Here is a 56,197-nt window from a genome sequence, read left to right as displayed (position 1 = left end):
CGTTCCACAGCCTCGCCTCGAGATGGCTCTCCAGCTTGGGCAGGTAGTAGTACGGTCCGCTTCCGTTTTCGAGCAGGTGCTTCGCGTTGTGGAAGAAATGCAGGCCGAAATCCACCAGCGCACCGATGGCCGGCTCACCGTCGATGATGATGTTCTTCTCGGGCAGGTGCCAGCCGCGTGGGCGGGCGACGACGACGGCGAGCGGCGCGTCCGTCCGCAGCGCATATTCCTTGCCCTCGGGCGACGTAAAGCTGAGGGTCCCCCGCGCCGCCCCGTAGAGGTTGACCTGGGAGTCGACAACGTTGTGCCAGGTGGGGGCGCTCGCGTCCTCGAGGTCTGCGAGCCAGACTTTGGCGCCGGAGTTGAGTGCGTTGATGGCCATCTTCGCGGGCGATGCCGGTCCGGTCATCTCTACGCGGCGGTCCTGCAACTGCGGCGGTGCCGCGGCGACGGTCCAATTGCCGCTGCGGACCTCTGCTGTCTCAGGAAGGAAATCAAGCCGACCGGTCTGCGCCACTTCCTCGCGACGGGCCTTTCGTGCGGCCAGCCGCTCATCACGGGTTCCCCGGAACTTCTGGTGCAGGAGTTCAAGAAACTGGAGTGCTTCGGGGGTCAGGATAGTTTCCGCGCCGGTAACCGGCGTCGTCGTAAGTTCTATCGACATGTTCTGCTCCTACTCTGCGGATGCTGCTGCGGGCTGCTGGACTGCCGAGGACGCGTGGGCTGCAGCGGCAACGGCGGCGGCGACATCCCCCGCAACGTGCGGATCGAAGACGCTCGGAATAACGAAGCTGGCATTGAGTTCATCATCGTCCACCCGTGCTGCAATTGCGACAGCAGCGGCAACCAGCATCTCAGGCGTGATGTCGGAGGCGCCGGCGTCGAGCAATCCCCGGAAGAAGCCCGGGAACGCAAGCACGTTGTTGATCTGGTTGGGGAAATCGCTGCGACCGGTGGCCACGACGGCGGCGTGCCGGGCAGCGATGATCGGGTCGATCTCCGGGTCCGGGTTGGCCATGGCGAAGACGATTGCCTTGTCCGCCATCGACGCAACCTGCTCCTCACCGAGGATGTTTGGTCCGCTGACGCCGATGAAGACATCCGCGCCGGCCAGCGCCTGATGGAGAGTACCGGAGAAAGCGTCCTGGTTGGTGTTTTCGGCGATCCAGCGGCGGTGCTCGTCGGTGTGGATCTGACCGCTGTGGATGGCGCCCTTACGATCGCACGCCACGATGTTCTTCGCGCCCTGGGCCTGCAGCAGCTGGATGATGGCCGAGCCGGCGGCACCGACACCCGAGACGACGATGCGCACGTTCTCGATCTGCTTTTCCACCACGCGCAGGGCGTTGGTGAGAGCCGCCAGCGTGACGATGGCGGTGCCGTGCTGGTCATCGTGGAAGACGGGAATGTCCAGCTCCTCGCGCAACCGGTTCTCGATCTCGAAGCAGCGCGGCGCAGCGATGTCTTCAAGGTTCACGCCGCCATAGACGGGCGCGAGTGCCTTGACGATGCTGATGATCTCTTCGGTGTCCTGGGTGTCGAGGCATACCGGCCAGGCATCAACGTTGGCGAATTGCTTGAAAAGGGCGGCCTTGCCCTCCATGACAGGCAGCGCGGCGGCGGGGCCGATATTGCCCAGCCCCAGCACGGCCGAGCCGTCGGTGACCACAGCAACAGTGTTGCGCTTGACGGTGAGCCGGCGGGCGTCGTCGGGATTCTCGGCGATGGCCATACAGACGCGTGCGACGCCGGGGGTGTAGGCACGGGACAGATCATCCCGGTTGCGCAGCGGAACCTTGGGAACAACTTCCAGCTTCCCGCCGAGGTGCATCAGGAAGGTGCGGTCGCTCAGCTTCTTGACGTTCACGCCGTCGAGCGCGTTGAGGGCGTCCCGGACGCGCTCCCCGTGGGCTGCGTCTGTAGTGTTGCAGCTGACGTCCACCACGATGCTGTCGTGGTGCGACTCAGTGACGTCGAGCGCGGTGATGGACGCTCCGGCGGAGCCTACTGCGGCGGCCAGCTCGGCAGTGGCAGTAAAGCTCGACGGCGCTTGGACGCGAAGGGTGATTGAGTAGCCGGGGCTGGGACTCGCCATTGAAGATCCTCCAGATAAGTTATTTCGTAATGTGGATATTATTATCTACCAAATGGAATTGCAAGCGTTCTTCGCGCCGGTCGGATCAAAGAAACGTCCCGGAGGTGCAGGGCTGCCGCTTCGAATCGGCAGGGCTGCACCTCCGGGCAGTTTCTGGGGCGTCGGGCAGTATCTACGGCGTCGACTTCAGTTTCCGCTGTGTGGAAGTAGGGTATCTTTGGAGAAGTTCTTCCGCTGTGCGGATAGTTTCTAGCTAGGAGTGCCAAATGGCCGAGAAGGCTGCAGGCGGCGGCGTCCAGTCGGTGGAGCGCGTATTCGAGCTGCTGGAGTTGATTACCGACGCCGGTGGTGAAGTAACGCTGAGCGAGCTCTCCTCCTCCACCGACCTTCCCCTGCCCACCATCCACAGGCTCCTTCGCACCCTGGTCATGAAGGGCTACGCCCGCCAGCTGCCCAACCGCCGCTACGCCCTAGGTCCCCGCCTGATTCGTCTCGGTGAGGGTGCGAACAAGCAGCTCGGCGCCCTGGCCCGACCGCAGCTGAAGATGCTCGTGGATCGATTGGGTGAGACCTCGAACATGGCCGTGCTCGATTCCGACATGGTGGTCTACATCGCCCAGGTGCCGTCGTCGCACTCCATGCGCATGTTCACCGAAGTGGGGCGACGGGCGCATACCCATGACACCGGCGTCGGGAAAGCCATCCTGGCTCAACTCGATAATGACGCGGTGCGCAACATCGTGACCCGCGCAGGCATGCCCACGCCCACCGAAAAGAGCATCGCCTCCGTGGACCAGCTCCTGGCGGAACTCGACAACATCCGCGAGCGCGGCTACTCGATCGATGAGCAGGAGCAGGAGCTTGGCGTGCGCTGCTTCGCGATGGCCGTACCCAACGCTCCTACGCCTACAGCCATCTCGGTTTCCGGGCCGATCTCCCGCGTAGACGAGGGCTTCGCCGACAAGGCCATCCCACTGTTGCGCTCCGCCGCGCAGGCGATTTCGGAGGACCTCAACCTCGCAAGCTAAGGTCGCCCGGTCGGCGTATCATTCCCTCCATGACGGTTGCGGTTCATCCCGCGACAGCGGACCGGTTCGACGACGTCGCCTCGCTTCTCGCGCCGAAAACGCCGGGTGCCGGCGCCTGCTGGTGCCTGCCCCCTCGGCTGGCCGCGTCCGAACTCAGCGCCCTGGGAGCGGAGGGTAGACCGGGGCGGATGCGGGAGTTGTGCCGTGAAGATCCGCCGCCCGGGCTGCTCGCCTATCTGGAGGGCGAGCCGGTGGGCTGGTGCGCAGTCGGACCTCGCGCCGGCATGGGTAGGCTCACGCGTTCGCGCACAATCCAGCAGGTCGATGACGTGCCGGTCTGGAGTGTCATCTGCTTCGTCGTGAAGACGGGGCACCGGCGTCGTGGTGTGGCTACCCGACTGCTGGAAGAAGCCGTGGAGTTCGCCGCTTCCCACGGGGCGCCGGCCGTTGAGGGGTATCCGGTGGACGCCGAGGGCGCCCGGATCAACACGACGCTCGCCTTCGTCGGAACCACAGCGCTGTTCGAGAAGGCCGGCTTCGAGCGCATCGCCGAAACCAAGGCAACCAGTGCGGGCCGCACCCGCTGGATCATGCGCCGCGACCTGACCTAGCTCACGGACGCCCATTGCCCTCGACTGAACACAGGTTTAGCATATTGAACATGCGTTCAGTTGCGATGGACGCGGCCGACGCCGACCGCTCCGATTTCACCGCTCGCGCCAGAGTGCGTGACGCGGCGGTGGAGCTGTTCGGCCGGTCCGGCTTCAATGTCAGCGTGCGGACTATCGCTGACGCTGCCGGCGTCAGCCCAGGGCTGATCCTCCACCATTTCGGCTCAAAGCAGGGCCTCCGCGAAGCCTGTGATGACTACGTCCTTCAGAGAATCCGCGAATACAAGGAACGAGCCGTCCGCCCCGCGTCCGCCAACGAACTCCTGCTCGCCATGGCGTCCGTCGACGAATCAGCACCGCTGGTGGGCTACGCCTTGCAGAGCCTGCAGGCAGGAGGGGATCTTGCGCGGTCATTCATCGATCATTTCGCCGCGGACGCGGAAGAGTGGATTGCTGAAGGGGTCAAGGCCGGGACCATTCTTCCTTCACTGGATGAGAAGGCACGGGCGCGTTACCTCACGGTTCAGGGATTCGGTGCGTTGCTGCTGGACCTGACGCTGAACCCCCCGGAAGACCCCTCCGACATCGCCGGGGCCATGCGCGGCTACCTCGCACGAATGGGCCTTCCCAGCACCGAGCTCTTCACCCAGGGACTTCTTGCCGACCGTTCGATGCTGGACGCGTACCTCCTGTACGTCGTTGATCCACCGCAGCCCTGACCCTCCCGACTCTCCCGCGCTCCCACAAACACCGCTCAACCCACAACACTCAACACTCTTCCCAGAAGGTGTTTTTCATGTCAGCAACCATCGAAGTGCGTCAGCTGGAAAAGTCCTTCGGCTCCGTGCGCGCACTCGACCAACTCGATCTCACGCTCGAACCCGGCGAGGTTCACGGGTTCCTCGGACCGAACGGCTCCGGCAAGTCCACCACCATCCGGATTCTCCTGGGACTGCTCCGGGCGGATTCCGGCACCGCACGAATTTTCGGCCGCGACCCATGGGACGCCGTCGAGCTTCACAGCCGCCTTGCGTACGTGCCGGGCGATGTGAGCCTCTGGCCAAAGATCACCGGCGGCGAGGCCATTGACCTTCTCGCGGGACTGCGGGGAGGAGTAGACCGCACCCGACGCAACCAACTGCTCGAACGCTTCGACCTTGATCCCAAAAAGAAGACGCGCTCCTATTCCAAGGGAAACCGCCAGAAAGTGGCGCTCGTCGCGGCGCTGGCCAGCGACGTCGAACTCCTGATCCTCGACGAGCCGACCTCCGGCCTCGACCCCCTGATGGAACGCGAATTCCAGGCGTGCATCCGGGAGGTCAAGGCAGCCGGCCGCACAGTTCTGCTTTCCAGCCATATCCTCGCCGAGGTGGAAGCCCTGTGCGACCGCGTGACCATCATCAGGCAGGGCCGAACGGTGCAAAGCGGGACGCTGGCGGAGCTTCGGCACCTTCGGCGTACCGCCGTCGCGGTCGTATCCGACGGCGACGCGACCACGGTGGCGTCCATACCGGGCGTCCATGACGTTCGGAGCGAGGAGGAGAAAGTTCATTTCACAGCCGACGACGACGCCCTGCCAGCTGCTTTGGCCCACCTCCTTCCACTGGGCATCCGCAGCCTCATCAGCACGCCGCCCTCGCTCGAGGAGCTTTTCCTGCACCAGTATGGGGACGGCTACACGACCTCCGTTGTCACCGGTGGGCGGCGGGCGCAATGAACGCGACAGCCATCGCACATCAGCGGAACCATCGTTCATCCCAGCGCTCTGCGGGAAGCCTGACGGGCACGGGCCACCTGTTCAGGTTTGCACTCCGTACGGACCGGGTCCGCATCCCCGTGTGGGCGCTGGGTATAGGCGGAATGGTCGCCTATTTCGGCACTGTGATTCCCCTTGCCTATCCGAACCAGGCTGCACTGCAGACCCGCGCCAGTATTATGCAGGACCCATCCGGCGCACTCCTTACCGGCCCCGGGTACGGCATCAACAACTACACCTTCGGTGCCATGGTGACCAACGAGCTTCTCGGCATGCTCGCGATTGCCGCAGCCCTCATGTCGATCTTCCTCGTGATCCGGCATACCCGTGCGGAGGAGGAAAGCGGCCGCGCAGAACTCGTTCGGGCAGGCGTGGTCGGGCGCCGTGCGCCGTTGGCAGCGGCCCTCCTCACCCTTCTGGTGGCAAACGCGGCCATCGGTGCTGCTCTTGGCGCCGGCCTGCTTAGCAGCGATTTGGTGCTCGCGGATACTCTCGCCGTGTCTGCCGGGATGGCGCTGGTGGGGCTCGTATTCGGCGGCGTAGCTGCAGTCACCGCACAGCTCAGCGAACATGCCCGCACCGCATCAGGCATGGCGGGTGCAGCGCTGGCACTGGCTTTCCTCCTGCGCGGCGTCGGTGATGCCCAGGCCCTCGGAGGCAGCGCGCTTTCCTGGTTTTCACCCATCGCCTGGGCACAGCAGACGCGCGCGTTCACTGACCTGCGGTGGTGGCCGCTCCTGCTGTGTGTCGGGCTCTTCGCCGTGCTGCTGGTCATCGCAGTGCTACTAATCGCACACCGCGACTTCGGTGCCGGTCTGGTGCCTGCTCGAAGCGGGCGGGGCAATGCCAGCAAATCCCTGATCCATCCGGCGGGACTTCTTCTGCGGATGGAACGCGGGAGCATTATCGGATGGCTGATCGGACTGTCCATCTTCGCCCTGCTGACCGGCTCCATGGGCCAGGGCATCGTGGAGAGCTTCGAAGCGCAGCCCCAGCTGGCTGCGGTCTTCGGCCAAGGGGCCGGAGGTAACGTTCTACGGGCAACGCTCGCCTCCTTCACCGCGTACTTCGCCATGGCGGTGGCTGTATACGCAGTGGTCTCGGTCAATCGGCTTCGGGGCGAGGAAGCCGACGGCCGCACCGGTGCCATCCTTACCACCTCCGTCAGCCGCACCCGCTGGCTGCTCAGTTCGCTGGCGGTCACAGTCCTCGGTTCAACGGTGATGCTCCTCGGCATCGGGTTGGGCCTCGGCGTGGGCGCAGGGATATCCGTGGCAGATCCCGGCCTTGCATGGGAATTTGCCCTTGCAGGGTTGGTCTACCTTCCCCTTGTCATGAGCTTCGCCGGTCTGGCCGCAGTGTCTTATGGCGTGCTGAGTGCAGGTCGCTGGTGGGTCTGGGTGGTGCTTCTGGCTTCGATCATCGTGGGGGTGTACGGCCCTCTGCTGAACCTGCCCGAGGCGGTGAGCAACGCTGAGCCGTTCGGCCTGATGCCCAGGGCGCCCGCAGGAGAGCTGGATCCGGTCCCCGTTGCAGCGGCTGCGCTGATCGCACTGTTGCTGACCACTGCCGGGGTGCTTTCGTTCCGCCGCCGCGACCTGGAAGCCGGCTGAGCGCCGTAGTTCCTGTCGGTGGCAGCCAGTAGAGTGCCACCCATGAATGACAAAGAGGTTCTGCACCGCTACCTGCGCCTGCGCCGCGCCGACCTGCTTGCCAAAGTGGAAGGCCTTGGCGACTATGACGCGCGCCGTCCGCTCACTCCCACGGGCACCAACCTGCTGGGCCTGGTCAAGCACGTCGCCAGCGTGCAACTGGGATACTTCGGCGAGGTTTTCAACCGGCCCAGCGGCCGGGACCTGCCCTGGTTCGACGACGACGCCGCCCCGGAAGCCGATTTGTGGCTCACCGCGGAGGAGACCCGGGAGGAGATCATCGAGCTCCACCACTTCTCCGCGGCGCACACTGACGCCACCATCGAGGCGCTGCCGCTCGACGCCGTCGGGGAGGTGGCGTGGTGGTCACCGGAACGCCGCCAGGTGACGCTGCACCAGATACTCGTACACATGTGCGTGGAGACCGCGCAGCACCTCGGCCACGCGGACATCCTCCGCGAACAGCTCGACGGCGCCACGGGGCGCGGACCGGACGATCCGAACATGCCGCAGCGCAGCGCCGAGGAGTGGGCTGAGCACTGGGAACGGATCGAGACGGCGGCACGCCATGCCGAGCAGGGTGCCACCTGAACCTCCCCGACCCCCGCTGACCTGCACCAGTTGGTCCTTAGCACCGTCTGGGGCCCTTCCATCCCCGGTCGATTTTCAACCGTTGCCGCACGCAACCGTTATGCTGATGAGAAAACGTTTTCCGAATGCGCTGCCCGGGATCAGCCCGAGGGAGCATAGAAGCGGGGATCATGACCGACCGTCTCACAGGCCACAGTGTTCCTGCGCGGCTTCCGTCCATCAGCGTCGCGGCGTACGGCACCGGAGACATCGCCAACAGCATGACTTTCTCCACCGTGGGAATGTTCCTGCTCGTCTACTACACGGATGTCGCAGGCATTCCGGCAGCCGCAGCCGGCACCCTCCTGCTGCTGGCCGGGCTCTTCAATGCTGGAACGGACGTCTTCGCCGGAAGGATCGCCGACCGGAACAACCATCGCAGGCTCGGTAAGTTCCGCCCCTTCCTCCTGCTCGGCGCCGTGCCGCTGTGCCTGTGCATGGCGATGTTCCACATCCACGTTCTCGACCGCGCCGCCACCCTAACTTTCGCCTACGTTTCCTACTTCGCATTCTGCTTCGCCTATAGCATGGTGAACGTTCCCTACGGGGCACTTGCTGGCACACTCACCCGGAACCCCCGCGACCGCGCCCGGCTGGCGAGCGCCAGGACGATGGGCGGACTGGCCACCACAGCTTTCCTCGGAATTTTCATTGCACCGGAGTTTGAAAACGGTGCCGACATCCAAACCGTCCTCACCATCCTGACCGCAGCGTTCGCCGTCGTCGGAACCTTCCTGTACCTGTTCACTGCGCTGGCAACCCGGGAACAGCTTCCAGCCTCGGCGCCGAAGCTCACACTGCGACAGGCCCAAGCGACACTGACCCGGAACGTACCGCTACAGATTCTGTGCGCCAGTTCCCTGTTCTTCATGACGGCCAATGTGGTCACGAACACCGCGAAGCTGTTCTACCTTCGCGACGTGCTTGGCCGCCTGGAACTGTTCGCGTTTGTCGCCGGCGCCCAGGTTGTGATCACGCTTGTCCTCGCCCTGGTGGCCCCGCGCCTTGTCCAGCGCTGGGGGAAGCGGAGCATCTACGTTGCCGGCGGCCTCCTGGGCGTGGTGGGCAGTGTTCTCGTGTTCGCCGCGCCGGCGGAACTCGTTTGGCTCGCGATCGCGGGCATGTTCCTCTCACTGACGGGAGCAGCTGCCGTCAGTATTCTGATGTGGGCCCTGGTTGCAGACACCGTCGAATACGGCGAATGGAAGACAGGACACCGCACCGACGGAACCAACTATGCGCTGCTGGCCTCGACGCGGAAGGTCGGCATGGCTTTCGGCGGTGGTTTGGCCGCCTTCGCACTCGCCTGGGGAGGTTACGTCTCCGGGGCAACAGAGCAAAGCGCGACGGCGGAGCTCGGCATCCGGGTTGCCGCCGGCCTTGCCCAAGCAATAGTCCTGCTTCTCGCCGTCGCTGTGATGAAGTGGTATCCGCTGACGGACGACGCCCACGCCGATCTTGTCCGCACCATCCAGGAGAGGAGCCCGGATGGAACCAGCGTCGGGGAATCACGCTAGCTACTTTCCGGGAGCAGGAAACGATCAATCAATGAAGAGGCAGAACGGGTGGCCAGCTGGGTCGAGAAATACCCGGACGCCTTCCTGCGGCTGAAACGAGGCCAGTTCAGCGCCCTGCTCAAGCGCGTGCGCACCAGCGGCGTCGAGGTCGTCCACGTGAATGTCCAGGTGCATCGACATCTGCGGGTCACCACTGCCCGCGGGCCATACCGGTCGGACGTACTGCGGCTCGGTCTGGAAAGACAGCGCCGCTCCGCCGTCGGGCGCTTTGAGCATGACCCAGTCGTCGTCTTCGAACTTCGCCTCCCACCCGAGGAGGCGCCGATAGAAGTCGGCGAGCGCTCGCGCGTCGGGTGAATCGAGCACTGTGGCCGAGAGCTGCAGTTTCATTAGACCTCCGTCGGTTGGGCGCGTACCGGCACCAGTCTTCCGCGCACCGGTGGGTGCTGGAAAGAGGCATGTATCCTGTCAACGCTGGCCCGCAGGCACAGCACTGTGCCGCTGAGGAAGGATTGCGTGGGTTTTCGTGACCAGACCCGGGGGTAAGTCGATCTCCCGGGCTGCCGTCCTTGTCGCCGGGCTCACTGCGGTTTCCACGCTCCTGGGGTTCCTCCGTGACGTCGTCATTGCAGCAGTCTTCGGGGCAGGTGCGGAGCTGGACGCCTACCTCGTGGCCCAGGGGCTGATGAACATCGTGCTGGGCCTTGTTGCCTACGCGATGGCCCGCTCCGCGACACCCGTGGTCTCCCGGGAAGCAGCGGTTGAAGACGGCAACTGCAAGGGTCATACCGGCTTCGACGTCGCCTTCACCCTCACCATGGTGGTGCTGGGGATCGGCGGCGTCATCATGGCGATCTTCGCCGGCCCGGTCACTTCCCTGCTCGCACCAGGATTCGACGCCGACACCACAGCCACCGCTGCCACGCTCACGCGCATTGTGCTGGTGGCTACTGTGCTGGTTGCGGGTACCGACCTCCTCGCAGCGCTGGCCCAGTCACACGGCCGCTTCGCCTGGGCATCCCTGCAGGGCGTGCCGTTCAACCTGATCATGATCGCGGCCGCCGGTCTTTTCGGTCCCCGCTATGGGATCACCGCTCTCGCGGTGGGATTCGTCGTCGGTTCCGGTGCGCGGCTCCTGCTGCAGCTCCCGCCGCTGCGCAGCCTCGGCACCCGGGTACGCCCGCGCCTGCAGCTGAAGGATCCCGGCTTCCGCGAGATCGCCGTGCTCGTCCCGGCGATGCTGGTGGGCAGCGCCGTCGGGAATGTGAACACTCTGGTGGACCGTGCGGTGGGCTCGACGCTCGAGGAGGGCGCCATCACGGCGCTTTCCTACGGCTGGCGGCTGGTGAACCTTCCGGAACAGCTGCTCATCGCCTCCCTGCTGGTGCCGCTCTACCCGGCAATCAGTGCCTCCGTGGGCAACCTCCCGGAGCTCAAACGGCTTGTGAACCGCGGGCTCTCCGTTACCGTGACCATCCTTGTCCCGCTGTGCATCGTGTTGGCGGTCGCGGCTGAGCCGCTCGTCGAAGTGGCCTTCGGCCGTGGTGCCTTTTCGCGGGAGGACATCGAAGCCACCGCCACCACCGTGCTCTGGTACGCACCGGCGCTCCTGGCGCTGGGATGCCGGCAGGTTGTGGTGAGCACCGCGTACGCGCTCGGTGACGCGAAGGCACCGGTGGTGATCTCGGTTCTCGCCATGGTGGTCAACGTGGTGGGCGACATTCTGCTGGCACCGGTGATGGGAGTTGCCGGTATTGCGCTGGCGACGAGCGCCTCGCTGGTCCTTGCCGCAGTCGCAAATGCGTGGCTTCTCAAAAGCAGGCACGACGGCGTCGACTTGCGTGCGGCTCTCGTCCTCCTGGCGCGCGCGGCGCTGTTGGCCGTTGTCGCGGGCGCTGTCGGTATTCTCCTGCTTAACCTCGTTGCCGGACCGGCGCTGGTGACGGCCGCCGTCGTCGCGCTTGGCGTCTGCGGCACCTACACGCTCGGGCTGATTGTGCTGCGTGCTCCCGAGGGCCGGGTGCCGCTCGATATGCTTCGGGCGGCACGGCGCCGCTGATGCACTGCCTCTAGGCGGCGGAAGGCCGGAGCGTGACCGGTTTGTCCCGCAGAAACCTGGAAGTGATCAGGTGCACCGTTGGGGCTGGATCCCGAAGGCTCCACACACTGTGCTGGGCCAGGCTCGCCCAACGGAGAGTATCAACGACGTCGGCAACAAGCCCGCCGCGCCGCTCTATGCGCGCGCGGCGCAGGTCCCCCGCCGTCCACGCGTACCGGAACCCTGCCGGTGCGTCGGTCAGGTGCGGCACCGTCTCCCCGAGCGCCAGCCTTCCCCACGCATCTGCCAGTCCAGGGCGGGCAGCATTGGTAAGGGCTATCGACCCGAAGAACCGGCCGTTGAAATCGATGAGGTGGGAAACGCCGTCGTCGTCGGTAAGGAACTGCAGCTCCACCAGACCCCACCAGCCGATGTCCGTGAGCAGCGCCTCTACCTTCTCCGCGAGCGCCTGATTGACGGCCACGGTACGCGCCCGCGCCGAGGCGCCGTTCGGCGTGGGCCAGAGCCGCGGGGTCTCCTGTTGGACCCTGCCTTCGAGGCGTCCCTCCCGGAAGAACCCGATGAGCGCGCCCAGCCGACCGCTGATGGGCTCCTGGAGGAGCGGGTCAGCGCCGGACTTTTCCATATGATAGACGCGCTCCTTCGCGGCGGCCATACTCTCGAAAAGCCGCGCCTCGATTCGGTGGGCGCGCGTTTGTCCGGGCGACCAGTGTGCCCGGGATTTCACCACCACTGGACCGTCCCAGTCTGCGACGGCGTCCGGCGTGGCCGGTACCGTGCGCGGCGCCGCCAGCCCCACGCGAGCCGCGCTTTCCGCGAGCAGGACCTTGTCCAGCGCCCGTTCAACCGCCTCCGGCGAGGGGTGGGCGATCGTCGTCGGAATCTCATCGCGGTAGGTTGCGAGCGCAGCCATCCAGTCGTCACCGCCGCCGAAAACGACGTCGTACCCGCCGGACTCCACAGCGGCACGGACACCTTCGATGAACGCCCGGCCATCACCACGGGGGCGGGGAACGATGTGGCAGGCAGAGACTGCCCGCGACGTGCAAAGCATCCCCCTGCCCTCGGGCGTGCCGACGCCTACCGTCCATCCGTGGGAACGCAGCGACCGTGCTGCCGCGAGGGCGCCGCGGTCGCGGGAGGTGCTGACAATCAGGGCGCGGCGCCCCGCACCGGGACCATCATCAATTCTGGGCTGCGCGTCCACAAGGCCTTCCGATAGGCGGGAAACGTCCTCTTCCACCCTATGGAACGCACATGAGAAACAGATGATAAACGTGCTAACGGCGAGTCGGAAGGGGACTAGCCGACCAGCCGCCGTGCCGCTGCCGTATGTTCCGCAATCAACGATTCGAGGTCCAGCCCCACGACGGCGCCGTCCTCCACCCGCCACTGACCGGCAATCATCACCCGGTCAGCCCGGTCAGCGCCGCAAAGCAGGAGTGCAGACAGTGGATCATGGCTGCCCGAGAATCGAAGGTCATCCAGGCGATACAGCGCAAGGTCTGCCTGCTTTCCGACCGCCAACTCCCCGATATCACGGCGTCCCAGAGCCGCGGCAGACCCACGTGTGGCCCAACCCAATGCTTGGGCAGGCGTAGCGCGCTCCGCCCCGTACCGCAGTCGCTGGATATAGAGCGCCTGGCGGGCCTCGAGGATCAGGTTGGAGGCGTCATTCGATGCCGATCCGTCCACCCCCAGCCCTACCGCGACACCGGCTTCCTCAAGCTCTATCGCCCTGCAAATGCCTGAGGCGAGCCGCATGTTCGAGGTGGGGCAGTGCGCCACGCCTACTCCTGCGGCCCCAAGTTCCGCAATTTCATAGCTGTCGAAGTGGATTCCGTGCGCCAGCCAGGTCCTCGGTCCCAACCATCCGACGCTGTCGAGGTATTCAACCGTCCTCATACCGAAGCGTTCCCGGCAGAACTCCTCCTCATCAAGCGTTTCCGCAAGATGCGTATGCAGCCGGACATCATGCAGGTCCGCCAATGCAGCACTGGCTTTCATGATCTCCGTCGTCACGGAAAACGGTGAGCACGGCGCCAGCGCGATCTGGACCTGCGCTCCTGAGCCGCGTTCGTGATATTCACCGATCAGCCTCTCGCTGTCCGCCAGGATCACCTCGGCATCCTGCACCGTCTGCTGGGGCGGCAGGCCGCCGTCGTCCTCGCCGAGTGTCATGGAGCCCCGCGTCAGCATGGCGCGCATGCCGAGCTTACGAACCACCGACACCTGCACATCGATCGAATCCTCCATGCCGTCCGGAAACAGATAGTGGTGGTCCGCGGCCGTGGTGCAGCCGGAGAGCAGGAGTTCGGCGAGCGCCGCCGTCGTCGCCAGTTCAAGATCGCGTGGCGTGAGGCGCGCCCAGACCGGGTAGAGGTTCACCAACCAGGGGAACAGCGGCACGTTGACCACGGGCGCCCAGGCCCGGGTGAGGGTTTGGTAGAAGTGGTGGTGCGTGTTGATGAGCCCTGGAAGTACTACGTGGCTCCGGGCGTCGAAGACGGAATCATACTGTCCGGACGGCGTCGCCCCCGCCCCTACCAACTCCACGATGGTGGTGCCCTCGATCACCAGCCCGCCACCGGCGTCGGAATCGTTGGCGGTGAAGATGGCGAGGGGGTCTCGGATCCAGATTCGTGCAGACATGTGCGGTTCCTTCCGGCTCTTCCCGATTTCGGGTTTTTCGGGGTTTCTTGGGGATGAAACGGCACAGGACCACCGGCGACGGCGGTGTGCCGTCAGCTCAGTGGTCCTGTCTGCTGATCCAGGTCGAGTTCCCTGCCTGCCTCCTCCGTGGAAAGACAGGCAGGGAACTCTGGTGCGGGTGACTGCAGTGCTGTGACTGTCTAGTGCTGGTGGCCGGGAGTCTCGTCGCAAATCTTTCGGATGTCCTCGACACAGGTGATTTCGCCGTTATCGAGCTTCTCCTTGACCACGTGGTACTGCGCCGCGGTCACTACGGGGATCTCCGTACCGTCCGCCGCTACGAGCTTGCCGCTCTGGAAGCTGTCGCCGTCCTGCAGGGCTGCGAGTTCGTCTTCGCGCACCATCCGGGGCGGGCTGGCAACAAAGACGGAGGCACGCTCGGGATTACCAGCCTTCAGGTGGTTGAAGAGCAGGTTCATCAGCACTGCCATGATGGCCGCGGAGCTGATTCCCGAGTGGAAGATGATTCCGAACCAGGTGGGGAAGGCGTCGTAGAACGTGGGAGCAACCACGGGGATCGTGCCGAAGGCAAGCGCTACTGCAACGATCACGAGGTTCATGTTGCCCTCGTAGTCCACCTTCGCCAGGGTGCGGATTCCGCTTGCTGCCACTGTGCCGAACAGGACGATTCCAGCACCGCCGAGCACCGGCGTCGGAACCGCGGCGACCAGCCGTCCCAGGATGGGCAGGAGCCCGAGGACCACCATGATCAGGCCGCCCGCGGCGACAACGTAGCGGCTGCGGATGCCGGTGATCGCCACCAGGCCGACGTTCTGCGCGAAGGCGGTCTGAGGGAAGGAGTTGAAGACCGGGGCGAGGGCGCTTGAGAGCATGTCGGCACGCAGGCCGTCGGCAATGCGACGGGAATCGACCTTCGTCCGGGCGATCTCGCCAACGGCAAGGATGTCCGCCGTCGTCTCCGTCATGCAGACAAGGATCACGATGGTCATCGAAATGATGGCTGCGATGTCGAACACCGGCCACCCGAACGCGAACGGCTGCGGGAAGGCGAAGATGGCGCCGTTGCCTACGTTGGAGAAGTCTGCCAGGCCCAGGAGTGCGGCGATGACCGTGCCTCCCACAATGGCGAGCAGGATCGAGAGGCGGGAGATGGCCGCGTTGCCCAGCTTGCTGAGGAGAAGCACCAGCGCCAGCGTTCCGGCCGCCAGTCCGATGTTGGTGAGGCTGCCGTAGTTGTCAGCGGTCCGGTTTCCGCCCATCGCCCAGTTGGCGGCAACCGGCATGAGCGTCAAACCGATGGTGGTGATGATGACGCCCGTGACCACCGGCGGGAAGAACCGGATGATCTTCGCGAAGAACGGTGCGAGGACCAGGCCGATCACCGAGGCTACGAGGACTGCGCCGAAGATGGTCGGGAGACCTCCACCGCCGCTGATGATCGCTGTCATGGTGGCGACGCCGGCGAAGGAGACGCCCTGCACCAGTGGGAGCTGGGAGCCGAAGAACTTCACGCCGTAGCTCTGCAGGATGGTTGCAGCCCCACCGACGAAGAGGCAGGAGGCGATCAGGACGGCGATGTCGTCCTGGGATACGCCGGCGGCAGTTCCGACGATGAGGGGTACAGCGATGATTCCGCCGTACATGGTGAGGACGTGCTGGAACCCGTAGGCGAACGATCGTCCGAGGGGCAGCCGTTCATCCTCGGGACGCTGGGACTTGATCTGGTGTTTCATGGAACTGACTGCTTTCATGAGTATGACTTCCTTGTCTCACATGAGTGGTTGGTTGAACGGCCGGACACGTGCAGGTGTCCGGCCGTTCGCGGTTAGGACGGCGTTCCTGCCGCGCAGGCGCCCGTCCCAACCGTTCTCAGCAGAAGCCGGGGATGTTGGCCCAGATTGCTGCTTCGTTCTTTGAACCTTCTGCGCGCTCGCGCTCGACGGTTGCCTCGATCAGTCCGTACGGCCGGTCGGCCGCGAAGAAGACCTCGCCCGGGTTGTCCAGGCCGAAGGGCTGGAGATCCACGAGGAAGTGGTGTTTGTTCGGCAGGGAAAGTTTGATCTCCTCGATCTCCGGGTGGGCTTCGAGCGCCTGCTTGCCCATTTCGAACATGGTCTGCTGCAGGGCCAGCGAATGGGTCTGGGCGAAGGCGTCGAGGAAGATCCCGCGGACGCTTTCGTAGACCGCGCTGAAGTCGATGTCCGTGGTGTCCGGTGCATAGCGCCAGCGGGCAGTCACGTCGGTCGCCAGGATGCGGTCGGTCGTTTCCTGCAGGGTGGTGTACCGGTCGCGGGGGAAGCCGTGGAACTCGGAGCCGGTCGACTTCAGGACCGTAAGGTCTTCGATGCCTGCAACGATGTGGCGCACACCGTTCTCGATGAGCAGAACGGCCGTCCGGGTCTCGGACTTGTTGCGGGAAAACGCGTGGTCATGGTCGCTGATGCGGTCCCAGAAGTACTGTTCCGCTTCCCAGCGTCCGCCGGAGACCCAGTCGAAGCTTTCGGTGAAGTGCTTGCCGAGGCGCAGGAGGAACTGCTCCGGGGAGCCGATGCCGTCGCGGGCAAAGGCGTACACCGTGTTCTTCTGCGTGTCAGTGGCAACAACGTGTCCGTTGTCGCCCTCGGTGTGGGCGGTTTCGAAGTCGCCGTGCAGCTGCGAGGTGACGTTGAGGTCCTCGATCTGGTGGCGGGCAGTGTCGCGGGTGATCTTCACGAGCCGGCACTCGGCCTTGCCGTACTGGTTGCGGCCCAAGATGATGCGGCCGCTGTTACCCGGTGTGCTGTTGGTGGTCGCGTTTGTTTCGATGGTTGGTGTCGTCATTGTCAGCTTCCTCGATAGGTGGAATAGGCGAAGGGACTAATCAAAAGCGGCACGTGGTAGTGCTGTGCCGGGTCGGTAAGTTCAAAGATCAGGGAGACGGAAGGGAAAAACGTCTCGGTGCCGGTGGCGGCGAAGTAGGGGCCGGTTTCGAAGTCGATCCGGTAGGTGCCCGCCTCCAGAGCCGTCGGGCCCAGGGAAGTGATGCGGCCGTCGTCGTCGGTGGTTCCCTGCGCCACTTCCTCCCAGTCGTCAGGAGCCTGCCGGTGCAGCCGTGCAGCGATGCCGACGGCGGGGCGTCCCGTTCCGGTGTCGAGCACGTGGGTGGTGACGTGGCTGCGGCTCATGCTGCAAGGACCCCCTTGAGTCGAAGGATGGCTATTTCGCGCAGTTGCCCGGCGATGATGCCCAGCTCCTGCTCGGGTGTGTGGTGCAGGCGCTCGTCGAGCGCAGCGAGGATGTCGTCGGCGCTGCGCCCGGCGGCTCGGATCAGGAAGACCCGCCCGAACTTCTCCTCGTAGGCGCGGTTGCCCTCGAGGAGCGCGGTTTGGGTTTCGACGGCGGTGCTTACGCCGGCCTGTTCGCCGCGCGACATGGTGGCTTCGGTGGTGCTTCCGGAGGCGCGTTCACCGATGCGGGGGTGGTGCGCCAGTGCGCCGTCAATCTCGGCTTCGGTCCACGGGTGCGCTGCCTTCTCGGCGAAGGAAATCAGGTCAGCCTCAGAGGAGAACGGCCGGGCATCAACGATGGCGTTCACCCAGCGGGGGATGTCGACGCACGGTGTGAGTTGCGCGGAGGCGTCCGCAGGGGAACAGGAGTTGAGGGTTTCAAGACGCATGGGTGTCAGCTTTCTTTAACGCGCTATCGCCAGCGCTGAACACCCTTACCCTCGAACGAATTCGATTTGACTCGATGTTTCCGGCGATAGTCAAGGAACCTTGTCGGTTTCTATATCGTGGAATCTTTATTCCGAATTTATTGTAGCCCCGATCACATGTGACCTGTCAAGCGTTATCTGGATCACATCATAGATCTGGTTGTGCAGAACTGCCTACAGCAGCATGCATGGGGGAAGATGGGCGCATGGATGCCACCGCTGCACTGAACGAGATTGCTTTCTGGCTGGAACGGGAACTGGCTCCGAGCTTCAAGGTGCAAGCCTTCCGCAAAGCCGCCGCGGCAATCGCCGATCTGGAGCCCGACGAGCTCGCGCAACGCGCCCGCGACGGCCGGCTCAAACGGATGAAAGGGATCGGAGCGCGCTCCTTCGAGGTCATCTCCCAGGCCCTCAACGGCGAGGTTCCGGCCTACCTCCTGGATCTCCGAGAGCGATCGAAGGAGGATCTTGCAGACGGCGGATCAGAACTACGCGCACTCCTTCGCGGTGACCTCCACAGCCATAGCGACTGGTCCGACGGCGGCAGTCCGGTCCCGCTCATGGTGGACGCCGCGCGCGCCCTCAAGCATGAATACCTCGCGCTCACCGACCACTCCCCCAACCTGAAGATCGCGAACGGCCTGAGCGCCGAGCGCCTGACCGATCAGCTTTCCCTCGTGGACCGGATCAACGACGACGACGGCGACGGCTTCCGTCTTCTGAAGGGCATCGAGGTGGACATCCTTGAGGACGGAACACTCGATCAGTCGCGGGAGATGCTCGACCGGCTGGACATCGTCGTCGCGAGTGTCCACTCCAAGCTGCGGGCAGACCGGCGCACCATGACCGCGCGCATGCTGGGCGGCATCCGCGACCCCCGCACCAACGTCCTCGGCCACTGCACCGGTCGTCTGGTCCAGGGCTCCCGGGGGCAGCGCCCGCAATCGGAGTTCGATGCCGAGAAGGTCTTTGCGGCCTGCGCCGAGAATGACGTGGCGGTCGAGATCAACTCGCGGCCGGAGCGGCAGGACCCGCCGGATGACCTGATCCAGCTCGCGCTCGACGCCGGCTGCCTCTTCAGCATTGACAGCGACGCACACGCTCCCGGCCAGCTCGATTTCCTTCAATACGGAGCACAGCGCGCCGAAGCGAACGGCGTGCCCGCTGACCGCATCATTACAACGTGGCCGCTGGACAAGCTGCTCGCCTGGGCGCGCTCCTGAGAACGATCCCCTCAGGCGTCTGCTGCCTCCTTGGCTGCCCTGAACCCGGCCTCCAGGTCCGCGAGGATGTCATTGATGTGCTCGATTCCCACGGACAACCGCACCAAACCGGGCCTGACCCCCGCGATTTCCTGCTGCTCAGGCGAGAGCTGGCTGTGGGTGGTCGACGCCGGGTGAATCACCAGTGATCGCACGTCGCCGAGATTCGCCACATGGGAGTGCAGCTCAAGGGCATCCACGAAGCGCTTGCCGGCCTCCGCGCCGCCGGCCAGGTCGAAGGACACAATGGCCCCGATTCCTTGGGGACCGTACTTGCGTCCGCGCTCGTACCAGGGGCTGGAGGGCAGCCCGGCGTAGGCGACCGATTCGACGTCCTCGCGCGCTTCCAGCCACTGGGCTACTTCGGCCGCGTTGGCAACGTGCCGCTCCATGCGCAGGCTCAGGGTTTCCAGCCCCTGCGCAATCAGGAACGCGTTGAAAGGTGACACCGCCGAGCCGAGGTCCCGCAGCAGCTGGACCCGGGCCTTCAGAATGTAAGACAGGTTGGCTCCCAGCGCGCCATCGGCACCGAGATCACGGGCGTACACCAGGCCGTTGTAGGTCGGATCCGGCGTATTGAAGCCGGGGAAACGGTTGGGGTCCGCACCGAAGTCGAACTTCCCTGAGTCGACAATCACGCCGGCTATGGCGGCGCCGTGGCCGCCCAGGTATTTGGTGGCCGAATGGACAACGATGTCCGCACCCCACTCGAGGGGCCGGATGAGGTAGGGGGTGGCAAGGGTGTTGTCTACGATCAGGGGCACGCCGGCGTCGTGCGCGGCCTGGGACACGCCCTCAATATCCAGCACGTCCTGGCGTGGGTTGGACACGACCTCCGCAAAGAATAGCTTGGTGTTGGGCTGCACAGCGTCCCGCCACTGATCGAGGTTGTCCGGGTCCGCCACGAAGGTGACGGAGATGCCGAACTTCTTCAGGGTGTGGGCGAGCAGATTGTAGGTACCGCCGTAGAGGCTCGGACTGGCGACGACGTGATCGCCGGCCTCTGCAATGTTGAGGATGGCGAAGGTCTCCGCTGCCTGACCGGAGCTGAGCAGCAGGGCACCCAGTCCGCCTTCCAGGCTGGCGATCCGCTGCTCAACGGCTTCCTGGGTGGGGTTCCCGATCCTGGTGTAAATGGGAGCCAGCTCGGCAAGCGCGAATCGGTTGGCCGCACTCTCGGCGCTCGGGAAGACAAATGACGTGGTCTGGTAGATCGGCAGGGCGCGGGCGCCCGTGGCGCTGTCCGGCTCCTGGCCGGCATGGATCTGGCGGGTTTCGAAAGACCACTGGTTGGACATTCAAGGCTCCTTTGGCATGGGCCCGGCGTGGTGGGAGCACCGCGGGCCGCGCTTGCCGTCCGGCTGGTGCCGGGCGGCCAGGTCCTCACCCGGAGCACCCCACCGCAGCTGGAGGGTTGCTGGCCAGCAAGCCGGGGCTTGGCGCTGGCACTCATGACCTCGGCCAGTGTAGGCACACCGGCATTTCCCGGGCACGAACATGACGTTCCATGTAATCCACCCGTTGAGTTCGCAGGACACACCCCTTTAGCCACGGGATAAGGGGCGTGTCCTGCCAACTCGATGTCAGGGGAGGGTGAGGAGTGAGTACTTCTCGATTGCCTGGCGGGGTGCGTCCGAGTCGACCTCGCCTCGCTTGGCGAGGAGTTCAAGGGTGCGTACGACGACGGAGTGCGAGTCGATCTTGAAGTACCGTCGGGCGGCGGCTCGGGTATCGGAGAAGCCGAAGCCGTCCGCGCCCAGGGTGGCGAAGTCCTGTGGGAGGAATTGCCGGATCTGGTCGGGGACCGCCTTCATGTAATCCGTGACGGCGACGATCGGCCCCGGCGCTTCGCCGAGCTGCTGCGTGACGAACGGGACGCGGGTTTCGGCGCCGGGATTGAGGAATGCCTCTTCCTCTGCGGCCAGGGCATCCCGTCGCAGCTCAGTCCATGAGGTCACGGACCAGACATCGGCGCAGACGCCCCAGTGGTCCGCAAGAAGCTCCTGCGCCTCAAGCGCCCACGGCACGGCCACACCTGAGGCGAGAATTTGCGCCTTCGGCCGGCCGCCGTCGTCGTTTCCTGATTTCAACCGATAGATGCCGCGCACCACCGTGTCGGCATCCAGCCCCTCCGGCAGCGGCGGCTGGATGATCGGCTCGTTGTACACCGTCAGGTAATACATGACATTGCGGTCTGGGGAGTTCACACCATACATTCGCTCAAGCCCGGCTCGCATGATGATTCCGAGCTCGTACCCGTAGGCGGGGTCGTAGGTGAGAACGGCGGGGTTGGTGGAGGCCAGAATGGGGGAGTGTCCGTCGGCGTGCTGCAGGCCTTCACCGGTGAGGGTGGTTCGCCCTGCGGTGGCGCCGATGATGAACCCGCGGGTCATCTGGTCCCCCGCGGCCCAGAAGGAATCGCCGGTCCGCTGGAATCCAAACATGGAGTAGAAGACGTAGATCGGGATCAGAGGCTCGCCGTGCGTCGCATAGGCGGTGCCGGCAGCGGTGAAGGCGGCCACCGCACCGGCCTCGTTGATTCCAGGGTGCAGGATTGCACCGGCGGGCGACTCCTTGTAGGCGAGGACCAGGTCCCGGTCAACGGAAAGGTAGTTCTGGCCGTGCGGGTTGTAGATCTTCGCGGTCGGGAAGAAGGCGTCCATTCCGAAGGTTCGGGATTCGTCCGGCACAATCGGAACGATCCTCGACCCCAGACCCTTGTCCCGCATGAGGTCCTTCAGAAGCCGCACGAACGCCATAGTGGTCGCGGCCTGCTGCTTTCCCGAACCCCGGTTGGCCGCTTCGTAGGCCTTGTCCCCCGGCAGCTCCACGGACGCCGCGCGTGTACGGCGTTCCGGAACAAACCCACCCAGCGCACGACGCCGGTCCAGCAGGTACTGAATCTCGCTCGCCTCAGGGCCCGGGTTGTAGTAGGGCGGTGCATACGGATCAGCCTCCAGCGCCTCGTCTGAAATGGGAATGCGGAGAAGGTCGCGGAAGTCTTTGAGGTTCTGGAGAGTGAGTTTTTTCATTTGGTGGGTGGCGTTGCGGCCTTCGAAGTGGGGGCCGAGGCCGTAGCCCTTCACGGTCTTCGCGAGGATGACGGTGGGCTTGCCCTTGAATTCCGTGGCTGCCTTGTATGCGGCGTAGACCTTGCGGTAATCATGCCCGCCGCGCTTCAAGCCCCACACCTGGTCATCGGTCATGTCCGCCACGAGATCCTTCGTGGCCGGGGTCTTACCGAAGAAGTGATCGCGCACGAACCCACCGGATTCAGCCTTGTAGGTCTGGTAGTCCCCGTCAGCGGTTTCGTTCATGATCTTCACCAGGTCCCCGCTGGTGTCCTTCTCAAGCAGGTCATCCCACTCCCGGCCCCAGACGACCTTGATCACGTTCCAGCCCGCACCCCGGAAGAACGCCTCGAGTTCCTGCATGATCTTCCCGTTACCCCTGACCGGCCCGTCCAGGCGCTGTAGGTTGCAGTTGATCACGAAATTCAGGTTATCCAGCCCGTCATTGGCTGCCAGCTGCAACAAGCCGCGGGATTCGGGTTCGTCCATCTCCCCGTCGCCGAGGAACGCCCACACCTGCTGCTCGCTGGTGTCTTTCAACCCACGGTTCTGCAGATACCGGTTGGACTGGGCCTGATAGATGGCGTTCATCGGCCCGATACCCATCGACACCGTGGGGAACTCCCAGAACTCCGGCATCAACCGCGGGTGCGGGTACGAGGACAACGCGTGACCGGCCTTGGACTTCTCCTGCCGGAACCCGTCAAGATCCTCCTCGGTGAGCCGGCCTTCCAGGAACGCCCGCGCATACATGCCCGGGGACGCGTGCCCCTGGAAGAAGATCTGATCCCCGCCGCTTGGGTGGTCCTTGCCCTTGAAGAAGTGGTTGAACCCGACCTCATACAGCGTCGCCGCACCGGCGTAGGTGGAGATGTGACCGCCGACGCCGATCTCCGGGCGCTGCGAACGGTGCACCATGACCGCAGCATTCCACCGCATCCACGCCCGGTACTTCCGCTCGATCTCCTCATCGCCGGGGAACTCAGGCTCCTCGTCAACCGGAATGGTGTTCACATAGTCAGTCGTTACAACGCTGGGAAGACCCACCGACCGGCCGCCGGCACGCGCGAGCAGACGCCCCAAAACCTCACGGGCACGCTCGGATCCACGCACATCAACCAGCTGATCAAACGACTCAACCCACTCAGCCGTCTCCTCCGGATCCGAATCCCCACCGGTACCCGAACCCACAATCCCCTGATCAGCAACCATGCCAAACCCTATTTCGCTAGACGGAACTTTATTTCCATTACTATAGGGCGAGGGCCTGCAAAGATGGGAACTCCAACAGGGAAGGTGGACTTCAACGACATGAACGAGCCGTCGCTCCAACACCCGCCCGTCGCCGTCGTTACCGGCGCCGGGTCCGGCATCGGTCGTGCGGTGGCACACGCACTTCTGGACGCAGGCTGGGCAGTCGCCCTGGCCGGGCGCCGTCGGGAACCGCTCGAAGAAACCGCGCAAGGGCGGGGGCTCGCCCTTGCTGTGCCCACCGACATCAGCCGGCCCGACGACGTCGCACGGCTCTTCGCGCAGGTCCGCGAGCGCTGGGGCCGGCTTGACCTGCTGTTCAATAACGCCGGCACGTATGGTCCTGCGGGTGCGGTCGACGAGATCAGCGTCGATGAGTGGAACTCCACCGTGTCCACCAATCTCACCGGCTCATTTCTCTGCGCGGCAGAGGCATTCCGCACCATGAAGAACCAGGATCCGCAGGGCGGCCGCATCATCAACAACGGCTCGATCGCCGCCCACTCGCCGCGCCCGCGGTCGGTGGCGTACACGGCAACCAAGCATGCAATGACGGGGCTGACCAAGTCGATCGAACTCGACGGTCGCGCCCACGGCATCACCTGCGGCCAGATTGACATCGGGAATACCTCCACGTCCCTCATGGACACGCTCGGCGTTGGCGAGGGTGCGTTGCAGGCGGACGGCTCCCGGCGGGTGGAACCCACGTTCCCGGTGGAGGAAGCGGCCCGGACGGTGCTGCACATGGCGCAACTACCGGCGTCGGCCAGCATCGGCACGGTGGTGATGACCGCCAGCGGGATGCCGTTCATCGGACGGGGCTAGCTGAGAGGCCAACAGAAACGCCCCCGTGGAGACGGAGGCGTTTCGTGGATCGAACTTTGCTTGGATCGAACTCAAGGGGGTTCAGCTGTACCAGAACCAGTGCGGCGGACTCCACATCGGGGGGACCTGGTGTCCATTGAAAGAACCGCAAACAGAGCAGGAGTAGCTGACGCTGGCAGCCAATAGATCCCGCCCTTCAGAGGAAACACGGGCGGGAACGAACTCTTCGTAGATGAGGAACTCGTCGGTTCCGCACCGTTCGCACCAGGGCAAAGCGCTGTCCCGCTCGGCCAACTGTCCCGTCGAAGGCAGCGTGGTACTTCGAGGGTCCGGGTTGATAATCGTCATTGTTTGTCACCCTTCAACCGCGGTGGATGCGGATAGCAACCACCAAGCTAGCTTAGTTAAGGTTCCATAACGATAGCGTTCGAACGCTCTTTGGGGAAGTTTCCCGTGTGGATGACCAGACGGATGGGCAGAATAGGTTTATGATCCGACCCCGCTCGCGCATTGCCCCCGCCCTACCCGACCTTCAGCGCCGGTCACTGGCGCGGACACTGGCGGAGAATGACGACGTCACCGTCTTCGTGGACGGCACCGCCATCAAGCTTCCGGATGAAGCGAAGGATGCCGTCGTCGACCTCTTGCAACGTCTGGCGGCAGGAGACTCCGTGACCGTCTCCTCAGTCGCGGAAACGCTCACTACATCGCAGGCCGCCGAAGCCGCCGGGATCTCCCACACGTACCTTCGGAACCTGACCGACGCGGGCGTGATCCCGGTGGAGTACCGCGGAACCCATCGACGCATCAGCCGCGATGCGATTGACGCCTGGCTCGCCGCGCAGAAGAAGTCAGAGGCGGGGGCGCCCTGACCAGCGGCGTGCCTTGAGCGCCAGGTGCAGCTCGAGCCGGACGGGCCCGCTCAGCGGATCAGCACCGATTACTGAACGGACCCGCGACAACCGGTTGTAAACGCTGCTGCGATGCAGGTGAAGCTGCGCCGCCACGTCCTGCACCGATCCGTTCTTGTCGAACAAGAGCTCCAGAACGGGAAGAAGCTCGCCGTTACGGTCGTAGTCCTCCAGTTCGGCAAAGTAGACCGAACGCGGCGACGAAGCCTGCCAGCCGCCTCCCGCGAGGAACTGATACACGCCGATCGACCGGTAGTGCACGGCATTCCCAAGCAACGGGTCGACGGCGGCCGCCTGCACCGCCGAGCGCGCCTGCACATACGCACCCGCAAGCCCGTCGGGAGTGCCGAAAGGTTCGCTTGCTCCACTCATCAGGGGTACTCCCGGTGCTCCCGCGACGGTCGCCAGCCGGTCAGCATAACGACGCCGGAGCGTCGCCAGCTCAGCTGTGCCTGCGCCGCTGCGGACCAGCAGGACTGCGTGCGTTGCCTCGGCCGCGCTGAAGACGACGGCATCCGCTCCCACTGTCGCCTGCAGGGCGGCGGTGCGCCGGGCCAGGGTTCCGTCATCGGCTCCCACCTCCCCTGGCGCCGACCGGCGGTCCAGCAGAACCTCAAGGTGCCACGGCGAGGTGCCGTCGAGTTCCGGCCACCCCGCGCACTCTTCCAGCGCCTGGCCGTCACCGGCGGCAGCTGCGAGGAAAATCCTCTCCCGGCGGGTGCGGTGCTCGGAACCTGCTGTGTTGTCCTCCAGCAGCAGCGCAGCCAGCCGGTCGACGTCCTCACGCACTCCGGGCAACTGCTTGAGGATGTGGGCGGCGGAATCTTCAGCGGCGTCCTGCTGCACCCAGAGGTAACCCACCCGGAAACCGCGCACCAGCAGCGGGACGCACACCCGCCCGAACATCCCCAGCTCAGGGTTGGCCGGGACCGCAACCGGGCGCACTGCCGTCGTAATGCCGTGCTGAAGCTGCCACGCGCTGACGTCTTCGGGCACCTTCTTGCTCAGCAGGAAGTTGACGCGCACGCGGTCGGCGGAGGACTGGTGGCTGCTGTACGCGAGGAGCACGCCGTCGAGGTCCTCCAGGGAGAGCCCGCGTCCCAGCCGTACGGCTATCCGCTCTACCTCGAGCTCCACCTGCGTTGTCTGCACTGAATCATCCTAGGACCGCGACGACGACACTTGGCGCCCCACAACTCGACAATTGTCGACTGGAGTGCGCACGGGCAACATGCTAGTGACACCGGTCACAACATGGGCGCATCCGTGGCGGGGCGCGGAAAGCAAGACCGACGACGACGACGGCGCGCTCCGTCGCCGACCCCACCCGCCGGGAAGGGCGGCCTCCGCCCTGTCCTCGCGAGAGAAGCGCTCGTATCCTTGAGGCAACGGGCCACAAGCCTGTTGATCAACACTTTCGTGATCGACTTCAAGCACTCGAGCGCAGACGGAGAATCCCGTGATCATCGGCGTCCCCAAAGAAGTGAAAAACAACGAGTTCCGCGTAGCCATCACGGCTTCCGGGGTGCACGAGTTCCGCACCCACGGCCATACGGTCCTGGTGGAGCGGTCGGCCGGCGTTGGGTCCAACATCACCGATGACGAGTACGTGGCCGCAGGGGCGGAAATCGTCGACGACGCTGATGACCTCTGGGCACGTGCCGACATGGTACTGAAGGTCAAGGAGCCGATTGCGGAGGAGTACCACCGCTTCCGGGAGGGCCTTGTTCTCTTCACCTATTTGCACCTTGCGGCTGAACCGAAGCTGACCCATGCCCTGATGGAATCCGGCGTGACCGCCATTGCCTATGAGACGGTCCAGGACGGGCGCGCCCTTCCCCTGCTGGCGCCCATGTCCGAGGTGGCGGGCCGGCTGTCAGTCCAGGTGGGAGCGCAGGTGATGACCGCGCCGTCGGGAGGTCCGGGATTGCTGCTGGGCGGTGTGCCGGGTGTGCGCCCGGCGAAGGTGGTTGTGCTTGGCGCGGGTGTTGCGGGAACCAACGCAACCGCGATGGCCGTCGGCACCGGTGCGGATGTCACCGTTCTGGACATCAACATCGCACGGCTGCGCGAGTTGGACGCCCAATACGCCGGCCGTATCCGAACCATCGTGTCCAACGCCTTCGAGATCGAACGCGCGGTGCTGGATGCCGACCTGGTGATCGGATCGGTCCTCATTCCCGGGGCAAAGGCGCCGAAGCTGGTCACGAACGACATGGTTTCCCGCATGAAGCCCGGCAGCGTCCTCGTCGATATCGCTGTGGACCAGGGTGGCTGCTTCGAGGATTCGCACGTCACCACGCATGAGGATCCCACCTTCACCGTTCACCAGTCGCTGTTCTACTGCGTGGGTAATATGCCTGGCGCCGTGCCGAACACCTCCACTTACGCGCTGACCAACGTGACGCTCCGCTACGCCGTAGCGCTGGCAGACAAGGGCGTACGCGGCGCCTTTGAGGCGATCCCCGCGTTGGCGCACGGGCTCAACATCGCCGGCGGCGCCGTTGCCCACTCCTCCGTGTCGGAGGCACACGGCCTCAAACTCACCGAGGACTGGCACCAGCTCGTCTAGACCGCGTGTGCGGCCTCGATAATCCGGTGGGTGCGCAGGCTGTCCGCCGGATCAACGGGAACGGGGCCGCCATTCTGCAGCGCCGTCGCAAGGAGGTCGTAGAACGCCGGGTAGTTCCCGTTCTCGGTGGGCTGCCGCGTTGCCTCCTGGTCAAACCCGAGCAGCCCCCACGCGAGCTTGTCCTCCACACCGTAGCCCGGGTCGCTGGGCAACATTCCGGCGTCGACGGCAAGCTCCTGCACGTCCGTTCCCCACTTGGTGTAGGCCGATTTCGACCCGGTGACCCGGAACCGCGGTGCGGCCTGCGGTGCGAGCGCGTTCATCCAGAGGTGGCTTATGACGCCCGAGGAATGCCGCAACGCCAGGAAGACGTCGTCGTCAGGTCCTTCGGCTTCGCGGTGAGCCGCCCGCTCCACGTGCACGAGTTCCGCGTCCCCGAACAGCTGCAGCGCCTGGTCGATCAGGTGCGGGCCCAGGTCAAAGAGGATGCCGCCGCCCTCGTCCGCTCCGCTCTTGGCTTTCCACGGCTTGGTGACCAGCGGCTTGTAGGTTTCCATTCGTGATTCGAACCGCCGCACGGTGCCCAGCTTGCCCTCCTCGAGCAGTTTCCGCACGGTCAGGAAGTCACCGTCCCAGCGCCTGTTCTGGAACACGGTGAGCAGTTGATTCTCTTCCCTTGCGACTTCAATGAGCCGCTCACCGTCGGCAGAATTCACCACGAACGGCTTATCGACGACGACGGCGACGCCCGCCTTCAGCGCCCGCTCCGCCAACTGCGCGTGGGTGGCCGGAGGCGTGCTCACGACGACGAGGTCCAGCTGATCCGTCTGCTGCCACAGCTCCTCGACGGTGCGGACAATCCGGGTGCCCGGGTACTGGGACTCAACCTGAGCAATACGGTCCTCATTGGACGTCACGATCACATCAAGCGAGTAGCGGCTGCCGGCGCTGACGAAGGGAGCATGAAAAACCCGACCCCCCAACCCGAATCCGATGAGGGCCGTCCTGATTTTCTCCATGGCCCAACCCTAGGGCCCTGGGTTCCGTTCAGCACAGGAATGAACTGCCCGAACAAGTTTGCGACTGCGCGAAGCCATACTATGATCGTTTTTCGGTCAAGCAGTGGCTACGGAATTTCTCATCTCTAAGGGACCCTATGGCCACCGCTCCGGACCCCAGTACTCAGACCACGCCTGTCTCCGACGCCGACCTGACATCCTCGACTGCATTTTCCGGCACAACTGCCCTGAACGACGACGGCACTCCAGTGGAAACGCATTCCACCCGCTTGATGCTCACCACAGCTGCGCACTTTGTACAGGAGCACCTTCACTCCCAGTTGGCTGATTTGGGACTGACTCCACTCGATCTTTCCGTTTTGAGCGGCCTCGTCGAGCTGCCCGGCGCAGCCACATCGGAGATCGCAACCCAGTGCCTGCTGCCGGATTCCGCTACCGAACGTTCACTCGCTGAGCTGACGCAGCTGGGATTCGTGGAGATCAAGGACGACACGCATTCGTTGACGGCTGCCGGCAGCCGCGCCCTGGAGCAAGCTCGCGCTCTCGAGGACGCTCTGTTCACGGAGAAGGGCACTACCCTCCGAATCGAGCTCAGCTCCCTGATCAGCCGGCTTCGTGACAGCGGTGTGCTGGACCCGAAGTAGCGCATCTGCCGCTGCATGAAGAAAGCCCGGACCCCTCAGGGCTCGGGCTTTGATCCATGCATCAGAATTGGTCGCGGTGCTGATGTCCTAGTGCCACAGGCTGTCGGCCCAGGCGGCGTCGCGAAGATAGTCTCTGGCGGCGCCAACTTCCCACAGCTCTCCCTGGGAGGCGATCACACCCATCCCGCGGAGATCCTCCACGGTATCCGGCGAACATCCAAGTGCCTCGCTCAGGTCGTGTGCGTTTACGGCGAGGATGACATCCTTGTTGTGTGCCATGCTGCACTTTCCTTTCCCGTCTTCGGTGATAACGATCGAGCAGGACGTAGTCAGTTTCGGTTGAACAGGGCTCGTTCACGATCAACGCTCCACGTGCGGGCATACAGGCCAAGCACTGCTTCTTCACGCGAGCTGAAACCCAGGCGGTTCAGAGTCATGTGTGCCTGATGGACCGTCAGGTGCTGAGCGCTGCGGCTTACACGTGCCTTGTCCGCGCGGTACAGGTAGGTGTCCAGCGCGCGGAACCACCGGCGCCGCCAATTGTGGACGGCCGATTCAGCCGCCGTTGCCGCCATGAGGCTCTGGAACGCCGGAGCTTTGGCATTGATTTGGTTCATCATGGCTTCGCGAACAGCGGGCCCGCGTGCACCGAGATCCGGTGTGCAGGTCTTCAGGTGGCTGTCCCAGTAGTACTCCCAGGAGATTCGGCGGCGATCGGCCCAGCTTGCCGATCGCGAACCCCTCATCATGCTTCGGGCGGAATCGAAGAGGACAAGGGCGGCGAACGCTGACCGGCTGTGCATTTTGGAGAAGCGCTGTGTTCCCCATGCCGCGAGCTCCGATGAAAGTTCGAAAACTTCCTCTGCCAGCTGCAGGCCGTCAACGCCGCCGTACTTGAACAACTCGGCCTCGAGCTGGGGATCGGCATCCTCGATGCCGCGAAGATAGTAGCCGTGGGTGGCCGGAGTCGAAACTGATTGGCGGGCCGGCAGGGCGGCCAACGCGCCGCTGTTGCGCTTCAGCAGAACCTGGTGCACGGTTTGCAATCGTTCAATGGTGCCGGGCTGCGCCAGGATGTGCAGCCGCACCTGGACAGTAGAAGATGGCTCCACACTGCGTGTGTAGAACCATCGTGCGGCCCGCAGTACTTGGGCCTGCGCCGCCAGCGGGGTAACCAGGTCTCCAATGATGCCGTCCGCTACATCGAAGCCGCCTGCATGAGTGGAAAGATGCCACCATTGAGCGCTGAGTGCTGTTCGTGAGGCGGTTCGAACTGCTGTCAGCTGACTCATGGCATCCTCCTTCGGGCTAATGGTTACCCCCGCTGGGGCGAGTCTGTTGGTGTTCCACAGCTCCGTTGCCGAAGCGCTGAAACGCTAGGGAGTTGGTCTTATTTCGGCCAGTCCCAGCTTGCTGTTACCGTCTTCGGCCAATCCCAGCTTGCTGCTCCCACTGCCGGGGTTGCCGGCGCAAGAACTGCTGCTGCGACAAGGAGACTTGCGGCTGCGCCGATGATCTTCTTCACTGGACGTTCCCTTCCGTCAGTTGCGTGTGACGCGATCCTGCTCGCCGTCGAGCCGGTGAATCCAGCATGTGTGCCGTGTGTGGAGCTTGTCCAGCTGAGAGGGCACCCTATTGCGGACATGACCTGATGCGGACATTCGCACCAGACGCAGGAACCAGCGGGGGTGCAGTGCGCCGCACTAATGCCCGGAATTCCCGCGGATTTGGCGGTCTCATCGGGCGCAAGGTGGGTCTTGTTGGAACCTGTCATTAACCTGACATGTCATGTTTTGACATGGTCATCTTCCGGCCTCAACGCCGTCGTTCGCGGTGCAGGTACGGCGGACCCTGGCTGCGGGTCTGTAGGCTACCCATCAGGAACACCGACCGTGGGAAGGGAACCCGGGATGCTCAACGGCATATCCATTGAGCTGTACCGCTATGCCGTCGGCCACCCGGGATGGACCAAGACCGAGGCCTCCGAGGCGCTTGGGTACACCCTACGGGAGATCGACTCGGCGATGGAAGTGCTTGTGGAGCGCCGGTTGCTCAGCGAGCAGGGCGCCTCCGCGCACGCCTACGTTGCCGTCTCTCCGGATGTGGCACTGGCCGATCTCGTCGATGCGGATGAGCGTGCCGTGCAGGACCTCCGGGCCCGGATCGCCACCCGGCGACGGGAGCTCTCCACTCTCGTGCCGACTTACCTTGAGGCCCGAAAAGGTGTCATCACAAGCTCATCCGTGGAGACCCTGGAAGACCCGCACCTCATCCACCGGGTTCTCATCGACTACGGCAGGGATGTCACCGAGAAGGTGTTGATCGCCCAGCCCGGGCAGGGATCGACCGCCGATGTCCAGGAGGAGAACGTCCGCAAGGATCTGGAGCTCCTCAGCCAGGGTGTGGAGCGCAAGACGCTGTACGACATCAGCACCCGCGACCACGTCCCAACCCGCAAGGCGGTTGCAGCCATCACCGCCGGCGGCGGGCAATTCGGCGCCCTCCCCCGCGTCCCCCTCCGCATGCTGATCTTCGACCGGAAACTCGCCCTGGTGGCCCGCCAGCTCAAGCACGACGACAAGGCAGCGCTTGTGGTCCGCGATCCACACCTGATCCACATCTTCACCCAGCTCTTTGAGTTTGCCTGGGAGCTCAGCGAACCATTCCTCATCGACGAGCCCAGCCCTTCACCACTCAGCAGCACCCAACAGGCCATCCTCAAGGGCCTTGCCGCGGGCTACCCGGACGAGGTCATCGCGCGCCGTCTGGACATCAATGTCAGGACCTGCCGACGCCACATCGCCGGAATGCTTGAGGCCCTGAACGCGGAAAGTCGGTTCCAGGCTGGGGTCAAAGCCCAACGAGCCGGCTGGCTTTAGGAAACTTCCGTTGCCTAACAGTTAACCCGTCCTTTAGACTCGTCGCGTGACTTCCCAGGATGAACTGAACTCGACGCTGCTTCCCGCTGAAACCGAGGTGGCCCTCGAACGCGCTGCGAAATCTGCCCACCGACACGAGGACCTGTTTTCCGTACGGGCCGCGAACATCAAGCAGTCCGCCGTCCGGGACGTCTTCGACATCTCCATTCGGCCGGGACTCGTCTCGCTGGCCGGCGGAAGCCCGTATCTGAAGTCCCTGCCGCTGCAGGACCTGGGCAAGACAGCCGAACGCATCATCTCCGAACACGGACTGGAAGCACTGCAATACGGCGGCGGTCAGGGCATGGAGAAGCTGCGGCAACAAATTTGCGAGGTGATGGCCGCCGAGGGGATCACCGATGCGGATCCTGCTGACATCGTCGTTACAACCGGCTCCCAGTCCGCCCAGGACGTCGCCGCTAAAGTCTTCTGCGACCCCGGGGACGTTATCCTCTGCGAAGACCCCACTTACGTCGGTGCGCTCAACACCTTTGAGGCCTATCAGGTGGACGTGCAGGCCATCGAGATGGACGCGCAGGGTCTCGTTCCGGACATGCTCGAGCAGCGCATCGCGGATCTTCTCGCAGAAGGCCGCCGCATCAAGCTGCTCTACACAATCCCCAGCTTCAACAACCCCAGCGGCATCACAATGGCCGCGGACCGCCGCCAGCGCATCGTAGATATCTGCCGGGAAAACAACATCCTGATCCTTGAGGACAATCCGTACGGCATGCTGCGCTTCGACGGGCACCCGTTACCGCCGCTGCGGGCAGACAATCCCGACGACGTCATCTACCTGGGCTCGTTCTCGAAAATTTTCGCACCCGGCGTCCGGCTTGGTTGGGCCCTTGTCCCCCGGCACCTGTATCGCCGGTTCTACCTGGCCTGTGAAGCCGTGGTGCTCTGTCCCTCGCCACTGACGCAGATGCTTGTCTCCGCGTACCTCAGCAACTATGACTGGCAAGGCCACCTCTCAAACACCCGCTCCCTGTACAGCGATCGGTGTTCAACCATGCTGAAGGCGCTGGCTGAGCATCTTCCGGAAGGCGCAACGTGGACGGATCCGGACGGCGGCTTCTTCGTGTGGGTGACGCTTCCCGAGGGCGTTGACACCTATCCGCTGCTCTACCAGGCCATTGACGCAGGCGTCGTTTTCATCCCCGGCGCAGCCTTCACGCCGTCGGACGAGCCGTCAAACAAACTGCGCCTGGCATTCAGCGCGGTATCGCCGGAGGACATCGAAGAGGGCATTCGCCGCCTGGCGCCGATCCTGAAGACCGCGATCGCGAACGTCTCCTCCCCCGCCTAGAACGACGACGGCGGCAACCGTCGGCGCCGCCACCGGCGCCCACCTGCGCCGCAAGGATCAGTCGAGCAGGAGCGCCGGCTCTTCGAGAATCGACGCCACATCAGCCATGAACCTGGCACTCAGGTCCCCGTCCACCACGCGGTGATCGAAGGATCCGCCCAGCGTGGTGATCCAGCGGGGTATGACCTCGCCGTCGAGCACCCACGGCTTCTGCTTGATAGTTCCAAAGGCTACGATCGCGACTTCACCCGGGTTGATGATCGGCGTTCCGGTGTCAATACCGAGAGCACCGATGTTGGTGACGGTCAGGGTTCCGCCCTGCATCTCCGCCGGCTGAGTCTTGCCGGCCCGCGCGCGGACGGCAAGGTCGTTCAGCGCCAGCGCCAACTCCTTCAGGGACAGGTTCTGGGCGTCCTTGATGTTCGGGACCATGAGCCCGCGAGGAGTCGCCGCCGCTATGCCGAGGTTCATGAAGTGCTTGACCAGAATTTCCTGGTCCGTCCAGGTTGCATTGACCGACGGGTTGCGTGCGGCAGCCCAAATGACCGCCTTCGCAAGGATGAGCAGCGGGGAAACCTTGATTCCCTCGAAGTCGCGTGAAGCTTTGAGCCGCTTCACGAATTCCATGGTCCGTGAGGCGTCGACGTCAACGAAGATGCTCACGTGCGGTGCTGAGAATGCGCTTTCCACCATCGCCCGCGCAGTCGCCTTGCGGACACCCTTCACAGGGATGCGCTCAATCCGCTCGTCCTGAGGACGGGTGGACATGGTCCAGAACGACGGCGCGTGGTCCTGCTCGGCGTCGCGCTGCGCCTGGTAGCTCAGCAGGTCCTGTTTGGTAACTTCTCCCGATCCCCCGGTGGCGGGAACGCTGGCCAGGTCTATGCCCAGGTCGCGTGCGGCCTTGCGCACGGGAGGCTTTGCGAGAGCGCGACGAACGGCGCCGGATGTCGGTGCCGGAGTGCGGGAAGGCTGTATGTCGGTGACGTGTGCCGCTGCAGGCGCGGGCACCGTCGTCGTTGCTGGGGTTGCCTGCGTGCCGGCCGGACGGTTGCTGCGCGGTCTGCGGCGGGAGGGATCAGCCTTGGGACCGGTTCCGACCAGAGGTGCATTGGTTTCCGTACGCGGCGTTGCTGAGGGCGGTGTTGCCGCCACAGGCGGCGTGACCAACTCGCCGGGAACGTGCGCGGCGGCCGGAGGATTCTCCGTTGCGCCTGACTGCTCAAGTGGACTGTCCGATACCGAGATGATCGGCGTGCCGACCTCGACGGTTTCGCCTTCCCGCACGAGCAGTTCGGCAACCACGCCCGCGTACGGAGACGGCAGCTCAACGAGTGACTTGGCTGTTTCGATTTCCACGATGACGTCGTTCACGGCGACTGTTGAGCCGGGTTGAACCTGCCACCGGACGATCTCGGCCTCCGTGAGACCCTCGCCCACGTCAGGGAGGTTGAAGGTGTTCAGCGTCATGGGAATCCTTCTAGTAGGCGAGCACCGTGTCAAGCGAGTGCAGGATGCGGTCGAGGTCCGGCAGGTAGTGTTCCTCGGTTCGTGCAGTGGGGTACGGCAGGTGGAACCCGCCGACCCGGGTGACCGGCGCTTCAAGTGACAGGAACGCGCGCTCTGTGATGCGGGCCGCGATTTCGCCACCGATGCCGCCGAAGGTGGGAGCTTCATGCGCGATCAGCAGGCGGCCGGTCTTGAGTACGGAGTCGGTAACCGTATCGAAGTCGATCGGTGAGATGGATCGAAGGTCGATAACCTCGATGCTCGTCCCGTCCTCTTCAGCGGCGTTTGCGGCGGCGAGAGCTACCGGAACCAGCGGGCCGTACGCCACGATGGTTGCGTCGGTGCCTTCGCGCAGCACTTTGGCCTGGAACGGGCTCGACGGAACGGCCGACACGTCCACTTCCCCCTTGAGCCAATACCGGCGCTTCGGCTCCAGCACGATCACCGGGTCAGCACAGGTAACTGCCTGCTGGATCATCCAGTACGCGTCATGCGGGTTCGACGGGGTAATGATCCGGAGGCCGGCGGTATGGGCGAAAAGCGCCTCAGGTGATTCGGAGTGGTGCTCCACACTGCCGATCCCACCGCCGTACGGGATTCGGATGACCACCGGCGCTGTCAGCATTCCGTCGCTGCGCGCGTGAATCTTCGACAGCTGCGTGGTGATCTGGTTGAACGCGGGGAAGACGAACCCGTCGAACTGAATCTCGCAGATGGGACGGTAACCGCGCAAGGCCAGGCCGATGGCGGTGCCGATAATGCCTGACTCGGCAAGCGGCGTATCCACCACCCGGTCAGCTCCGAACTGGGCCTTGAGCCCCTCCGTCACGCGATACACCCCGCCCAGATCGCCGATGTCCTCCCCCATCAGGAGTGCGGTCGGGTGGGTATTCAGCGCGGCCCGGAGACCCTCGTTGATTGCCTTGGCTATGGTCATCACTGCCATCAGCGCGCGCCCCCTTCGACATTGAAACCGGCTTCATAGTCTTTCCAGGCCTGCAGTTCCTCCTGGATGAGCGGATGTGCCTCCGCATAGGTCGTGGCGAACCGGTGCTCCAGCCCCGGCGCTTCCATCGAGAGCACCGCGGCTCGCAGCTTTGCAGCGAGATCCACGGCTTCTTCCTCCAGCTGCTCGAAGAAATCGTCTCCTGTACCGGTGGCGCGCAGACGAAGTTCAATGCGGGTCAGGGGATCGCGTGAGACCCACTGTTCCTCCTCCGCGGCGAGGCGGTACTTCGTGGGGTCATCGGCCGTGGTGTGGGCGCTCATCCGGTAGGTGAAAGCTTCGATAAGCACAGGCCCTCCGCCGTTGCGTGCGTGATCCAGCGCCCACCGGGTGACCGCCTGCACGGCAAGGACATCGTTCCCATCGACCCGGACACCGGGGAAACCATACCCGTGGGCACGGTGCGCCAGGGGCACCCTGGACTGCACCTCGGTGGGCACCGAAATGGCCCAGTGGTTGTTCTGGCAGAAGAAGACCACCGGCGCATTGAAGGATGCGGCAAACACCATGGACTCATGAACGTCACCCTCGGAGCTGGCGCCGTCTCCGAAATACGCAACCGTGGCGGCTTTCGGCAGGGACTGCTCCGCGCGCTGGTCCCGCTGCATGCCCATTGCATACCCCACGGCGTGCAGGCACTGCGCTGCGAGCACCAGCGTGTACAGGTGGACGTTCGAGTCCTTCGGGTTCCAGCCGCCGTTGGTCACTCCCCGGAACATTTTGAGCAGATCCGCGTGGGCAACTCCGCGGGCGACGGCTACGCCGTGCTCGCGGTAGGTAGGAAACGCGTAGTCCTGCGCGAGCATGGCACGAGCCGAGCCGATCTGTGCTGCCTCCTGGCCGCGCATGGGCACCCACAGGGCGAGCTCACCCTGCCGCTGCAGTGCCGTTGCTTCCTGATCGAAACGCCGGATCAGGTACATATCCCGGTAGAGCGCAGCCAGTTCCTCTTCGGCCGGGCCATAGCCCTTGAACTCCGAGCCCAACAACTCACCCTCGGGAGATAGCATCTGCACCATCCCGGCAGGGCCGCTCGGGAACTCCGGGCGATGTTGAGCGTCGAGCTGCTCTTCAGCATCGAACTCGGCCGCAGGCAGGCGGGGTGTTGCCATACTCTGGTTCCTCGCAAGTAATATTCCGTGGGAAGTATATGTTGGCCTGTTCATGCACTAGAGTGCATGCGCAGAGCTACTAGCCTAACGACGACGGCGCTCACCACCTATTTGTGAAGTGCTAGGAGATGCCCGGGGCTTTTGTATAGCTTGCACAAAGCTCCAGGAACCGCGAATTAGCCTCTGGCTCTCCGATGCTGACCCGTATTCCTTCCGTGCCGAAAGCCCTGACGGAGAGCGCCTGCTGGTCTGCGAGCGCCGCAAACTCCGGCGTGTTTTCTCCCAGAGCGAGCCAGATGAAGTTTCCTTCTGCTTCCGGAATTCGCCAGCCGAGCTCTGCCAATCTGCCGACCACCCGCGTGCGCTCGTCGACGATGGTTTGAACCCTTTCCCCGATCTCGTCGATGTGGCGCAGTGAAGTGACGGCTGCCTGCTCCGCAATCTGGGAGACGGCAAAGGGTGTGGCGCTGACGCGGAGGTGTTGGGTGAGGGCCGGTTGGGAGATGGAGTACCCGACCCGAAGCCCTGCGAGTCCGTGCGCTTTGGAGAACGTGCGCAGGACGATGACGTTGGGGTAGTCGCGGTAGAGCTGGATTCCCTCTACTGCGCCGGATTTCCGGACGAACTCGATGTATGCCTCGTCCAGCACAACAACGACGTTGGCCGGCACCCGGTCGAGGAAACCGCGCACTTCCTGTTCCGTGAGCGCTGGGCCGGTGGGATTGTTCGGTGTGCACAGGAGGATGACGCGGGTGCGGTCGGTGATCGCCGCTGCCATGGCGTCAAGGTCGTGGGCAAAGTCCGGAAGCAGCGGGACCTGCACGCTCATGGCGCCTGCCAGTCCGACGCAGATGGGGTACGCCTCGAAGGACCGCCAGGGGTAGATGACCTCATCCGGTGCGTCGAAATCGTTCTGGCCGGCAAACGCGGCGAGGATCTGGTTGAGTGCTCCGAGACTTCCCGCACCGGTCACAATGTCCTCTGCCGGCACTCCAAGGAAGGCGCCGAGTTCGGTCCGCAGGGCTGTGGTCATCGGGTCCGGATAACGGTTGACCGCTGTGGTTTGGGCGATCGCATCGAGCACCGCCGGAAGCGGCGGCAGCGGGTTCTCGTTTGACGACAGCTTGTAGCTTTCCAGCCCTTCAATGACTACCGGGGGTTTTCCGGCAGCGTAGCGGGGTAGACGGCCAAGTACGCTGCGCGGGTGGATGCGGGTGACCTCTTCCGCAGCAGCATCGGTGTGGTGTTCGGGTGCACTCATGTGCATAAGCGTACTGGGAAGGGCATGCCCGACGAGTTCCGGCAGGCAACGGAAATTCCCGCTCCATCCGAGGAAACAAAGCCCCGGTGTGACAGCATTGGTGCATGCTCAAATTCATTGTGCGGGTTCTTATCAATGCTCTCGCCCTGTGGGTGGCGGCATGGTTGCTGCCCGGTATCGAGGTGGGTTCGGAAGCCGCAACTGAAGTAGCCACCAGCGACACCGTCGGGAGCGTACTCTCCTATCTCTTCGTGGGCCTGATCTTTGGCGTTGTGAACGCGTTGGTGCGGCCGGTAGTGTCTCTGCTCTCGCTGCCCCTGACAATCCTTACCCTCGGGCTCTTCACAATCGTTATCAATGCGGGCATGCTCATGCTGACGTCGTGGTTGACCTCCTTCACTCCGATCGATTTTGTTGTGGACGATTTCATCTGGACCGCGATCCTCGGCGCGATCATCATTAGCCTTGTTTCACTTGTCGCGGGCGCGATCACCGGCACCAGGCGCTGACCCTTCCTTGACCTGGCGGTGTTGGTGGGCAGGGGCGGCCGGGAGCAGCTGCGGATTGATGAGCGGCGGACGGGTGATCTGGAAAACATGACGCCTGGCCGTTGCGCCGGTGACGGCAGCACCCAGCGCAGCAGTAATCGGTGCTATTGAAGGATGCGAGCTCTCGTCGACGGCCTGCGCGCCGTGGCGGTAGCTGTCGATGTTATGGGGAGGCCCGAAGCCGGAGTCTTCCCACTCGGGCCTGCCCGTGTTGTGGTCGAGGACTACTGAGACCTGGTTGGGGCGGTCTGCGGGTGGGGCGAAGTTCCAGGTGGGTACGCGGTCGTCCTTATGCGCAAGGTGGAGGAATGTGGTTCCCTCGGGAGCTTTTTCCTCAGTAATCGGTGATCCGGCGGTGAGGACCAGGTTGACGGAGTAGTTTTCACTCACCTTGCCACTGTTCGCCAGATTTACCGCGTGCATTCCGCCTTGGCTGTAGCCCACCAACATGACATCGGCATCATTCTCCGCGCCCACTTCCACTAGAGCGCTTGCTACTGCGTCATTGATGTATTCACTGTCCTCGAACTTGGCTTCCACGATTCCACCCGCACTGAAAGGCAGTGCCGGATCGGCTCCCTCGGTTCCCGGGATCACCACCACATAAGTAGGCCCGGATTCACCGGCAACCTCCAGCACCTCGAAAGACGACCCGGGCTCACCTTTGGCAGGTGAGACCCGCGACAGGAGACCGTCCATGGTGCCTTCAAGAGGAATTGAGTCGGTTCTTGTCCGCTCCACCAGGAGCGGCCGGGATACGTAGGGGGCTGAAGGAAGTAGGTTGGCCACCGCAAGGCTCAGATGGTCTGTCGTAGCGAACTCGGCAAACTCGTAGGCCATCCGGCTTCTTGCGATCTTGTCCGCAGTTTCTTCCAGAGTCGAGCTACCTTCTGACACCCGTTGGAGGCCTGCACGGATGCCCTCAGCAGCAGCCATTCCCGCTGCTGAGGGGACGCCTGCTGCCAGCACGTTCCCCATTGTCCGCGCAGCTAAAAACCGCATCTCTATCCAGGTAAGGTTTAGCCATATCCGTCGCAGCTCCTCTGCAGCATTCCTGACGATCTGCGCACCCCTGTCCAACTCCTCCCACTGGAATCGGATACCACCGACACCGCCGATGACCCGTGCAATACCGTCTACATCGGCAGGAGGAATCACGGGCAGGTGGCCACCGGCATTGGTCATCCAGGTACACCGTCCCGGCGGGCGTCGGCCAGCGCCGCCCCGTAGGCATCAAGTGAAAGCGCGACCTCCCGGAGGTACGCCGCCGTTGCCGCTACGGTTGTTGCGCGCTCGGCAAGGTAGGCGCGGAAATTCCTTCCGGCGGGAGATTCCCACCCGATGCTTTCGGCGCCGCGGAGCCGCTCACGCACGGATTCCGTTGCCTCCGCTTCAAGCCGTAGCGCTCTCGCAAGATCCTGAACGGTCCGGTCAGGCTCCTGCTCGCTCGATAGTGCCGGCGTGGTACTGCTGTACATTCTCTGCACCCTCCTCAATCCGACGTGATCCTGTCCAAAACGTCCTGTCCAAAACGCTAGGCGCGGAGGGCGGGCAGGCGTCGGTCCGTGCGGCGCTATGTTGATATGTCGCCTCGATCCCGTACCTGTGGAGTAGCCGTCACGCATGGGTCGCACTCCGCCGGTCATGGAATGATTGGATACATGCCACACACTCCCTCCTCCCGGGTCAGCCTTGCGTCCGTTTCAATCCACCAGGGCGACAGCCAGGTTCCGATCGCGCTGGGACCGCTCGATGGCAGGTACCGCCCGGCAGTTGCTCCGCTGGTTGATTATCTTTCCGAAGCCGCGCTGAACCGGGACCGCGTACACGTGGAGGTGGAGTGGCTGATTCACCTGACCCGCAACAGCGTCCTCCCGGGCGCAGGTCCGCTTACCGGTGAGCAGGAAGCAGCGCTGCGGGAAATAATCAGTGCCTTCGACGGCAGCGCAGTCAGCGAGCTCGCCGAGATCGAGCGAGTCACAGTTCACGACGTCAAGGCTGTCGAGTACTTCATTGGAAGCCGGCTGGGGGACATCGGCATCAGCCGCCTGAAGCCACTCGTTCACTTCGGCTGCACCTCCGAGGACATCAACAATCTTTCCTACGCACTCGGGGTGAAAGGCGCGGTGGAGGAGATCTGGTTGCCCGCGGCGTCGTCGCTTGTGGATCAAGTGAAGACGATGGCTGAGGAATCCCGCTCAGTTCCGATGCTTTCACGGACACACGGCCAGCCCGCCACGCCGACCACACTTGGCAAGGAACTCGCGGTTGTGGCGCACCGCCTCGACCGCCAGCTCCAGCGCATCCGCCGTACTGAATACCTGGGGAAGATCAACGGAGCAACCGGCACCTTCGCCGCCCATGTCGCGTCCGTGCCGGGGGCAGACTGGCAGGCTATTGCACGGGAGTTCGTGGAGGGCCTCGGGCTCACCTGGAACCCCCTGACCACCCAGATCGAATCCCATGACTGGCAGGCGGAGTTGTACGCCGACGTCGCCCGCTTCAACCGGATCCTGCACAACTTCTGCACTGACGTGTGGAGTTACATTTCGATCGGCTACTTCGCACAGGTGCCCGTGGCCGGAGCCACCGGCTCCTCCACCATGCCGCACAAGGTGAACCCGATCCGCTTCGAGAACGCGGAAGCGAATCTTGAGATCTCCTGCTCCCTGCTGGACGTTCTGGCCGCAACCCTGGTCACTTCACGGTGGCAGCGCGACCTGACTGATTCCTCTTCCCAGCGCAATATCGGAGTGGCCTTCGGGCATTCGCTCCTGGCGATCTCCAACGTCTCCAAGGGCCTGGAGCGCCTTGATGTCGCGGAGTCAGTCCTTGCCGCGGATCTGGACACCAATTGGGAAGTGCTCGGCGAGGCTATCCAGATGGTGATGCGCGCGGAGGCGATTGCCGGGACACCGGGTATGGAGGATCCGTACGAGCGGTTGAAAGACCTCACCCGCGGACACCGCGTGGATGCTGCGCGGATGCGCGAGTTTGTCCTTGAACTTGGTCTCTCTTCCGAGGCAGAGGAACGGCTGTTGGCGCTCACGCCCGGAACTTACACGGGCATTGCTGACGGCCTCGTAGACCACCTGCGCTAACCGGTAGCCGTCTGGACAGAGCACCAACGGTGAGGAACCGCGATGGCGGGCGTGTTGATCGGCTTCGCCATCGCGAGTGCCGTCATTTTTGTCGGATACTTTGCGGGGGAGGTTCGAGCTCGCGGGCCGGTGACCGCGCTCCTAGCCTGAGCCGAACGTCGTCGTCGTTTTTTCATGGCTGTCCCAGCGCCGCAGTGCGGTGAGCGGAAGCTGGCCATGGGCGCCCGGCAGGAGGTCGATCGCTTGAGCGACCTGCGCGGGATTCATCGCCCGTGCGAGCGTAATGTGCGGCACCCAGCGGTCCGGAACACAGTTAGCGGCGATACCGGGCACCCCCTGAAGGGCGCTGTGCACCGCTCGATGAAGCTCAAGGAGGGCTCCGCTGACGACGCCGAGGCGCGCCAGCACCTGCCCACGACCAGTCTCGAAGAGAATCAGGCCGGCAGTGTGGATGGGCAGCGGCAGGACTTCGGCGAGCGCCGCCAGACCGTCGTCATACTCGGCCGGGATCCGAGGTGCAGCCAGCAGGGTGATGTGCGGGCGGTTCGACGCAGCGCTGTGCCTGCCCTGGGAGGGAAGGCCCGCCTGCTTCAAAATGCTCCAGTCCCGATGAACGAAATGCTCCGCGTCCACATCAAGGAGGAGCTCCACGCTATCCACGCTTAGCGGGGGCTCTGCCGGTTGTCACCGATCCCGAAAGATCCATCCTCCTCCACGGCACCCGTCCGCGGGTCATACTGCGGCCGTTGGTGGGCCAGTTCGCCGCCGCTGCGTCCGCCGAAGGGGCGGCCATGGTCGGCGTACTCCTCGCGGAAATAGGCGAGACACCAGTCCCCGAGCTGCACGCGGGCACCGGTCCGCAGGATGGAAGGGCCGTCGGGCTGCACACTGCCACGCACCGGGCCGTGCGGAACCAGGACGTACTCGTCGTCGGCGTTGTGCTCCACTGTCGCGTGAGTTGGTTCCAGCCCCTCAAGCACCAGGTCGGCGTCCGGCGAACTGCCGATGACCAGCTGCTCCCGGGCGAGGTTCACTTCACGTGGGATCTGTCCATTCCAGGTCTCGGAATTCTGGACGAAGATCAGCCTCGGGCGTCCGCTGCCCGGCGTGTGGTGGGTAGTGGTTACCTGCCGCCGGATGCGCCGGTTCACGGTTGGCACCAGCGGGAACGGGGTGGACGGCGGCAGCAGCGATGTGCCCGAGCCCGCCTGCCAGTTCGCTCCCCTGATGAGCGGCGCCAGCGCCGCAATAGACCCCGCGCGGATGTGCGGCGATCGGGTCATGAGACGCTGCGCCATCGACGTTTCCACTTTCCCGATGCTGACAAGCCTCCCGTTGGGACCGGCGAGGGTCACTGTCAGACCCTGGTCGGCGAGGCTTGCCGCCAGTTGGCGGACGCTGTCCAGGGAGGGAAAGCCTCCACCGCCTCCCGCTGCTGCCGGATCCTCGAAGTAGATGGTGACCTCTGACCCCGCGGCACTCACGGTGCCGTTCAGCGCCTGCGGGGTGCCGTCATCGTCGTATTGGGAGCGCGAGAAGGTCAGGTCAATGTCCAGGCGTACCTGCTGCGACACCGTTCAGCTCCGGTGAGTGTCGGAGCCCGCGGCGTCGTTATCGCTGGTGGTAACGCGCACTGTTCCGTTCAGCTTCCAGGTTGCCCGGGGCGCGTCCGGTCCGATGTCCCGCGGAACCTCGACAGTCATGTCGATGAAGCTGTAGTTGACGGCAGCACCTTTGCCGGTGAGGTAGGACCACATTTCCTCGGCGAGGTCCGCCCAGTCGCGGATGCTGCGGTTGTTATCGATAGAGGCATTTTCAGACATGACGAATTCCTAGCGCGTGATCGACTCTGTCCGGCGCCCTCTACCCGCCTGACCTGACAGGTCTGAGCCTAACCCGCGCCGGCCCACAAGTGAACCCTCCCCCCGGAAGCTGTCCGATAACTCTGCAGGTCATGCAAGCCACCGCTCAGCCTCGGCAGCGAGCTCCTTCCGGCGCCCGGCGTCCATCCGATCCAGCAGCCGTACGCTCATGCTTGAGCGCGGATTACCGGCCAGCAACTCCCTGTAATCCGCGACGAACCGCCAGTACAGTGCGTCCCAAATGTGCTGCCAGTCGCCCTGGGGGAGGTCACTCATCTTGCGCAGGTAGTTGCTGCCGCTGATGTAGGGCTTGGTTGTGATCGCGTTGCCCACCGCGAACTGGCTCATGGCATAGACGTTGGGAACCATTACCCAGTCGTAGGCATCGATGAACATGGTCATGAACCACTCGTACACGTCGTCCGGATGGATGCGAAGGAGGACGGCGGCATTTCCCAGCACCATTAACCGCTCAATGTGGTGGGCATAACCGGTGTCGAGGATGCGGCGGATGACCGTGTCGACCGGCTCTATTCCGGTGGTGGCTTCATACCAGGACTGATCCAGGTTACGGGACATCCCGAGGTGGTTGCTCTTCCGCATGCGTCGACCATGCTGCACATAGGACGCACGCATGTACTCCCGCCACCCGATGATCTGGCGTACAAAACCTTCTACGCTGGCGATCGGCGTGCCGTGCCTTCTGGCGTAGTCCAACGCGATTTCGACGACGTCGGCCGGCTTCAGCAGCCCGGTATTCAGGCTCGAACTGAGGGCGGAATGGAACAGGAACGAGTGAGTTTCGGTGATGGCGTCCTCGTAGGGGCCGAACAGCTCGAAGCGTTCGGCAAGGAAGACCTCCAGTGCATCAGCGGCGGCGTGATGGGTGGTAGGCCAATTGAACCCCTCCACCTCGCCGGGGTTGTCCGGGAATGCCTGCCGGACCCACGCGCGGGCGGCAGCGACGTCGTCGTTCTCCCTGGTGAAGTTCGGCAGGGCGGGCACAGTGACCTTCTTCGGCAGCTTCTTGCGGTTCTCGGTGTCCAAGCTCCATCGGCCGCCTGAGGGCGAGCCGTCCTCGTCGAGGAGGATGCCCAACCGCTTCCGCTGCCATTCGTAGAAGTTCTGCATCCTCCAGCCGTTGGAGGAGAAGTACCGGTCCAGGTCAGCAGTGGTGCAGATGAACGCGGGGGTTTCCTCAACCGTCGTCTCGATCGAGAGCTGTCCGAGAGTCTGGGTGAGGCGTTGGCCCAGCCAGTCGTCGACGACGTCGTAGTAGGTGCAGGAGGTCGCTCCGATGCGCTTCAGCACCTCAGCGAGCGCTTCCTGGCTGGGCGTCGAAGGGTTCGTCTCCACGTAGGTGACTTCCCGCCCGGATTCGCGGAGACGCCGCTCGAACGCGTGCATGCTCGCCCGGTGCAGCACCAGCTTCTGAACGTGGAACCGGTACTGGCGGAAGAACAGGTCATCCTCCACGAGGATGTAGTGCCGGGACTCCGAAGCGTGCAGGTGCTCCTCGAAGAGCTGGTGCGGAAAGATCAGCTGAGCATGCATGTGCACACAGTAGTACCAGTGTCAGGGGCTGCTGTCAGAATGAATTCATGGCATTCGACCGGCACCCCCTCCGACGGCTGGAGGAAAGCCGGGAGAATCCTCTGCCCCGGAAGGTGTGGCCTGCTACGCTCCCGCCGGTTCACCAGCTGCTGCAGGACGGGCTGGACCTCGGGCCCGCCACGGTGTTTGTCGGTGAGAACGGTTCCGGGAAGTCCACGCTGATCGAAGCGATCGCTGAAGCGTATGGTCTGTCGGTCGAGGGAGGATCAACCGGTGCGCAGCACACCACAAGGGCTTCGGAATCCGGGCTGGGCAGACACCTGCAACTGATCCGGAACGCCGGGACCACGAGGCGGGGCTATTTCCTCCGCGCGGAAACGATGCACGGCTTCTTCACCTACCTCGAGAAGAACCCGAGCACCCGCGGGGACGCCGCATTCCATGACATGTCCCACGGTGAGTCTTTCCTGGAGCTGGTTGTTGACCGCTTCCGCGGCGCGGGCCTGTGGGTGCTGGACGAGCCCGAGTCAGCGCTGTCCTTTTCCGGCTGCCTTGCACTGGCTGGAGTGCTCAAGCAGCTGCTCGCCGGCGGCAAGTCGCAGGTACTCCTGTCGACGCACTCGCCGCTGCTGGCAGCTCTTCCCGGAGCACGGATTCTTGAGGTAGGCGATTGGGGCCTTCGGGAACGGGAGTGGGAAGACCTGGAGCTGGTTTACAACTGGCGGGAGTTCCTGAAGGCGCCCCAGCGGTACCTGCGGCATGTCTGACGGGTCTAACTGCCTGTCCAGACGTAGAACTTCTCCGGCCGGCCCGCCGCACCGTACTTCGGGACGATGCGTGCGCTGCCCCTGGTAACAAGGTACTCGAGGTATCTGCGCGCGCTCACCCTTGCGAGGCCAAGCTGCGCTGCAACCTCCGAGGCAGAGAAACCGGCGCCCGAGGAGCGAAGCGCACCGACCACAGACTCGAGGGTGGGCTGGGACAGGCCTTTCGGTAACGAGCCCGTGAGCGTCGGAGGGGCCACCTGCGGCGCCTTGGCCGGCGTCGCGGCGAGCAACCTGTCGATGCGCTCCTGGTCCAGTGGACCGGCCGAGACGGAACTGTGCTCCGCGATGCTTGCCCTGTGCCGCACGTAGTCGTCCAGCCGCTGCATCAGGACTTTCGAGTTGAATGGCTTGACGAGGTAGTGCAGCACTCCGCCGGCCATTGCGGCGCGCACCGTTTCCAACTCGCGGGCAGCGGTAATGGCAATGATATCCACCGGGTCCCCGGGAAGGTTGCGGGCTGCCCGCAGCACCTCGATTCCAGACATATCGGGCAGGTGAATATCGAGCAGCATCAGCTCCGGCTTCAGCTGGCGCACCTTTTCGAGCGCCTCACCTCCGGAATTCGCTACGCCGACGACGTCGAAGCCGCCGTGCGCGAGGAGGAACCCTGAGTGCACGCCGGCCACTTCCTGATCGTCATCGACGACCAGCGTTGGAATGAGATTCACGACGTCAGTGCCCCGGCGTCCGCGGCGGCCCGCGGTTCCATTGCGCGCCGGTGATTCTGCTCCGGCAAAATCGGCGCAGGGCCCAGCGTCACCGCAATGTGCGCGCCGCCCAGCACCGACTCTGTGACCGACACCTGGCCAGAGCGGCGCTCAGCGACCCTCTGGACGAGTGCCAGCCCGAATCCGCGTGAACCGCTGCCTGCTGCGTCCTTGGTCGAGAAGCCAGAGGAAAATACCTGCGACCGAAGGTGCTCGGGAATGCCCGGACCGTCGTCGGATACAGCGATGGAACAGCCTGCCGCGTCCGAGGTCAGCTGGACGTGGATCATCCCGTTGGAACCGACAGCGTCCACAGCGTTGTCGATCAGGTTACCGAGCACTGTCACGGGGTCTGTGGTGCCGTCCGCTTCGAACGTCGACGTCTCATCGACGATCAGGGTGATGCCCTTCTCGGCGCAGATCGTTGTCTTGGCCATCAGGAGACTGGCCGTGTCCGGGTCGCTCACACCGGGCGAGACGTCTCCGGATACTATCGAACCGCCATGTCCGGACCGGGAGATGAAGTCCACCGCCTTGTCCGTCCGGCCCAGCTCAAGCAAACCTGAAATGACATGCATCTTGTTCGCAAACTCATGGGCCTGGCTTCGAAGGGCCTGGGTGACGTCACGTGCGCCGTCGAGGTCCAGCAGCAGCTGGTGCAATTCCGTGCGGTCGCGCAGAACCAGGACGCTTCCCACCCGCCGACCATCGACGACGGCATCACTTGAGCGGGCGAGGAGTACCCGCTCGCCCACCAGAACCGTTTCATCGGCGTCGCCCGCTGAACCGAACATGCCTGCCAGGGAAGGTTCCAGTACAGCAGTTGCCTGGCGCCCCTTCACCTCGTCACCGAGGTCGAGCAGCCGCTTGGCCTCATCATTGAGCACAGCAAGCCGCCCACGCTCGTCAACCGCGACAACCCCTTCCCCGATGCCGTGCAGCATGGCATCACGTGTTTCGAGCAGCGCGGCGATCTCTTCGGGTTCCAGCCGGTAGATACGGCGCCAGATGAGCCTCGAGATCCAGATCGATCCGGCGGTGCCGGCCAGGGCGGCCACAATCAACCAGGCGAGCAGCACCGGCAGGTCTTCCTGCAGATCAGCGGTAAGGGTCGATTCAAGCGTTCCCACGGAGGCAGTCCCGATCACGGTGCCGTCTCCACCCCAGATGGGTACCTTCACACGCCATGACTCGCCGAGGGTTCCGGTCTGGGTACCAACGAAGGTCTCACCGGATAGCGGGACGGACGGGTCAGTCGACACCATCTGGCCAATCATGTCCGGGTTCGGATGCGAGTACCGGATGCCGACGTCGTCAGTCACCACCACATACGTGACTCCGGTGGCCTGCGTGGTGAGCTCAGCGATCGGCTGGATGACCGCGCTGGGATCCTCGTCGTCGAACGCGTCCACAACCGACGGCAGCTGTGCGATGGACTGCGCCACCCCGACCATGCGGCCCTGGTAGGCGTCGCGGATCTGCTGCTCCTGCATCCGCACGGCAACAGTACCGGCAACGAGCACAATGATCAGCACGATCAGCAGCTGCAGGAAGAACAGCTGTGATCTAAGCGACATTGAGCGGACCATGCTTCCATTCTCGCATGATCGGGTGTATGAGCCGTCTCGCTGGAGGGGCGAAATCGATGGCCGGAGGCGTGACTGTGACTGTGACTGTGACCACAATGACCACTACGCACGTTGTGACCGTATGGTTTCCGCCGGGCGGATACCTTCCTACGCTGGACCGGAACGTGTGGTGAGGCGCATCACACCAACGGAAGGAAAACCCCCGAATGAAGCACGAGAGCACAATGAAGCGCTTGTCGGCTGTGGGCGCTATCGGCGTCGCATCTGTCCTTGCCCTGTCCGCCTGCGGCAGCACGTCCGGCGGGACAGAGACCGAAGCCGGGATCGACCGGCTCAACATCATCGTCCCCGCTGATCCGGGCGGCGGCTGGGACCAGACCGGCCGTGCCATGCAGAAGGATCTGCAGGAAAACGACCTGGTGGGCAACGCGTCAGTGGTGAACGTCGGCGGCGCCGGCGGCACCAACGGCCTGGCCCAGCTGGCCACCGAGCAGGACCCCAATACGCTCATGGTGATGGGCTACGTCATGGTCGGCGCGGTCGAGACCAACGCGGCAGAAACCCGCATTGAAGACACCACGCCCATCGCGCGGCTGACGGAAGAGCCGCTGATCGTCGTCGTACCGGCCGACTCACCGTTCCAGACCATCGAAGACCTGCTCTCCGCCGTCGAGGAAGACGGGCAGGGCGTGTCCATCACCGGTGGATCAGCAGGCGGCGCTGACCATATCCTCGCCGGCCAGATGCTCAAGCAGGCAGGCATCAGCCCCGATAACCTCAACTACATTCCCTACTCCGGCGGCGGTGAATCACTCGCAGCGCTGCTCGGCAACAAGGTGTCTGCCGGTATCTCCGGCGTCGGCGAATACGCCGAACAGGTGAAGGCCGGAAAGCTGCGTGCCCTGGCAGTATCGGGTGAGGAACCCGCAGCTCAGTTGCCGGACGTTCCCACCCTGACCGATGAGGGCGTGGACCTTGTGCTGACCAACTGGCGCGGCGTCGTTGCCCCGGGAACCATCGACGAGGCCAAGGCTGCCGAGCTGACCGAACTGGTCACCGAAATGTCCGAGACCGAAGCCTGGCAGACCACGCTCGAGACCAACGCCTGGGACGACGCATTCCTCGCCGGCGAGGAGTTCGACGCCTTCCTGACCGAAGACATTGCAGCGGTCAAGACCACCTTGACCGAGATCGGTCTGCTGTAACGGCGATGAGCTCTTCAATCAACGGGGCGACGGGCGGAAGCGGCACCAATACCGCGCCCGCCCGTCCCCTCGGCGAACTGATCTTCGCGGGAATGATCGTCTGCGTCGGCGTCGTCGGTTTTGTTGCCGGCGCGCAGATTCCCATCCCGCCGTCCGCCGGCGTTGTTGGCCCCCGCGCCTTCCCGTTCATTGTCTCCGGCATCATGGTGGCCATCGGCATCGGGCTGGTCATCCAGCTCCTTCGCGGCCACACCGGCGCGGCCGAGGAGGGCGAGGACGTTGATCCCGACGTAAAAACCGACTGGCTGACCGTCGGCAAACTCGTCGGATTCCTCGCCCTTCACATCGCGCTCATCGTCCCCCTCGGCTGGCCGGTAGCTGCCGCCATCCTGTTCTTCGGTGCTGCCTGGTCCCTCGGTGCAAAGCCGTGGTGGCGTAACGCGGTCATCGCCGTCGTTCTGGCGCTGATCCTCCAGTTCGTGTTCGCGGGCCTCCTCGGAGTCTCGCTGCCGGCCGGCTTCCTCCTGGAAGGCGTTGAAATCTTCAATGGATAATTTCATGGCATTGCTTGAGGGTTTCAGCGTTGCGATGCAGCCGATGTACCTGCTGTACGCGCTCGGCGGCGTGCTGGTAGGCACCGCAGTAGGCGTTCTGCCCGGTATTGGCCCCGCCATGACAGTGGCGCTGCTTATGCCGATCACCTACAGTCTCGACCCGACGGCGGCGATCATCGTCTTCGCGGGCATCTACTACGGCGGCATGTACGGCGGCTCCACAACCTCGATTCTGCTGAATACCCCGGGCGAATCGGCCTCCATTGTCACTGCCCTCGAGGGCAACAAGATGGCCAAGGCCGGCAGGGGCGCAGCGGCACTCGCGACGGCGGCAATCGGCTCGTTCATTGCCGGAACCGTGGCCACCGTGCTGCTGAGCTTCGTGGCACCCTATGTTGCCGAGTTCGCCGTGCAGATCGGGCCCACCGAGTACGTGGCGCTCATGATCGTTGCGTTCCTGACCGTCGGTGCGCTGCTCGGAGCATCCGTGCTTCGCGGGCTCGCGTCCCTGGCGCTGGGCCTGTTCATCGCCCTGATCGGCGTGGACGCGCTGACCGCCCAGCAGCGGTACACCTTCGGCAACCCGTTCCTGGCGGACGGTATCGACGTCGTGCTGGTTGCAGTCGCGCTCTTCGCGGTGGGTGAGGCGCTCTACGTTGCCTCCCGGCTTCGCCACGGTCCCGTCAAGGTCATTCCGGTGGCCGGACGCTGGACCAACTGGATGCGCAAGGAGGACTGGAAGCGGTCCTGGAAGCCCTGGCTTCGTGGAACGTTCATCGGCTTCCCGGTGGGAACCATTCCCGCGGGTGGCGCCGACGTCGCAACGTTCCTGTCCTACGCCTCCGAGCGGAAACTCGCGAAGGGTGAGCGGAAGAAGCAGTTCGGCAAGGGCGCTATCGAAGGCGTTGCCGGCCCGGAGTCTGCCAACAACGCAGCCGCGGCCGGTGTGCTGGTCCCGCTGCTGACGCTTGGCATTCCAACGACGGCAACCGCCGCCATGATGCTGGTCGCGTTCCAGCGCTACAACATCCAGCCCGGGCCCCTGCTGTTCGAGGTTGAGGGCGCACTGGTATGGGCATTGATCGCGAGCCTGTACGTGGGCAACCTGATGCTGCTGGTCCTGAACCTGCCGCTGGTCGGCATCTGGGTGAAGATCCTGCAGATCCCGCGGCCCTACCTCTACTCCGGCATTCTCGTCTTCGCCGCCATGGGCGCGTTCTCCGTGAACTTCACCCCGGTGGACGTGTTTGTCCTGCTGGTGATCGGCGTGCTGGGGTTCTTCATGCGCCGCTACGGCTATCCGATTGCACCGATGGTGGTGGGCCTGATCCTGGGCCCCATCTTCGAGGATCAGCTGCGGCGTTCCCTTGCCATCTCGCAGGGCGACCCGACCGCACTGGTCAGTACACCCATTGCCGCAACCATCTACGTCGTTCTCATCGTGATCTTCGTTCTCTCCTTCTGGCTGAGGAAGAGGCAGCGGGCCATGGAGTCCGAGGTCGTGGAAGAGACACCGGCTGCAGCCGTTGACCTGAAAGAAGGCGGGAAATGAGTTCGGTTGTGCTGGGCTACGTGCCGAATGCGCTGGGAGATGCTGCGGCGGAAGCCGCGGTGCACGAGGCCCGTCAACGCGGCGCGACACTCGTGGTGGTCAACACCACCCGTGCGGACCGTCTAGTGGACCCGACCTATGCCGACGACGACGACATGTCGCGCCTGCAGGGCACGCTGCGGACATCCGGGGTGGACTTCACCGTCCATCACGGCACGTCGAAGGACACCGCTGCGGAAGACGTGCTCGACGCTGCTGAACGTCATGCTGCCGAGCTCATCGTCATCGGGCTGCGCCACCGCACACCGGTGGGCAAGCTCATCATGGGCTCCACGGCGCAGTCGATCCTGCTGGGCGCGGCCTGCAACGTGCTTGCAGTGAAAGCCTGACGCCCGTTTTCGGTTCCATCCGGTTCGGTTCCGTGCAGGTTTGACCAGATCCGAGACGAGGCCCGCGGCATGTCGTAGCAGACACGCCGCGGGCCTTCTCCATACCTGCGAGAAACGGTTCAGACGCGGGCACGCTCCGCCAGGATCCCGTCGATCTGGCCCATTGCCTCCTTGAGTCCTTCCTCCATCCCCATCTCGATCATCTGCTGGAGTTGGTCGGCGCTTTCGAAGCTGGAGGCCACAGTCATCCGTGTGCGGCCCGCTTCAACTTCCTCAAGTGTGACGACGGCGTGCGTCTCCCCCAGCTCGTCCATCGGGGCACCGGACTCATCCGCGAAGCCGTCGTCGAACTCCAGCCGCCGGGGTGAGTCGATGGCCGTGAACTTCCACCAGCCCCCGCTCTTGTCCCCTTCCGGTCCCGTCATGTAGTAGCTCGACGAACCACCCTCGCGGAACTCATGCTTGTCAAACGTGGCCGGGTAGGTCGGCGGGCCCCACCAGCGCTCGAGCTGGCGCGGATCTTCCCAGATTTGCCAGACTCGCTCGACGGCGGCGTCAAACTCCGCGACGATCGTGAGGCTGAGCGCCTCGAGGTCCTTTTCAGTGCTGATGACAGCCATGATGCTTACCTTTCCTGATGTTGACTACTCATCCTCGGCGAGGATTTCGGTGATCCGATCGATCCGTTGGCGCCAGATCAACTCGTACTCGTCAAGCAGGTGCCGCGCCTTCCGTACTGCATCCCGGTTAGCCCGCACAATCTGCTCCCTTCCGCGCTTCTCCTTGGTGACCAGAGACGCCTGTTCCAGCACTGATACATGCTTCTGCACCGCCGCGAAGCTCATGGCGTAGTGCGCAGCCAGGGCCGAAACGGAGTGCTCCTCGCTGATTGCACGGAGCACAATGCTGCGCCGCGTCCTGTCCGCGAGAGCGTGGAACAACCGGTCCACTTCAGATTCCGAAAGCTGATCTACAACCATTTGGTTGTAGATTATTCCTCCTGGGCTCCGCCGTCAATAGTCTTCGTTGCCTCATTCAGCGGACGGTGTACCGGGTCTGCACCGCGCCGCCCTTGAAGGCCTTCACCTCGTCGAGCTGCAGGCGGACATCCGCCGGTAACGCACCGAACAGCGGTTTTCCTTCCCCAATCAGGACGGGAACGCGGGTGAGGGTGAGCGTCTTGATCAGACCTGCCGCGAGGAAAGTGCGCACAGTTCTGCCGCCGTCGACGTACACGTTGCGGGCGCCGTCGTCGTCCAAAAGCGCGGTGGCCTCATCCAGGGAGCGGACGATCCGGATGCGGGAATCGTCAGTCTGAAGCGTGGTACTCAGCACGAACACGGGCGTCTCGCCGTAGAACCACTCGCCCATCGCCTGGACGATGTCGTAGGTGCTTCTTCCCATCACCAGGTGGTCGACCGAAGCCATGAATTCTGTGAAGCCGGAGGCGCCCGGGTCATCAGCTTCACCCGCGGCGCCGCCTGTGAGCCAGTCGAGGCTGTCATCGGCCCTCGCGATCATGCCGTCGACGCTCATCCCGATGAACACATGCCCGGACCACTGCCGCTGAGTCATGGCAGCATCGTAGACCCGGCACACCCTTTTCGGGAGCCGGCAAGCCTATTGGAACCCGGCGGCCGCGACTATGCCCGCCGCTGGATTTGGGCACCGTCGCGGACAATGAGATCCACGATTGCGAGAACCTCCTGAAGGTCCTCTCCGCTCTGCCGCTCGGAACCCGCTCCAGCAAAGAAGGCGGCGTCGTAATACAGGCCGTCACCGAGAAGTTTCACCGCACGGGCAACGGCCCGGCTTCCGAGCTCGGCCTCAAGGGCGCCGAGCCATTGCTCCTGGATGAGGGCGAAGGTGGACTGCGCCGTCGGGTGACCCTGCTGGGCCAGACGCGCCATCGCCACCAGTGCGCGGTCCAGCGGACTGTTTTCATACATCGAAGTGCGGACGTAGTAGCGCGCCGACCCTTCGGGATCCGCTGCCATTGCCTCCCGGTCGCGGGCGACGAGCCCCTCAAGACGTTCGGCCAGGCCATCAACCAGTGCTTCCTTGGACGGGAAGTGGTAGAGCAAGCCGCCCTTGGAGACGTCAGCCGCCGCCGCCACCGCTTCCATCGTGGCACTGCGCTCACCATCGCTGATGAGGATGCTTTCGAAGCTGTCGAGGATCCGTTCGCGAGCGCTGGCCATGACCTTAATCATACTGACGCTCGAAGGCTTTACTGTACCGGCTGGACGGTATAGCTTTGAGATCATGACCCAGTACTACACCTCTGTCCCGGCTGCCACCCGATCGCTCGCGGTTCCTCCGCGTGCCGGGCGTCGCGAGTGGTGGGCACTGGCGGCTCTGATGCTGCCGGTGCTGCTGGTAGCCGTGGACAATACCGTGCTGAGTTTTGCGATGCCGGAGATCTCGCTGGCGTTCAACACCAGCGGCACAACGCTGCTCTGGATCATCGACAGCTATCCGCTGGTTCTGGCCGGCTTGCTGGTCGCGATGGGAAGTTTCGGCGACCGCTTCGGGCGGCGCCGGCTCCTCATGATCGGCGCCACCGGTTTTGCCGTTTTCTCGGTGGCCGCAGCCTTCGCGCCGTCCGCGGAGCTCCTGGTGGCCGCCCGTGTCGGCCTTGGGGTGTTCGGCGCCATGCTGATGCCGTCCACACTGTCGCTGATCCGGAACATCTTCCTTGACCGTAACCAGCGACGCCTCGCCGTCGCTGTGTGGGCAGCCGGTTTCTCAGCCGGTGCGGCGCTCGGCCCGCTGGTGGGCGGCGCACTTCTCGAGCACTTCTGGTGGGGCTCGGTCTTCCTGCTGGCGGTTCCCGTGCTTCTGGTTCTCCTCGCTGTCACTCCGCTGCTGGTTCCGGAGTCGGCGGACCCGAGCCCCGGGCGCGTCGACTACGTGAGCATCGTGCTCTCGGTGGGCACCATGCTGCCCATCGTTTTCGCCATCAAGACCTTAGCGAAAGGCGGGTCGGCAGCAGTGGTTGCTGCCGCCGTCGTCGTTGGTCTTGCCGCGGGTACCGCGTTTGTCCGCCGCCAGTTGGGGCGACAGAATCCCATGCTCGACGTGCGGCTCTTCACGGTGCGGCCGTTCACCGGCGCAGTGCTGGTTAACCTGCTCGCGATCTTCTCGCTGGTCGGGTTCCTCTACTTCGTGTCCCAGCATCTGCAGCTGGTGCTGGGGCTCAGTCCGCTGGAGGCCGGCGTCGTTCTGGTGCCCGGCCTGATTATGACAATTGTTGCCGGACTCGCCGTCGTGCCGCTGATCCGGAAGGTTGCGCCGCATGTTGTGGTGCCGGCCGCCCTGCTGCTCTCGGCGGGCGCGTATGCGTTTGTTGCACTGACGAGTCAGGGCGGATCGATCGGAGCATTGCTGGCGGCGTTCGTCCTTCTGGGCGCGGGAGTGGGCGCATCGGAGACTGTTTCGAACGACCTCATCCTGTCCAGCGTGCCCGCCGCGAAGGCCGGGGCCGCGTCAGCAATTTCGGAGACAGCCTACGAGGTAGGCTCCGTCTTCGGTACGGCACTCCTCGGGAGCATTCTGCTCGCGTCCTACCAGGAGCACCTCGCGCTGCCTGCCGGGCTGAGTCCTGAACAGGGGACGACGGCGACAGAAACGTTGGGCGGCGCCATCAACGTCGCATCGGAGTTGCCTGCCGAAAGTGCTTCGCTGCTGCTCGGCTCGGCATTCCACGCATTCGACAGCGGCGTTGTCATCACATCAGGCATCGGGGCGGCGCTTATGCTGGCGGCTTCCGGATTGGCGTTCTGGAGCCTGCGCAAGCCGAACGTCCCCTGACCGTTCATTGAGCAGGACACGCCCCTAATCCCGAGGGCAAAGTCATATGGTCGAAGCAACGCTCTGATTGATGGAGCGTTTGATGGTCAAGTTGTTTCCTGTGAATGCGCG

At 64.1% G+C, this 56,197-nt stretch carries 55 protein-coding genes and 1 riboswitch (1 of these 56 cut by a window edge); of the genes, 23 read left to right on the top strand and 32 right to left on the bottom strand.

The window, feature by feature from the left end; translation table 11 throughout:
• A protein-coding gene (gene aceB, locus Q0877_RS13800; RefSeq protein ID WP_299168791.1) for a malate synthase A crosses the window boundary here: on the bottom strand, positions 1-664 show its start. It extends 932 nt beyond the left edge of the window; only the first 664 of its 1,596 coding nucleotides appear in the window; its start codon is at positions 662-664; its stop codon lies beyond the left edge, outside the window.
• A 9-nt stretch (positions 665-673) separates the two neighbouring features.
• Positions 674-2,095, bottom strand: a complete 1,422-nt coding sequence (locus Q0877_RS13795; RefSeq protein ID WP_299168788.1) for an NAD-dependent malic enzyme — start codon at positions 2,093-2,095, stop codon at positions 674-676.
• 266 nt (positions 2,096-2,361) lie between these two features.
• Between Q0877_RS13795 and Q0877_RS13790 the strand changes: the two genes are divergently transcribed.
• The 7 genes from Q0877_RS13790 (at position 2,362) to Q0877_RS13760 (ending at position 9,289) form a co-directional block, all read left to right on the top strand.
• Entirely contained in the window at positions 2,362-3,123 is a 762-nt protein-coding gene (locus tag Q0877_RS13790; protein WP_299168785.1) for an IclR family transcriptional regulator, read from the top strand.
• Positions 3,124-3,152: 29 nt separating this feature from the next.
• Entirely contained in the window at positions 3,153-3,734 is a 582-nt protein-coding gene (locus tag Q0877_RS13785; protein ID WP_299168782.1) for a GNAT family N-acetyltransferase, read from the top strand.
• A 50-nt stretch (positions 3,735-3,784) separates the two neighbouring features.
• The gene (locus Q0877_RS13780; RefSeq protein WP_299168779.1) at positions 3,785-4,453 is read left to right on the top strand and encodes a TetR/AcrR family transcriptional regulator; all 669 of its coding nucleotides are present in this window, start codon (positions 3,785-3,787) and stop codon (positions 4,451-4,453) included.
• Positions 4,454-4,530: 77 nt separating this feature from the next.
• On the top strand, positions 4,531-5,451 hold the full coding sequence (locus tag Q0877_RS13775; RefSeq protein WP_299168776.1) for an ABC transporter ATP-binding protein: 921 nt from the start codon (positions 4,531-4,533) through the stop codon (positions 5,449-5,451).
• Complete coding sequence (locus tag Q0877_RS13770; protein ID WP_299168773.1) at positions 5,448-7,103, top strand: ABC transporter permease; 1,656 nt, start codon at positions 5,448-5,450, stop codon at positions 7,101-7,103. Before Q0877_RS13775 ends, Q0877_RS13770 begins: the two co-directional genes overlap by 4 nt.
• A 42-nt stretch (positions 7,104-7,145) precedes the next feature.
• Complete coding sequence (locus Q0877_RS13765) at positions 7,146-7,733, top strand: DinB family protein (protein WP_299168770.1); 588 nt, start codon at positions 7,146-7,148, stop codon at positions 7,731-7,733.
• A 170-nt stretch (positions 7,734-7,903) separates the two neighbouring features.
• Positions 7,904-9,289 (top strand): glycoside-pentoside-hexuronide (GPH):cation symporter, encoded by a 1,386-nt coding sequence (locus Q0877_RS13760; protein ID WP_299168767.1) that lies wholly within the window; start codon positions 7,904-7,906, stop codon positions 9,287-9,289.
• 24 nt (positions 9,290-9,313) lie between these two features.
• Here Q0877_RS13760 and Q0877_RS13755 read toward each other — a convergent pair whose 3' ends face one another.
• Entirely contained in the window at positions 9,314-9,679 is a 366-nt protein-coding gene (locus tag Q0877_RS13755) for a VOC family protein (RefSeq protein WP_299168764.1), read from the bottom strand.
• Between the two features lie 136 nt (positions 9,680-9,815).
• On the opposite strand from Q0877_RS13755, the gene murJ reads away from it, so the two are divergent.
• Positions 9,816-11,348 carry a murein biosynthesis integral membrane protein MurJ gene (gene murJ, locus Q0877_RS13750; RefSeq protein WP_299168761.1) on the top strand — a complete coding sequence of 511 codons (1,533 nt, stop codon included), beginning with the start codon at positions 9,816-9,818 and terminating at the stop codon, positions 11,346-11,348.
• Between the two features lie 10 nt (positions 11,349-11,358).
• Here the strand turns inward: murJ and Q0877_RS13745 are convergent, their stop codons facing one another.
• From Q0877_RS13745 to uraD, 6 genes are all read right to left on the bottom strand, one after another.
• Positions 11,359-12,555: a hypothetical protein gene (locus Q0877_RS13745; RefSeq protein WP_299168758.1), complete on the bottom strand. Its 1,197-nt coding sequence runs from the start codon at positions 12,553-12,555 to the stop codon at positions 11,359-11,361.
• 95 nt (positions 12,556-12,650) lie between these two features.
• Positions 12,651-14,000 (bottom strand): 8-oxoguanine deaminase, encoded by a 1,350-nt coding sequence (locus Q0877_RS13740; RefSeq protein ID WP_299168755.1) that lies wholly within the window; start codon positions 13,998-14,000, stop codon positions 12,651-12,653.
• 200 nt (positions 14,001-14,200) lie between these two features.
• Positions 14,201-15,772: a nucleobase:cation symporter-2 family protein gene (locus Q0877_RS13735; RefSeq protein WP_299168753.1), complete on the bottom strand. Its 1,572-nt coding sequence runs from the start codon at positions 15,770-15,772 to the stop codon at positions 14,201-14,203.
• A 118-nt stretch (positions 15,773-15,890) separates the two neighbouring features.
• Positions 15,891-16,841 carry a factor-independent urate hydroxylase gene (gene pucL / locus Q0877_RS13730; RefSeq protein WP_299168750.1) on the bottom strand — a complete coding sequence of 317 codons (951 nt, stop codon included), beginning with the start codon at positions 16,839-16,841 and terminating at the stop codon, positions 15,891-15,893.
• A 2-nt stretch (positions 16,842-16,843) separates the two neighbouring features.
• Positions 16,844-17,185 (bottom strand): hydroxyisourate hydrolase, encoded by a 342-nt coding sequence (gene uraH / locus Q0877_RS13725; RefSeq protein ID WP_299168748.1) that lies wholly within the window; start codon positions 17,183-17,185, stop codon positions 16,844-16,846.
• Positions 17,182-17,676: a 2-oxo-4-hydroxy-4-carboxy-5-ureidoimidazoline decarboxylase gene (gene uraD / locus Q0877_RS13720; RefSeq protein ID WP_299168745.1), complete on the bottom strand. Its 495-nt coding sequence runs from the start codon at positions 17,674-17,676 to the stop codon at positions 17,182-17,184. Before uraD ends, uraH begins: the two co-directional genes overlap by 4 nt.
• 245 nt (positions 17,677-17,921) lie before the next feature.
• Between uraD and Q0877_RS13715 the strand changes: the two genes are divergently transcribed.
• Positions 17,922-18,938, top strand: coding sequence for a PHP domain-containing protein (locus Q0877_RS13715; protein ID WP_299168744.1), 1,017 nt, complete (start codon positions 17,922-17,924; stop codon positions 18,936-18,938).
• Between the two features lie 11 nt (positions 18,939-18,949).
• On the opposite strand, the gene Q0877_RS13710 is transcribed toward Q0877_RS13715, so the two are convergent.
• Together Q0877_RS13710 and aceE are read right to left on the bottom strand one after the other, a co-directional pair.
• Complete coding sequence (locus Q0877_RS13710) at positions 18,950-20,275, bottom strand: bifunctional o-acetylhomoserine/o-acetylserine sulfhydrylase (RefSeq protein WP_299168742.1); 1,326 nt, start codon at positions 20,273-20,275, stop codon at positions 18,950-18,952.
• 43 nt (positions 20,276-20,318) lie between these two features.
• Positions 20,319-20,434: riboswitch (SAM riboswitch) on the bottom strand.
• Positions 20,435-20,560: 126 nt separating this feature from the next.
• Positions 20,561-23,260, bottom strand: coding sequence for a pyruvate dehydrogenase (acetyl-transferring), homodimeric type (gene aceE / locus Q0877_RS13705; RefSeq protein ID WP_299168741.1), 2,700 nt, complete (start codon positions 23,258-23,260; stop codon positions 20,561-20,563).
• A gap of 99 nt (positions 23,261-23,359) precedes the next feature.
• Between aceE and Q0877_RS13700 the strand changes: the two genes are divergently transcribed.
• Together Q0877_RS13700 and Q0877_RS13695 are read left to right on the top strand one after the other, a co-directional pair.
• Positions 23,360-24,124 carry an SDR family oxidoreductase gene (locus tag Q0877_RS13700; RefSeq protein ID WP_299168804.1) on the top strand — a complete coding sequence of 255 codons (765 nt, stop codon included), beginning with the start codon at positions 23,360-23,362 and terminating at the stop codon, positions 24,122-24,124.
• A 488-nt stretch (positions 24,125-24,612) separates the two neighbouring features.
• Entirely contained in the window at positions 24,613-24,996 is a 384-nt protein-coding gene (locus Q0877_RS13695) for a helix-turn-helix domain-containing protein (protein ID WP_299168739.1), read from the top strand.
• Here Q0877_RS13695 and Q0877_RS13690 read toward each other — a convergent pair.
• Complete coding sequence (locus Q0877_RS13690; protein ID WP_299168737.1) at positions 24,976-26,187, bottom strand: CdaR family transcriptional regulator; 1,212 nt, start codon at positions 26,185-26,187, stop codon at positions 24,976-24,978. The genes Q0877_RS13695 and Q0877_RS13690 overlap by 21 nt on opposite strands.
• 307 nt (positions 26,188-26,494) lie before the next feature.
• On the opposite strand from Q0877_RS13690, the gene ald reads away from it, so the two are divergent.
• Entirely contained in the window at positions 26,495-27,607 is a 1,113-nt protein-coding gene (ald, locus tag Q0877_RS13685) for an alanine dehydrogenase (protein WP_299168734.1), read from the top strand.
• On the opposite strand, the gene Q0877_RS13680 is transcribed toward ald, so the two are convergent.
• Positions 27,604-28,626 (bottom strand): Gfo/Idh/MocA family oxidoreductase, encoded by a 1,023-nt coding sequence (locus Q0877_RS13680; protein ID WP_299168732.1) that lies wholly within the window; start codon positions 28,624-28,626, stop codon positions 27,604-27,606. The two genes, ald and Q0877_RS13680, sit on opposite strands and share 4 nt — an antisense overlap.
• 137 nt (positions 28,627-28,763) lie before the next feature.
• Here Q0877_RS13680 and Q0877_RS13675 point away from each other — a divergent pair, with 137 nt between their 5' ends.
• Complete coding sequence (locus Q0877_RS13675; protein ID WP_299168731.1) at positions 28,764-29,270, top strand: MarR family winged helix-turn-helix transcriptional regulator; 507 nt, start codon at positions 28,764-28,766, stop codon at positions 29,268-29,270.
• Between the two features lie 87 nt (positions 29,271-29,357).
• Here Q0877_RS13675 and Q0877_RS13670 read toward each other — a convergent pair whose 3' ends face one another.
• From Q0877_RS13670 to Q0877_RS13660, 3 genes are all read right to left on the bottom strand, one after another.
• A complete protein-coding gene (locus Q0877_RS13670; RefSeq protein ID WP_299168729.1) occupies positions 29,358-29,549 on the bottom strand; it encodes a hypothetical protein in 192 nt (63 codons plus the stop codon).
• Positions 29,550-29,599: 50 nt separating this feature from the next.
• Positions 29,600-30,562, bottom strand: a complete 963-nt coding sequence (locus tag Q0877_RS13665; RefSeq protein ID WP_299168726.1) for a lantibiotic dehydratase C-terminal domain-containing protein — start codon at positions 30,560-30,562, stop codon at positions 29,600-29,602.
• A 98-nt stretch (positions 30,563-30,660) separates the two neighbouring features.
• Positions 30,661-30,795 carry a hypothetical protein gene (locus Q0877_RS13660; RefSeq protein ID WP_299168723.1) on the bottom strand — a complete coding sequence of 45 codons (135 nt, stop codon included), beginning with the start codon at positions 30,793-30,795 and terminating at the stop codon, positions 30,661-30,663.
• 367 nt (positions 30,796-31,162) lie between these two features.
• On the opposite strand from Q0877_RS13660, the gene Q0877_RS13655 reads away from it, so the two are divergent.
• Positions 31,163-32,149, top strand: a complete 987-nt coding sequence (locus Q0877_RS13655) for a helix-turn-helix transcriptional regulator (RefSeq protein WP_299168721.1) — start codon at positions 31,163-31,165, stop codon at positions 32,147-32,149.
• Between the two features lie 46 nt (positions 32,150-32,195).
• Positions 32,196-33,497, top strand: coding sequence for a PLP-dependent aminotransferase family protein (locus tag Q0877_RS13650; RefSeq protein WP_299168719.1), 1,302 nt, complete (start codon positions 32,196-32,198; stop codon positions 33,495-33,497).
• Positions 33,498-33,554: 57 nt separating this feature from the next.
• Here the strand turns inward: Q0877_RS13650 and Q0877_RS13645 are convergent, their stop codons facing one another.
• The 4 genes from Q0877_RS13645 to Q0877_RS13630 form a co-directional block, all read right to left on the bottom strand.
• A complete protein-coding gene (locus tag Q0877_RS13645; RefSeq protein WP_299168717.1) occupies positions 33,555-34,967 on the bottom strand; it encodes a dihydrolipoamide acetyltransferase family protein in 1,413 nt (470 codons plus the stop codon).
• 10 nt (positions 34,968-34,977) lie between these two features.
• Entirely contained in the window at positions 34,978-35,952 is a 975-nt protein-coding gene (locus tag Q0877_RS13640) for an alpha-ketoacid dehydrogenase subunit beta (RefSeq protein ID WP_299168715.1), read from the bottom strand.
• A complete protein-coding gene (gene pdhA, locus Q0877_RS13635; RefSeq protein WP_299168713.1) occupies positions 35,952-37,124 on the bottom strand; it encodes a pyruvate dehydrogenase (acetyl-transferring) E1 component subunit alpha in 1,173 nt (390 codons plus the stop codon). Before pdhA ends, Q0877_RS13640 begins: the two co-directional genes overlap by 1 nt.
• A gap of 121 nt (positions 37,125-37,245) precedes the next feature.
• A complete protein-coding gene (locus Q0877_RS13630; RefSeq protein WP_299168712.1) occupies positions 37,246-38,385 on the bottom strand; it encodes a histidinol-phosphate transaminase in 1,140 nt (379 codons plus the stop codon).
• A 104-nt stretch (positions 38,386-38,489) separates the two neighbouring features.
• Here Q0877_RS13630 and Q0877_RS13625 point away from each other — a divergent pair, with 104 nt between their 5' ends.
• On the top strand, positions 38,490-38,894 hold the full coding sequence (locus tag Q0877_RS13625; protein WP_299168710.1) for a phage holin family protein: 405 nt from the start codon (positions 38,490-38,492) through the stop codon (positions 38,892-38,894).
• On the opposite strand, the gene Q0877_RS13620 is transcribed toward Q0877_RS13625, so the two are convergent.
• The gene (locus Q0877_RS13620; RefSeq protein ID WP_299168707.1) at positions 38,856-40,118 is read right to left on the bottom strand and encodes a hypothetical protein; all 1,263 of its coding nucleotides are present in this window, start codon (positions 40,116-40,118) and stop codon (positions 38,856-38,858) included. The genes Q0877_RS13625 and Q0877_RS13620 overlap by 39 nt on opposite strands.
• Entirely contained in the window at positions 40,115-40,411 is a 297-nt protein-coding gene (locus tag Q0877_RS13615) for a hypothetical protein (protein WP_299168705.1), read from the bottom strand. Before Q0877_RS13615 ends, Q0877_RS13620 begins: the two co-directional genes overlap by 4 nt.
• 183 nt (positions 40,412-40,594) lie before the next feature.
• Between Q0877_RS13615 and purB the strand changes: the two genes are divergently transcribed.
• Positions 40,595-42,034, top strand: a complete 1,440-nt coding sequence (gene purB, locus Q0877_RS13610; protein WP_299168703.1) for an adenylosuccinate lyase — start codon at positions 40,595-40,597, stop codon at positions 42,032-42,034.
• A 141-nt stretch (positions 42,035-42,175) separates the two neighbouring features.
• Here purB and Q0877_RS13605 read toward each other — a convergent pair whose 3' ends face one another.
• The 4 genes from Q0877_RS13605 to Q0877_RS13590 all read right to left on the bottom strand — a co-directional run bounded on the left by Q0877_RS13605 (position 42,176) and on the right by Q0877_RS13590 (position 45,450).
• The gene (locus tag Q0877_RS13605; protein WP_299168701.1) at positions 42,176-42,685 is read right to left on the bottom strand and encodes a 2'-5' RNA ligase family protein; all 510 of its coding nucleotides are present in this window, start codon (positions 42,683-42,685) and stop codon (positions 42,176-42,178) included.
• Positions 42,686-42,696: 11 nt separating this feature from the next.
• Complete coding sequence (locus Q0877_RS13600) at positions 42,697-43,608, bottom strand: FHA domain-containing protein (RefSeq protein WP_299168699.1); 912 nt, start codon at positions 43,606-43,608, stop codon at positions 42,697-42,699.
• A gap of 3 nt (positions 43,609-43,611) precedes the next feature.
• Positions 43,612-43,857 carry a hypothetical protein gene (locus Q0877_RS13595; RefSeq protein WP_299168697.1) on the bottom strand — a complete coding sequence of 82 codons (246 nt, stop codon included), beginning with the start codon at positions 43,855-43,857 and terminating at the stop codon, positions 43,612-43,614.
• Between the two features lie 129 nt (positions 43,858-43,986).
• Positions 43,987-45,450 carry a cryptochrome/photolyase family protein gene (locus Q0877_RS13590; RefSeq protein ID WP_299168695.1) on the bottom strand — a complete coding sequence of 488 codons (1,464 nt, stop codon included), beginning with the start codon at positions 45,448-45,450 and terminating at the stop codon, positions 43,987-43,989.
• Positions 45,451-45,497: 47 nt separating this feature from the next.
• Between Q0877_RS13590 and Q0877_RS13585 the strand changes: the two genes are divergently transcribed.
• Positions 45,498-46,217 (top strand): ATP-binding cassette domain-containing protein, encoded by a 720-nt coding sequence (locus Q0877_RS13585; RefSeq protein ID WP_299168693.1) that lies wholly within the window; start codon positions 45,498-45,500, stop codon positions 46,215-46,217.
• Between the two features lie 5 nt (positions 46,218-46,222).
• Here the strand turns inward: Q0877_RS13585 and Q0877_RS13580 are convergent, their stop codons facing one another.
• Positions 46,223-46,945, bottom strand: coding sequence for a response regulator (locus Q0877_RS13580; RefSeq protein ID WP_299168690.1), 723 nt, complete (start codon positions 46,943-46,945; stop codon positions 46,223-46,225).
• Positions 46,942-48,573, bottom strand: coding sequence for a sensor histidine kinase (locus Q0877_RS13575; protein WP_299168688.1), 1,632 nt, complete (start codon positions 48,571-48,573; stop codon positions 46,942-46,944). Before Q0877_RS13575 ends, Q0877_RS13580 begins: the two co-directional genes overlap by 4 nt.
• 206 nt (positions 48,574-48,779) lie before the next feature.
• Here Q0877_RS13575 and Q0877_RS13570 point away from each other — a divergent pair, with 206 nt between their 5' ends.
• Genes Q0877_RS13570 through Q0877_RS13555 form a run of 4 tightly spaced genes read left to right on the top strand, consistent with a single transcriptional unit; the run spans position 48,780 to position 52,273 of the window.
• Entirely contained in the window at positions 48,780-49,778 is a 999-nt protein-coding gene (locus tag Q0877_RS13570) for a tripartite tricarboxylate transporter substrate binding protein (protein ID WP_299168686.1), read from the top strand.
• A gap of 5 nt (positions 49,779-49,783) precedes the next feature.
• The gene (locus Q0877_RS13565; protein ID WP_299168684.1) at positions 49,784-50,332 is read left to right on the top strand and encodes a tripartite tricarboxylate transporter TctB family protein; all 549 of its coding nucleotides are present in this window, start codon (positions 49,784-49,786) and stop codon (positions 50,330-50,332) included.
• Positions 50,325-51,884 (top strand): tripartite tricarboxylate transporter permease, encoded by a 1,560-nt coding sequence (locus tag Q0877_RS13560; RefSeq protein ID WP_299168683.1) that lies wholly within the window; start codon positions 50,325-50,327, stop codon positions 51,882-51,884. The genes Q0877_RS13565 and Q0877_RS13560 overlap by 8 nt, the downstream gene beginning before the upstream one ends.
• Positions 51,881-52,273 (top strand): universal stress protein, encoded by a 393-nt coding sequence (locus Q0877_RS13555; protein WP_299168681.1) that lies wholly within the window; start codon positions 51,881-51,883, stop codon positions 52,271-52,273. The genes Q0877_RS13560 and Q0877_RS13555 overlap by 4 nt, the downstream gene beginning before the upstream one ends.
• A 119-nt stretch (positions 52,274-52,392) precedes the next feature.
• On the opposite strand, the gene Q0877_RS13550 is transcribed toward Q0877_RS13555, so the two are convergent.
• The 4 genes from Q0877_RS13550 to Q0877_RS13535 all read right to left on the bottom strand — a co-directional run bounded on the left by Q0877_RS13550 (position 52,393) and on the right by Q0877_RS13535 (position 54,474).
• A complete protein-coding gene (locus tag Q0877_RS13550; protein ID WP_299168679.1) occupies positions 52,393-52,893 on the bottom strand; it encodes an SRPBCC domain-containing protein in 501 nt (166 codons plus the stop codon).
• 24 nt (positions 52,894-52,917) lie between these two features.
• Positions 52,918-53,253 (bottom strand): helix-turn-helix transcriptional regulator, encoded by a 336-nt coding sequence (locus tag Q0877_RS13545; protein WP_299168677.1) that lies wholly within the window; start codon positions 53,251-53,253, stop codon positions 52,918-52,920.
• Positions 53,254-53,308: 55 nt separating this feature from the next.
• Positions 53,309-53,848 (bottom strand): dihydrofolate reductase family protein, encoded by a 540-nt coding sequence (locus Q0877_RS13540; protein WP_299168675.1) that lies wholly within the window; start codon positions 53,846-53,848, stop codon positions 53,309-53,311.
• A 68-nt stretch (positions 53,849-53,916) separates the two neighbouring features.
• Positions 53,917-54,474: a TetR/AcrR family transcriptional regulator gene (locus Q0877_RS13535; RefSeq protein WP_299168672.1), complete on the bottom strand. Its 558-nt coding sequence runs from the start codon at positions 54,472-54,474 to the stop codon at positions 53,917-53,919.
• A 64-nt stretch (positions 54,475-54,538) separates the two neighbouring features.
• Between Q0877_RS13535 and Q0877_RS13530 the strand changes: the two genes are divergently transcribed.
• Positions 54,539-56,086 carry an MFS transporter gene (locus Q0877_RS13530; protein WP_299168670.1) on the top strand — a complete coding sequence of 516 codons (1,548 nt, stop codon included), beginning with the start codon at positions 54,539-54,541 and terminating at the stop codon, positions 56,084-56,086.
• Positions 56,087-56,197: the final 111 nt, after the last annotated feature.

Origin of the sequence: uncultured Arthrobacter sp. (genome assembly GCF_947495145.1) — a bacterium.
In the GTDB taxonomy this organism is placed as follows: domain Bacteria; phylum Actinomycetota; class Actinomycetes; order Actinomycetales; family Micrococcaceae; genus Arthrobacter_D.
Note: the sequence above shows the minus strand (reverse complement) of the source record. Positions and strands in the feature narration are given on the sequence as shown.

Coding starts and splice junctions, on each gene's coding strand:
- Q0877_RS13795 (WP_299168788.1), bottom strand. CDS start 2,095: ATGGCGAGTCCCAGCCCCGGCTACTCAATCACCCTTCGCGTCCAAGCG.
- Q0877_RS13790 (WP_299168785.1), top strand. CDS start 2,362: ATGGCCGAGAAGGCTGCAGGCGGCGGCGTCCAGTCGGTGGAGCGCGTA.
- Q0877_RS13785 (WP_299168782.1), top strand. CDS start 3,153: ATGACGGTTGCGGTTCATCCCGCGACAGCGGACCGGTTCGACGACGTC.
- Q0877_RS13780 (WP_299168779.1), top strand. CDS start 3,785: ATGCGTTCAGTTGCGATGGACGCGGCCGACGCCGACCGCTCCGATTTC.
- Q0877_RS13775 (WP_299168776.1), top strand. CDS start 4,531: ATGTCAGCAACCATCGAAGTGCGTCAGCTGGAAAAGTCCTTCGGCTCC.
- Q0877_RS13770 (WP_299168773.1), top strand. CDS start 5,448: ATGAACGCGACAGCCATCGCACATCAGCGGAACCATCGTTCATCCCAG.
- Q0877_RS13765 (WP_299168770.1), top strand. CDS start 7,146: ATGAATGACAAAGAGGTTCTGCACCGCTACCTGCGCCTGCGCCGCGCC.
- Q0877_RS13760 (WP_299168767.1), top strand. CDS start 7,904: ATGACCGACCGTCTCACAGGCCACAGTGTTCCTGCGCGGCTTCCGTCC.
- Q0877_RS13755 (WP_299168764.1), bottom strand. CDS start 9,679: ATGAAACTGCAGCTCTCGGCCACAGTGCTCGATTCACCCGACGCGCGA.
- Q0877_RS13740 (WP_299168755.1), bottom strand. CDS start 14,000: ATGTCTGCACGAATCTGGATCCGAGACCCCCTCGCCATCTTCACCGCC.
- Q0877_RS13735 (WP_299168753.1), bottom strand. CDS start 15,772: ATGAAAGCAGTCAGTTCCATGAAACACCAGATCAAGTCCCAGCGTCCC.
- pucL (WP_299168750.1), bottom strand. CDS start 16,841: ATGACGACACCAACCATCGAAACAAACGCGACCACCAACAGCACACCG.
- uraH (WP_299168748.1), bottom strand. CDS start 17,185: ATGAGCCGCAGCCACGTCACCACCCACGTGCTCGACACCGGAACGGGA.
- uraD (WP_299168745.1), bottom strand. CDS start 17,676: ATGCGTCTTGAAACCCTCAACTCCTGTTCCCCTGCGGACGCCTCCGCG.
- Q0877_RS13715 (WP_299168744.1), top strand. CDS start 17,922: ATGGATGCCACCGCTGCACTGAACGAGATTGCTTTCTGGCTGGAACGG.
- Q0877_RS13710 (WP_299168742.1), bottom strand. CDS start 20,275: ATGTCCAACCAGTGGTCTTTCGAAACCCGCCAGATCCATGCCGGCCAG.
- aceE (WP_299168741.1), bottom strand. CDS start 23,260: ATGGTTGCTGATCAGGGGATTGTGGGTTCGGGTACCGGTGGGGATTCG.
- Q0877_RS13700 (WP_299168804.1), top strand. CDS start 23,360: ATGAACGAGCCGTCGCTCCAACACCCGCCCGTCGCCGTCGTTACCGGC.
- Q0877_RS13695 (WP_299168739.1), top strand. CDS start 24,613: ATGATCCGACCCCGCTCGCGCATTGCCCCCGCCCTACCCGACCTTCAG.
- Q0877_RS13680 (WP_299168732.1), bottom strand. CDS start 28,626: ATGGAGAAAATCAGGACGGCCCTCATCGGATTCGGGTTGGGGGGTCGG.
- Q0877_RS13675 (WP_299168731.1), top strand. CDS start 28,764: ATGGCCACCGCTCCGGACCCCAGTACTCAGACCACGCCTGTCTCCGAC.
- Q0877_RS13670 (WP_299168729.1), bottom strand. CDS start 29,549: ATGGCACACAACAAGGATGTCATCCTCGCCGTAAACGCACACGACCTG.
- Q0877_RS13665 (WP_299168726.1), bottom strand. CDS start 30,562: ATGAGTCAGCTGACAGCAGTTCGAACCGCCTCACGAACAGCACTCAGC.
- Q0877_RS13645 (WP_299168717.1), bottom strand. CDS start 34,967: ATGACGCTGAACACCTTCAACCTCCCTGACGTGGGCGAGGGTCTCACG.
- Q0877_RS13640 (WP_299168715.1), bottom strand. CDS start 35,952: ATGGCAGTGATGACCATAGCCAAGGCAATCAACGAGGGTCTCCGGGCC.
- pdhA (WP_299168713.1), bottom strand. CDS start 37,124: ATGGCAACACCCCGCCTGCCTGCGGCCGAGTTCGATGCTGAAGAGCAG.
- Q0877_RS13630 (WP_299168712.1), bottom strand. CDS start 38,385: ATGAGTGCACCCGAACACCACACCGATGCTGCTGCGGAAGAGGTCACC.
- Q0877_RS13625 (WP_299168710.1), top strand. CDS start 38,490: ATGCTCAAATTCATTGTGCGGGTTCTTATCAATGCTCTCGCCCTGTGG.
- Q0877_RS13620 (WP_299168707.1), bottom strand. CDS start 40,118: ATGACCAATGCCGGTGGCCACCTGCCCGTGATTCCTCCTGCCGATGTA.
- Q0877_RS13615 (WP_299168705.1), bottom strand. CDS start 40,411: ATGTACAGCAGTACCACGCCGGCACTATCGAGCGAGCAGGAGCCTGAC.
- purB (WP_299168703.1), top strand. CDS start 40,595: ATGCCACACACTCCCTCCTCCCGGGTCAGCCTTGCGTCCGTTTCAATC.
- Q0877_RS13595 (WP_299168697.1), bottom strand. CDS start 43,857: ATGTCTGAAAATGCCTCTATCGATAACAACCGCAGCATCCGCGACTGG.
- Q0877_RS13590 (WP_299168695.1), bottom strand. CDS start 45,450: ATGCATGCTCAGCTGATCTTTCCGCACCAGCTCTTCGAGGAGCACCTG.
- Q0877_RS13585 (WP_299168693.1), top strand. CDS start 45,498: ATGGCATTCGACCGGCACCCCCTCCGACGGCTGGAGGAAAGCCGGGAG.
- Q0877_RS13575 (WP_299168688.1), bottom strand. CDS start 48,573: ATGGTCCGCTCAATGTCGCTTAGATCACAGCTGTTCTTCCTGCAGCTG.
- Q0877_RS13570 (WP_299168686.1), top strand. CDS start 48,780: ATGAAGCACGAGAGCACAATGAAGCGCTTGTCGGCTGTGGGCGCTATC.
- Q0877_RS13565 (WP_299168684.1), top strand. CDS start 49,784: ATGAGCTCTTCAATCAACGGGGCGACGGGCGGAAGCGGCACCAATACC.
- Q0877_RS13560 (WP_299168683.1), top strand. CDS start 50,325: ATGGATAATTTCATGGCATTGCTTGAGGGTTTCAGCGTTGCGATGCAG.
- Q0877_RS13555 (WP_299168681.1), top strand. CDS start 51,881: ATGAGTTCGGTTGTGCTGGGCTACGTGCCGAATGCGCTGGGAGATGCT.
- Q0877_RS13550 (WP_299168679.1), bottom strand. CDS start 52,893: ATGGCTGTCATCAGCACTGAAAAGGACCTCGAGGCGCTCAGCCTCACG.
- Q0877_RS13545 (WP_299168677.1), bottom strand. CDS start 53,253: ATGGTTGTAGATCAGCTTTCGGAATCTGAAGTGGACCGGTTGTTCCAC.
- Q0877_RS13540 (WP_299168675.1), bottom strand. CDS start 53,848: ATGACTCAGCGGCAGTGGTCCGGGCATGTGTTCATCGGGATGAGCGTC.
- Q0877_RS13535 (WP_299168672.1), bottom strand. CDS start 54,474: ATGGCCAGCGCTCGCGAACGGATCCTCGACAGCTTCGAAAGCATCCTC.
- Q0877_RS13530 (WP_299168670.1), top strand. CDS start 54,539: ATGACCCAGTACTACACCTCTGTCCCGGCTGCCACCCGATCGCTCGCG.